At 42.6% G+C, this 57,671-nt stretch carries 55 protein-coding genes and 1 other annotated feature (2 of these 56 only partly in view); of the genes, 1 reads left to right on the forward strand and 54 read right to left on the reverse strand.

Annotated features, from left to right (window positions below):
* From trmD to DET59_RS03790, 37 genes are all read right to left on the reverse strand, one after another.
* On the reverse strand, window positions 1-461 hold the 5' portion of the coding sequence (trmD, locus tag DET59_RS03610) for a tRNA (guanosine(37)-N1)-methyltransferase TrmD (RefSeq protein ID WP_181778051.1). It extends 274 nt beyond the left edge of the window; only the first 461 of its 735 coding nucleotides appear in the window; it begins with the start codon at window positions 459-461; the stop codon falls past the left edge of the window.
* Window positions 461-979 carry a ribosome maturation factor RimM gene (gene rimM, locus DET59_RS03615; protein ID WP_113968241.1) on the reverse strand — a complete coding sequence of 173 codons (519 nt, stop codon included), beginning with the start codon at window positions 977-979 and terminating at the stop codon, window positions 461-463. Before rimM ends, trmD begins: the two co-directional genes overlap by 1 nt.
* A gap of 17 nt (window positions 980-996) precedes the next feature.
* Window positions 997-1,383 carry a YlqD family protein gene (locus DET59_RS03620; protein ID WP_113968242.1) on the reverse strand — a complete coding sequence of 129 codons (387 nt, stop codon included), beginning with the start codon at window positions 1,381-1,383 and terminating at the stop codon, window positions 997-999.
* A 239-nt stretch (window positions 1,384-1,622) separates the two neighbouring features.
* Entirely contained in the window at window positions 1,623-1,856 is a 234-nt protein-coding gene (locus tag DET59_RS03625) for a KH domain-containing protein (protein WP_113968243.1), read from the reverse strand.
* Window positions 1,857-1,868: 12 nt separating this feature from the next.
* Window positions 1,869-2,141, reverse strand: a complete 273-nt coding sequence (gene rpsP, locus DET59_RS03630) for a 30S ribosomal protein S16 (protein ID WP_113968244.1) — start codon at window positions 2,139-2,141, stop codon at window positions 1,869-1,871.
* A 118-nt stretch (window positions 2,142-2,259) separates the two neighbouring features.
* Entirely contained in the window at window positions 2,260-3,603 is a 1,344-nt protein-coding gene (ffh, locus tag DET59_RS03635) for a signal recognition particle protein (protein WP_113968245.1), read from the reverse strand.
* Window positions 3,604-3,615: 12 nt separating this feature from the next.
* Entirely contained in the window at window positions 3,616-3,948 is a 333-nt protein-coding gene (locus tag DET59_RS03640) for a putative DNA-binding protein (RefSeq protein WP_113968246.1), read from the reverse strand.
* A 184-nt stretch (window positions 3,949-4,132) separates the two neighbouring features.
* Window positions 4,133-5,122, reverse strand: a complete 990-nt coding sequence (gene ftsY, locus DET59_RS03645) for a signal recognition particle-docking protein FtsY (RefSeq protein ID WP_113968247.1) — start codon at window positions 5,120-5,122, stop codon at window positions 4,133-4,135.
* Between the two features lie 18 nt (window positions 5,123-5,140).
* Window positions 5,141-8,707 (reverse strand): chromosome segregation protein SMC, encoded by a 3,567-nt coding sequence (gene smc / locus DET59_RS03650; RefSeq protein WP_113968248.1) that lies wholly within the window; start codon window positions 8,705-8,707, stop codon window positions 5,141-5,143.
* 11 nt (window positions 8,708-8,718) lie between these two features.
* Window positions 8,719-9,465, reverse strand: a complete 747-nt coding sequence (gene rnc, locus DET59_RS03655; protein ID WP_113968249.1) for a ribonuclease III — start codon at window positions 9,463-9,465, stop codon at window positions 8,719-8,721.
* A gap of 193 nt (window positions 9,466-9,658) precedes the next feature.
* On the reverse strand, window positions 9,659-9,892 hold the full coding sequence (acpP, locus tag DET59_RS03660) for an acyl carrier protein (protein ID WP_113968250.1): 234 nt from the start codon (window positions 9,890-9,892) through the stop codon (window positions 9,659-9,661).
* Between the two features lie 93 nt (window positions 9,893-9,985).
* A complete protein-coding gene (gene fabG, locus DET59_RS03665; RefSeq protein ID WP_113968251.1) occupies window positions 9,986-10,729 on the reverse strand; it encodes a 3-oxoacyl-[acyl-carrier-protein] reductase in 744 nt (247 codons plus the stop codon).
* Window positions 10,726-11,673, reverse strand: a complete 948-nt coding sequence (fabD, locus tag DET59_RS03670) for an ACP S-malonyltransferase (protein ID WP_113968252.1) — start codon at window positions 11,671-11,673, stop codon at window positions 10,726-10,728. The genes fabG and fabD overlap by 4 nt, the downstream gene beginning before the upstream one ends.
* Before the next feature lies 1 nt (window position 11,674).
* The gene (gene plsX / locus DET59_RS03675; protein WP_113968253.1) at window positions 11,675-12,664 is read right to left on the reverse strand and encodes a phosphate acyltransferase PlsX; all 990 of its coding nucleotides are present in this window, start codon (window positions 12,662-12,664) and stop codon (window positions 11,675-11,677) included.
* Entirely contained in the window at window positions 12,665-13,246 is a 582-nt protein-coding gene (fapR, locus tag DET59_RS03680; protein ID WP_113968254.1) for a transcription factor FapR, read from the reverse strand.
* Window positions 13,247-13,338: 92 nt separating this feature from the next.
* Window positions 13,339-15,390: an ATP-dependent DNA helicase RecG gene (gene recG, locus DET59_RS03685; RefSeq protein ID WP_309472426.1), complete on the reverse strand. Its 2,052-nt coding sequence runs from the start codon at window positions 15,388-15,390 to the stop codon at window positions 13,339-13,341.
* Window positions 15,377-16,270, reverse strand: coding sequence for an L-serine ammonia-lyase, iron-sulfur-dependent, subunit alpha (gene sdaAA, locus DET59_RS03690; protein ID WP_113968256.1), 894 nt, complete (start codon window positions 16,268-16,270; stop codon window positions 15,377-15,379). The genes recG and sdaAA overlap by 14 nt, the downstream gene beginning before the upstream one ends.
* Before the next feature lie 49 nt (window positions 16,271-16,319).
* Entirely contained in the window at window positions 16,320-16,982 is a 663-nt protein-coding gene (gene sdaAB / locus DET59_RS03695; RefSeq protein WP_113968257.1) for an L-serine ammonia-lyase, iron-sulfur-dependent subunit beta, read from the reverse strand.
* Window positions 16,983-17,078: 96 nt separating this feature from the next.
* On the reverse strand, window positions 17,079-18,743 hold the full coding sequence (locus DET59_RS03700) for a DAK2 domain-containing protein (RefSeq protein ID WP_113968258.1): 1,665 nt from the start codon (window positions 18,741-18,743) through the stop codon (window positions 17,079-17,081).
* A gap of 15 nt (window positions 18,744-18,758) precedes the next feature.
* Window positions 18,759-19,121, reverse strand: a complete 363-nt coding sequence (locus DET59_RS03705) for an Asp23/Gls24 family envelope stress response protein (RefSeq protein WP_034755738.1) — start codon at window positions 19,119-19,121, stop codon at window positions 18,759-18,761.
* Between the two features lie 223 nt (window positions 19,122-19,344).
* The gene (gene rpmB / locus DET59_RS03710; RefSeq protein ID WP_034755741.1) at window positions 19,345-19,533 is read right to left on the reverse strand and encodes a 50S ribosomal protein L28; all 189 of its coding nucleotides are present in this window, start codon (window positions 19,531-19,533) and stop codon (window positions 19,345-19,347) included.
* Between the two features lie 618 nt (window positions 19,534-20,151).
* Window positions 20,152-20,232 (reverse strand): stage V sporulation protein SpoVM, encoded by an 81-nt coding sequence (gene spoVM / locus DET59_RS03715; RefSeq protein WP_032088878.1) that lies wholly within the window; start codon window positions 20,230-20,232, stop codon window positions 20,152-20,154.
* Window positions 20,233-20,345: 113 nt separating this feature from the next.
* Complete coding sequence (locus DET59_RS03720; protein WP_113968259.1) at window positions 20,346-20,993, reverse strand: thiamine diphosphokinase; 648 nt, start codon at window positions 20,991-20,993, stop codon at window positions 20,346-20,348.
* 59 nt (window positions 20,994-21,052) lie between these two features.
* Entirely contained in the window at window positions 21,053-21,703 is a 651-nt protein-coding gene (gene rpe / locus DET59_RS03725; RefSeq protein WP_113968260.1) for a ribulose-phosphate 3-epimerase, read from the reverse strand.
* Between the two features lie 2 nt (window positions 21,704-21,705).
* A complete protein-coding gene (gene rsgA, locus DET59_RS03730) occupies window positions 21,706-22,587 on the reverse strand; it encodes a ribosome small subunit-dependent GTPase A (protein WP_113968261.1) in 882 nt (293 codons plus the stop codon).
* 146 nt (window positions 22,588-22,733) lie between these two features.
* Complete coding sequence (pknB, locus tag DET59_RS03735) at window positions 22,734-24,752, reverse strand: Stk1 family PASTA domain-containing Ser/Thr kinase (protein ID WP_113968262.1); 2,019 nt, start codon at window positions 24,750-24,752, stop codon at window positions 22,734-22,736.
* Window positions 24,753-24,756: 4 nt separating this feature from the next.
* Window positions 24,757-25,506 carry a Stp1/IreP family PP2C-type Ser/Thr phosphatase gene (locus tag DET59_RS03740; RefSeq protein ID WP_113968263.1) on the reverse strand — a complete coding sequence of 250 codons (750 nt, stop codon included), beginning with the start codon at window positions 25,504-25,506 and terminating at the stop codon, window positions 24,757-24,759.
* 292 nt (window positions 25,507-25,798) lie between these two features.
* Window positions 25,799-27,160 carry a 16S rRNA (cytosine(967)-C(5))-methyltransferase RsmB gene (rsmB, locus tag DET59_RS03745; RefSeq protein ID WP_113968264.1) on the reverse strand — a complete coding sequence of 454 codons (1,362 nt, stop codon included), beginning with the start codon at window positions 27,158-27,160 and terminating at the stop codon, window positions 25,799-25,801.
* The gene (fmt, locus tag DET59_RS03750; RefSeq protein ID WP_113968265.1) at window positions 27,153-28,103 is read right to left on the reverse strand and encodes a methionyl-tRNA formyltransferase; all 951 of its coding nucleotides are present in this window, start codon (window positions 28,101-28,103) and stop codon (window positions 27,153-27,155) included. The genes rsmB and fmt overlap by 8 nt, the downstream gene beginning before the upstream one ends.
* Window positions 28,103-28,585, reverse strand: coding sequence for a peptide deformylase (def, locus tag DET59_RS03755; RefSeq protein WP_113968266.1), 483 nt, complete (start codon window positions 28,583-28,585; stop codon window positions 28,103-28,105). The genes fmt and def overlap by 1 nt, the downstream gene beginning before the upstream one ends.
* A 31-nt stretch (window positions 28,586-28,616) precedes the next feature.
* Window positions 28,617-31,040, reverse strand: a complete 2,424-nt coding sequence (priA, locus tag DET59_RS03760) for a primosomal protein N' (protein ID WP_113968267.1) — start codon at window positions 31,038-31,040, stop codon at window positions 28,617-28,619.
* Window positions 31,027-32,256, reverse strand: coding sequence for a bifunctional phosphopantothenoylcysteine decarboxylase/phosphopantothenate--cysteine ligase CoaBC (gene coaBC / locus DET59_RS03765; RefSeq protein ID WP_113968466.1), 1,230 nt, complete (start codon window positions 32,254-32,256; stop codon window positions 31,027-31,029). Before coaBC ends, priA begins: the two co-directional genes overlap by 14 nt.
* A gap of 137 nt (window positions 32,257-32,393) precedes the next feature.
* Window positions 32,394-32,615, reverse strand: a complete 222-nt coding sequence (gene rpoZ, locus DET59_RS03770) for a DNA-directed RNA polymerase subunit omega (protein ID WP_113968268.1) — start codon at window positions 32,613-32,615, stop codon at window positions 32,394-32,396.
* On the reverse strand, window positions 32,616-33,230 hold the full coding sequence (gene gmk / locus DET59_RS03775; protein WP_113968269.1) for a guanylate kinase: 615 nt from the start codon (window positions 33,228-33,230) through the stop codon (window positions 32,616-32,618). It lies immediately after the preceding gene.
* Window positions 33,231-33,503 carry an extracellular matrix/biofilm regulator RemA gene (gene remA / locus DET59_RS03780; RefSeq protein WP_044337446.1) on the reverse strand — a complete coding sequence of 91 codons (273 nt, stop codon included), beginning with the start codon at window positions 33,501-33,503 and terminating at the stop codon, window positions 33,231-33,233.
* 56 nt (window positions 33,504-33,559) lie between these two features.
* Window positions 33,560-34,435: a YicC/YloC family endoribonuclease gene (locus tag DET59_RS03785; protein WP_113968270.1), complete on the reverse strand. Its 876-nt coding sequence runs from the start codon at window positions 34,433-34,435 to the stop codon at window positions 33,560-33,562.
* A 125-nt stretch (window positions 34,436-34,560) separates the two neighbouring features.
* The gene (locus tag DET59_RS03790) at window positions 34,561-37,242 is read right to left on the reverse strand and encodes a cation-translocating P-type ATPase (RefSeq protein ID WP_113968271.1); all 2,682 of its coding nucleotides are present in this window, start codon (window positions 37,240-37,242) and stop codon (window positions 34,561-34,563) included.
* Between the two features lie 212 nt (window positions 37,243-37,454).
* Here DET59_RS03790 and DET59_RS03795 point away from each other — a divergent pair, with 212 nt between their 5' ends.
* Complete coding sequence (locus DET59_RS03795) at window positions 37,455-39,158, forward strand: Rqc2 family fibronectin-binding protein (protein WP_113968272.1); 1,704 nt, start codon at window positions 37,455-37,457, stop codon at window positions 39,156-39,158.
* A 111-nt stretch (window positions 39,159-39,269) separates the two neighbouring features.
* On the opposite strand, the gene pyrE is transcribed toward DET59_RS03795, so the two are convergent.
* The 17 genes from pyrE to DET59_RS03880 all read right to left on the reverse strand — a co-directional run.
* A complete protein-coding gene (gene pyrE / locus DET59_RS03800) occupies window positions 39,270-39,893 on the reverse strand; it encodes an orotate phosphoribosyltransferase (RefSeq protein ID WP_113968273.1) in 624 nt (207 codons plus the stop codon).
* A complete protein-coding gene (gene pyrF / locus DET59_RS03805) occupies window positions 39,894-40,601 on the reverse strand; it encodes an orotidine-5'-phosphate decarboxylase (RefSeq protein ID WP_113968274.1) in 708 nt (235 codons plus the stop codon).
* Complete coding sequence (locus tag DET59_RS03810) at window positions 40,573-41,514, reverse strand: dihydroorotate dehydrogenase (protein WP_113968275.1); 942 nt, start codon at window positions 41,512-41,514, stop codon at window positions 40,573-40,575. The genes pyrF and DET59_RS03810 overlap by 29 nt, the downstream gene beginning before the upstream one ends.
* Window positions 41,511-42,284: a dihydroorotate dehydrogenase electron transfer subunit gene (locus tag DET59_RS03815; RefSeq protein ID WP_113968276.1), complete on the reverse strand. Its 774-nt coding sequence runs from the start codon at window positions 42,282-42,284 to the stop codon at window positions 41,511-41,513. The genes DET59_RS03810 and DET59_RS03815 overlap by 4 nt, the downstream gene beginning before the upstream one ends.
* Window positions 42,281-45,493: a carbamoyl-phosphate synthase large subunit gene (gene carB, locus DET59_RS03820; RefSeq protein ID WP_113968277.1), complete on the reverse strand. Its 3,213-nt coding sequence runs from the start codon at window positions 45,491-45,493 to the stop codon at window positions 42,281-42,283. The genes DET59_RS03815 and carB overlap by 4 nt, the downstream gene beginning before the upstream one ends.
* Window positions 45,486-46,577, reverse strand: a complete 1,092-nt coding sequence (locus DET59_RS03825) for a carbamoyl phosphate synthase small subunit (RefSeq protein ID WP_113968278.1) — start codon at window positions 46,575-46,577, stop codon at window positions 45,486-45,488. The genes carB and DET59_RS03825 overlap by 8 nt, the downstream gene beginning before the upstream one ends.
* Window positions 46,574-47,860, reverse strand: a complete 1,287-nt coding sequence (locus tag DET59_RS03830) for a dihydroorotase (RefSeq protein WP_113968279.1) — start codon at window positions 47,858-47,860, stop codon at window positions 46,574-46,576. The genes DET59_RS03825 and DET59_RS03830 overlap by 4 nt, the downstream gene beginning before the upstream one ends.
* 16 nt (window positions 47,861-47,876) lie before the next feature.
* Window positions 47,877-48,755 carry an aspartate carbamoyltransferase catalytic subunit gene (locus DET59_RS03835; protein ID WP_113968467.1) on the reverse strand — a complete coding sequence of 293 codons (879 nt, stop codon included), beginning with the start codon at window positions 48,753-48,755 and terminating at the stop codon, window positions 47,877-47,879.
* Between the two features lie 163 nt (window positions 48,756-48,918).
* Window positions 48,919-50,247: a uracil-xanthine permease family protein gene (locus DET59_RS03840; RefSeq protein ID WP_113968280.1), complete on the reverse strand. Its 1,329-nt coding sequence runs from the start codon at window positions 50,245-50,247 to the stop codon at window positions 48,919-48,921.
* Window positions 50,248-50,395: 148 nt separating this feature from the next.
* On the reverse strand, window positions 50,396-50,941 hold the full coding sequence (pyrR, locus tag DET59_RS03845) for a bifunctional pyr operon transcriptional regulator/uracil phosphoribosyltransferase PyrR (protein WP_113968281.1): 546 nt from the start codon (window positions 50,939-50,941) through the stop codon (window positions 50,396-50,398).
* Between the two features lie 186 nt (window positions 50,942-51,127).
* The gene (locus DET59_RS03850) at window positions 51,128-52,039 is read right to left on the reverse strand and encodes an RluA family pseudouridine synthase (protein WP_113968282.1); all 912 of its coding nucleotides are present in this window, start codon (window positions 52,037-52,039) and stop codon (window positions 51,128-51,130) included.
* Window positions 51,987-52,505 carry a signal peptidase II gene (lspA, locus tag DET59_RS03855; protein ID WP_113968283.1) on the reverse strand — a complete coding sequence of 173 codons (519 nt, stop codon included), beginning with the start codon at window positions 52,503-52,505 and terminating at the stop codon, window positions 51,987-51,989. The genes DET59_RS03850 and lspA overlap by 53 nt, the downstream gene beginning before the upstream one ends.
* Before the next feature lie 108 nt (window positions 52,506-52,613).
* A complete protein-coding gene (locus tag DET59_RS03860) occupies window positions 52,614-52,895 on the reverse strand; it encodes a hypothetical protein (protein WP_113968284.1) in 282 nt (93 codons plus the stop codon).
* A 132-nt stretch (window positions 52,896-53,027) separates the two neighbouring features.
* A complete protein-coding gene (gene ileS / locus DET59_RS03865; RefSeq protein WP_113968285.1) occupies window positions 53,028-55,799 on the reverse strand; it encodes an isoleucine--tRNA ligase in 2,772 nt (923 codons plus the stop codon).
* A 106-nt stretch (window positions 55,800-55,905) separates the two neighbouring features.
* Window positions 55,906-56,143: a binding site (T-box leader), on the reverse strand.
* A 50-nt stretch (window positions 56,144-56,193) separates the two neighbouring features.
* A complete protein-coding gene (locus DET59_RS03870) occupies window positions 56,194-56,709 on the reverse strand; it encodes a DivIVA domain-containing protein (protein ID WP_113968286.1) in 516 nt (171 codons plus the stop codon).
* An 89-nt stretch (window positions 56,710-56,798) separates the two neighbouring features.
* The gene (locus DET59_RS03875) at window positions 56,799-57,569 is read right to left on the reverse strand and encodes a YlmH family RNA-binding protein (RefSeq protein WP_113968287.1); all 771 of its coding nucleotides are present in this window, start codon (window positions 57,567-57,569) and stop codon (window positions 56,799-56,801) included.
* A 97-nt stretch (window positions 57,570-57,666) separates the two neighbouring features.
* A protein-coding gene (locus DET59_RS03880; RefSeq protein ID WP_113968288.1) for a YggT family protein crosses the window boundary here: on the reverse strand, window positions 57,667-57,671 show its 3' portion. It continues 259 nt past the right edge of the window; only the last 5 of its 264 coding nucleotides appear in the window; the start codon falls outside the window, past its right edge; the stop codon is at window positions 57,667-57,669.

The raw sequence follows: 57,671 nt of genomic DNA on the forward strand, positions 1-57,671 counted from the left end.
CGAACTACACTATCGATGACAACCATGGCGCCAAGTTCTCCACCAGTTAATACATAGTCTCCAATCGAGATTTCGTCCGTTACAACATGCTCCCTGATACGCTCATCGTAGCCTTCATAATGACCGCATATAAATACGAGATGTTCTTCCTTAGCAAGTTCCTCTGCCTTTTGTTGTGTATAGCGTTCACCCTGCGGGCACATCAGGACGACCCTTGGCTTTGATTGTTTCTCATTCCTTAAGGCATCGACCGCATCAAAGATAGGCTGTGGCTTCAATACCATTCCGGCTCCTCCACCATAAGGATAATCATCAACTTGATTATGTTTATTATCAGCGTATTCTCTGAAGTTAATTACATTGTAGCTTACGGCTTCTTTTTCGTAAGCCTTCTTAAGAATCGATTCACCAAAGATCCCCTCGAACATAGCCGGGAATAGAGACAGGACATCAATCCTCATCATGACAACAAGCCTTCCATCGGTTCAATCGTAACGAGCTGTTTCTCTATGTCGATTGTCTTCACGATATCCTCTATGTAAGGGATAAGGTATTCTTTCCCTCTTTGACCCTTCACAACCCATACGTCGTTCGCTCCCGGGCTTAGAATCTCTTTTATGGTCCCAAGCTCTTCCCCGGCAGTGGTTAAGACCTTACAGCCAACGATTTCGTGGAAATAGTATTCTCCTTCTTCAAGTTCCTGTAATTGGTCTTCTTGTACCTTCAGGATACCTTCTTTAAACTTCTCAACCTCATTGATATTTTCATACCCTTCGAAGGTCAATAAATCAAAGCTCTTATGATTTCTATGAGATTTGATCACGAGACTGATCGGTTCCTGGTTTTGACCTTGAAACAAATAAAGTGTGTTCCCTTTTTGATATCGCTCCTCGGGAAAATCTGTCGTAGAAACGATCTTTAATTCTCCTTTAACTCCGTGAGTATTGACAATCTTACCTACATTAAACCACTTTTCCATCACTTTCACCTCTTGCCTCAACGAATTTCTTTCACAATACCATCTTCAATAATAATTGTCTTAGAAAGTGCTTCTTCTTCCCAATTGTCACCAACTTGAATGTCAACCATACCTTGGACTTCCTTTTCCTTTAGCTCGCTTCCAACAGGAAGGATATTTAACTGCTCGATTTGGAAATCCAAGAGCTTGATCTTTTCAGCCCGCTCATTCAATTCTCTTTCGAAGTGCTGGTTTAATTTATGAGAAGGGTATTTCTTACCACGTTCAATCTTTTTCATTTCGAACTGTAACTGATCGCTTTCCTTGGCTAAATGAAACTTTTGATTCTCATATCGTTTCATTAACAGATCCTTACTCTTTTCTGTTAACACCTGTTTAATCGTAATCGTATGTATCACATTCAACAGTTCTTCCTCCTCCTTCTATTCACCCCACGCTGTCGTACGATATCCTTAGGGTGTTCTCTTGGGGGAGTGGTGGATTGTGAAGGTCTTTCTTTAAATCATGCAGCATAAACCTATGAAAAAGGGGACTGACGTCTTAAGGCTGTATAGTAACCTTTGTGGGTCAGTCCCCTGATTCTATAGAGTCGGTGTTCGAGGTCTTAGGACCCTTTCGTGTAAAGAGCCAAATGTTGGCTTCCTTACTCCACTATCTCTAAGAAGATTTTCTTCTGTTGTGAAGATCCTGCTGCAGCGTATACCACAGTTCGAATCGATTTAGCTACTCTCCCTTGTTTCCCAATGACCTTCCCCATGTCTTCAGGATGAACAGATAACTTATAAGTTATGCCGTTCGTTCCTTCATCAGTTTCGATGTGGACTGAGTCCGGATGGTCAACTAAGGGTTTCACAATCGTTAGAATAAGATCCTTCATCGATTTAATCGATTACTTGCTGTTTTTAGCATTGTGGAATTTTTCCATAATGCCTTGTTTTGAGAATAGGTTACGAACTGTGTCAGATGGTTTAGCACCATTGGATAACCATTTAAGAGCCAACTCTTCATCAATTTTCACTTCAGCTGGTTTAGCAACCGGGTTGTAAGTTCCAACTGTTTCGATTTGACGTCCATCACGTGGTGAACGAGAATCTGCAACTACGATACGATAGAAAGGAGATCTTTTTGATCCCATACGTTTTAATCTGATTTTTACTGCCATAATTAAAGCACCTCCGAATAGTTTCACACAAGTTAGTATAATATCAAATGTGTATTTTGTTTGTAAAGTGTTTTTTCTTAACAGTTCAATTTTTCTTTTGAAAAACCGAACGAATTGCTTACATAAATGGGAATTTCATCCCTTTTTTCTTACCTTTTCCTTGCATCCCACTCATTTGTTTCATCATTTTCTTCATGTCCTCGAATTGTTTGAGAAGTCGGTTTACCTCTTGTATGGATGTTCCGCTCCCTTTCGCAATTCTTTTACGACGCGAAGCATTGATGGTTTCCGGATGAATTTTCTCATCCTTCGTCATCGATTGGATGATTGCCTCAACATGACTGATCTGCTTGTCATCGACTTGAATCTTATCCAAGCCCTTCATTTTGTTTGCTCCAGGCATCATTTTCAGTAACTCATCAAGTGGGCCCATTTGCTTCACTTGTCCTAATTGCTCCAGGAAATCATCAAAAGTGAAAGACATGGTACGCATTTTCTGTTCAAGTTCTTTGGCTTTCTCTTCATCGACATTGGCCTGTGCTTTCTCGATAAGGGAAAGAACATCTCCCATACCAAGGATCCGTGATGCCATGCGCTCGGGATGGAATGCTTCTAACGCATCCATCTTCTCACCCATCCCAACAAATTTAATTGGTTTTTCAGTGACTGAACGGATGGATAAAGCGGCCCCGCCTCGTGTATCACCATCAAGTTTTGTCAGGACAACACCCGATATGCCAAGATCCTCATTAAAGCTTTGGGCAACATTAACCGCATCTTGACCTGTCATGGCATCCACTACGAGGAATATCTCATCTGGATTTGAGAGTTCTTTAATTTCTTTCAACTCTCCCATTAGGTTTTCATCAATGTGAAGTCGACCTGCTGTATCAATCAGAACATAATCGTGATGTTCTTCTTTTGCCTTTTCAACGGCTCTTTTCGCAATTTCAACCGGACTCACCTGATCTCCCAGTGAAAACACAGGTAGGCTTAGTTGCTTCCCGATGGTTTCTAACTGCTTAATGGCAGCGGGACGGTAAATATCTGCAGCCACCAATAGTGGTTTGCGGTTATGTTTCTTTCGAAGCAGGTTCGCAAGCTTTCCAGTGGTCGTCGTTTTACCTGCACCTTGCAAACCAACCATCATAATGACGGTCGGAGGACGTTTTGCGACGGCAATCTGACTTTGTTCGCCACCCATCAAGTTTGTAAGCTCTTCCTGGACAACTTTAATGACCTGTTGTCCTGGTGTAAGACTCTTCATGACTTCTTGTCCGACAGCCCGTTCACTTACTTTCTTGACGAATTGCTTCACCACTTTAAAATTAACGTCTGCTTCCAAAAGAGCAAGACGAACTTCACGCATCATCTCTTTAACATCCGCTTCTGAAATCTTTCCTTTTCCACGGATTTTTTGTATTGTACCTTGCAGTCGGTCGGCTAATCCTTCAAATGCCATTCATGCCGCCTCCTAATCCAATATTTCAAGATCATCAATGAGTTTTAAACAATGAGAAGAATCGATTGATGATTCCCCTATTTTTTGTCTGAGTTGATCAAGAATCTCGTTGCGTTCTTGAAATTTATTAAATAATAAAAGCTTTTCTTCGTACTCCTCGATCATGGCCTCTGTTCGTTTAATGTTATCATACACTGCTTGTCGACTAACATTATACTCTTCAGCGATTTCCCCTAAAGAGAAATCATCCAAATAATAGAGGGACATATAGCTTCTCTGCTTAGGAGTTAACAAAGATTGATAAAAATCGTAGAGATAATTCATTCTGGTCGTTTTCTCCAGCACGGATATCCCTCCTTGTTAAGTGAAAAACCTTTACATATGAAGAATACAGTGTTTACGGGTGTTTGTCAAGAATACTTATGGATTTTTCATAGAGAATATCCCAAACTCCCCACACAAAAGAAGAGTAACCTGCAAGAGGACTTCTTAAAGTCTTCCAAACAGGCTACCCTATCGATTCTTGAATCTATTCTTCTTCTTTATCAACCAGGTTTGAGAATAAGCCGTATACATACTTTTCAGCATCGAAAGGCTGGAGGTCGTCCATTTTTTCTCCCAGACCTACAAATTTCACAGGGATTTCAAGCTCGTTTCTGATCGCAAGGACAATACCACCTTTTGCTGTACCATCCAGCTTCGTCAGGACGATCCCTGAGACATTTGTTGCTTCTTTAAAGGTTTTCGCTTGCACCATGGCATTTTGACCTGTGGTCGCGTCAAGAACGAGTAATACTTCGTGGGGGGCTCCTGGAACTTCTCTCTCAATCACCCGCTTCACTTTTTCAAGTTCTTTCATCAGATTCACTTTATTTTGCAATCTTCCTGCTGTATCACAAATAAGAATATCCGCTTTTTTTGCTTTAGCTGATTGAACTGCATCAAACATAACCGCTGCCGGATCGCTTCCTGCAGCTTGCTTAATGACGGGAACTCCTACACGCTCACCCCATACTTCAAGCTGTTCGATCGCTCCTGCACGGAATGTATCACCTGCTGCAAGTACCACATTCTTACCTTGTTCCTTGAACATATGAGCCATCTTCCCAATGGTCGTCGTCTTTCCAACCCCATTCACTCCGACAAACAGCAAAACCGTCAGCTGATCATCTTGAATATTCAGGCTGCTGTCCTCATCACGACCTCCTTGGTAGATTTCAACAAGCTTCTCTGAAATGACTGATTGAACACCTTCAGTGTCTTGGATATTCTTTCGCTTCACTTCAAGCTTTAGTTCGTCTATCAGTTCCATGACCGTATCAAACCCAACATCCGCTCCGATGAGGATTTCTTCCAGCTCTTCAAAGAATTCTTCATCCACTTTGCGGTATCTCGCAACCAGGTCATTGACCTTTGTTGTAAAGTTATTTCTCGTTTTACTTAGTCCATCTTTGAATTTATCTGATACGTTGTCACTTGATTGTGTAAACTTATCTTTAAGCTTCTTAAAAAAACTCAACCTTTCACACCCCACTCATTAAGTTTCTAACAATTCCTTTGTTTCTTGCAGTCTGACTGATACTAATTTGGACACACCGGATTCCTGCATCGTTACACCGTACAGCACATGGGCTTCTTCCATTGTTCCTTTACGATGGGTAATGACGATGAATTGTGTTTCGTCACTGAATTTCTTTAAATATTGGCTGAACCTCTGTACATTTGCTTCATCAAGAGCTGCTTCTACTTCATCCAGTATACAGAATGGCACAGGTCTGATCTTGAGTATTGAAAACAGCAGGGCAATGGCCGTTAAGGCTCGTTCCCCCCCGGACATCAGCCCAAGGTTCTGCAGCTTCTTCCCTGGAGGCTGGGCTACTATATCAACCCCCGTATGAAGGAGATCAGATGGGGCAGTCAGCTTCAACTGCGCTCTTCCCCCTCCAAACAATGCTCTAAATACCCCTTCAAATTCCACTTGAATCGCCGTGAAGGTTTGATCAAAGCGTTTGATCATTTCTGTGTCCATCTCATTAATGACCAGATAAAGAGTGTCAACCGCTTCCGTCAGATCATTCCTCTGCTCTACTAAAAATTCGTATCTTTCCTTCACTCGTTCATATTCATCAATGGCACCGAGATTAACGGTTCCCAGTTCTTCCAAGGCCAATTTCACAAGTTTCACTTTCTTTCTCGCTTCATCGACCGCAATCGTTAAGGGATAATCCGACTTAGCCGCTTCAAACGAAAGCATATACTCATCACGTAAATGATCAAGTCTATTCTCCAGTTCAACATCCAGACGATTGATTTTCACTTCCTCGTCTCTTAAAGCTCCTACCAACCCTTTATGCTGACGCTTTAATTCTTTCAACTCGAGCTCCTCATCTTCAACCGTATGTTGAAGATTCAAGCGCTCTTCCCGTCGTAAAGAAATCAAATTTGAAGTTTCTGATTTTTGAACCGAACACTCTTCAGCCTTCTTCCCAAGCTGCTCTTCTCCTGAAAAATTATCCTTCATTTCAGTCTGCAGCCACTCCAGATCATCTTGTAAAGTCGACTTTCGCTTGTTTGTATCGACGATCGTTTCCTTCACACGAATTAATTGATTGCGACTGTTCACCAATTGCTCGTTACGTGCGGCCAGGTTTGCTTTTATATCACTGATTTCATTCAACAAAGCATCCTTGGACGTTCGTTCACTATTCTTTTGGAGAGTAAGCTCGCTAATCTTTTGATCGAGCCTTGTAATATCTTCTTCTATTTCATCCAGAGACGCTCTTAATTCATTCGTTCTGGAATCATGCTTTTCTTTAACCGACGTAAAGTCTTTTTTCTCCAAATCATATATTGAAAGCCTTTCATCGAGATTCTGCTGGGATAATTCATTTTCACGAAGCTTTGAAAGAAGCTCTTGCTCCTTGAGACGCAAACGCTCTCCTTTCACCCTCATTTCTTCCAGCTTCTTCTCTCTGAAGCTGCTTTCTTCTTTCAGTGATTTCACTTGAGATTGAAGCTGTTCAGTTTGGTCTTCCATCGTTGCAAGCTTTTCTTTCATTTCTTCAAGCTCACCTTTTCTGGAGAGAAGCGAATTTTTCTTCTGCTTCACGGTACCACCGGACATGGACCCGCCGGGATTCACCACATCTCCGTCCAGGGTCACTAGACGGTAGCGATATTGTATAAGCTTAGCGATTTCATTTGCTCCCTTTAAATCCTTCGCGATGATCACATTTCCAACCAGGTTCGAAATCACCATCTGGAAACGCTGATCATAATTCAGTAAGTCGGTTCCAACTCCTATAAAGGAAGGATGCCCCTTCAGCATATTTTTTTGACTATCGGGTATCGATTTCCCTTTGATGACATTCATCGGTAAGAAAGTAGCACGGCCGTATTGGTTCTTCTTTAAGAAAGCAATGGCTTTTCGGCCATCTTCTTCAGTATCAACCACGATATGCTGCATGGAGGCTGCCAGAGCTGTCTCCATAGCCGTTTCATATGATTTAGGTACGGTTATCAGTTCCGCCACCGCTCCTTGAACCCCGGTTAACTGACCGTCACGTTCCTTTAGGACTTCTTTTACACCTTGGAAGAAACCTGTATAGTCGTCTTCCATTTCCTCCAGCATTTCTTTCCGGGATTTCGCCTGTTGGAGGAATTGAAAAGCTTGATATAGGGTTTTTTCTTGCTTTTCATATTTGGCCTTCACCGACTCAAGCTTTTGCTGTTCCTCACGATAGAAGAATATATGCTCATCGATTACCTCTTTTTGCTCCTGCAGCAGTTTTGAAAGTTCTTTGTGACTCACATGCAATTCATCACGCTGAATCACATACTTTTCATTTTCTGCTTCTAATCGGCCGCTTCGATTGGATTGCTGCTCCAGCTGCTGCTCAAGGTACTGAATTTCATTTTTGGCTGACGCCTGCTGATTCAGCTTTTCAATGTAATCACTTTTAAAGGATTCTATTACATCTTCAATATTTTCATTGTAATGCTTAAATTGATTCTGTTTCGTTATAAGAAGCTCTTTTAGTTCCTTCACGACTGAATCGATAGACTTGAATTCCATTTCTGCTTTTTCTTTTTCAGAAGTCAGTTGTCGAATTTGTTCCCCTGCTTCTTCTATCGATTGTATTAATTGAGTTTCGTTGGAAGAGGAATTTTTCTTCCGTTCCACTAATACTTGCTTCCTACCCTCAAGTTTCTCCAATTCTTCACTTGTAGCGAGGAGCACTTCCTGAAGATTTGAAATCGACTCATCAAGAGCCGCAATTTTATCACGGGTTTGGGTCAGAACGGCTTCTTTCTTTTGTATACGGGTGGAAAGTGCCAGTTCTTCTTTTCCATGATGTTCAAATTCTTCACTAAGCCTTTCCCACTGCTTATGTAAATCCTCAATATCATAGACCGTCAATGCGACCTCGAACTTCTCCAGCTCTTCTTTTTTCTCCAAATAATCACGTGCCATCGAAGCTTGAATTTTAAGGGGTTCTACCTGCCCTTCCAACTCATGAAGAATATCATTCACACGATTAAGATTTTCCTGTGTTTCGAATAACTTATTCTCCGCCTTTTTCTTCCGTGTTTTATACTTCAATACTCCGGCTGCCTCTTCAAAAATGGTTCTACGTTCTTCAGGCTTACTATTCAGGATTTCCTCCACTTTCCCCTGACTGATAATGGAGAACGCTTCTTTCCCTAAACCTGAATCCATGAATAATTCAATGATGTCTTTCAATCGACAAGGTTGCTTATTCAGTAAATACTCACTATCTCCAGAACGGTACACTCTTCTTGTAACACTGATTTCACTGTAATCGATCGGAAGGGTACCGTCTTCATTATCCAGGACAAGGGTTACCTCTGCTATGTTAAGGGCTTTTCTTGAATCACTTCCGGCAAATATAACATCTTCCATTTTCGATCCGCGCAGACTTTTCGCAGATTGCTCACCCAGTACCCAGCGAATCGCGTCTATAATATTGCTCTTTCCACTGCCGTTTGGTCCAACAACGGCTGTAACACCCGGGACAAACTCCACGGATATTCTTTCTGCAAAAGATTTAAACCCCATTACTTCTAGTTGTTTGAGGAACATCTTCTTTCCCCCTATTTAGCGTCTAGCTTTTGTTTTAGCTTCTCAAGAGCCTTCTGTGCGGCTTGTTGTTCAGCTTCCTTCTTAGATCGGCCTTTTCCAATGCCTAATTCATCGTCATTTAAACTCACTCGGGAAATAAACTGCCGGTTATGGGCAGGCCCGCTTTCTTCAAGGATGCTGTATTCAATCATCCCTGCACTGCCCCGTTGGACCAGCTCTTGTAACTGACTCTTATAATCCATCACATGAGAAAAAGCACCGACGTTAATTTTTGGATAGACAACTTTTTCAAGGATTGAGATCACTGTTTCTAACCCTTGATCCAAATATACCGCTCCGATAAACGCCTCGAAGACATCTGCGAGTAATGCTGGTCTTTCCCGACCGCCCGTCATTTCTTCACCTTTACCAAGTAAGATGAGTTCACCGAAATTCATTTCAATCGAGAACTTAACCAGGGAAGGCTCACATACTATGGCTGCCCTTAATTTCGTAAGTTCACCCTCACTCATCATTGGATACTTCTTGAAAAGAAATTGAGAAACCGTCAATTCCAAAACGGCATCCCCAAGGAATTCTAAGCGTTCGTTGTCTTCATAAGGCTTACGACGATGCTCATTCACATAGGATGAATGAGTAAAAGCTTGTTTAAGTAGTTTTTCATCATTAAATTGAATTCCGATTTCATCCTGAAACGTTTTAAACTTACTATCATTTTTATGTCTGGATATTCCTTTGTTTCTACTTTGCTTCCGCATAAGGCACTCCACCTTGCTCTATATGTTCTCTTTTTTCTACTTATCAAGTTTATGCTAAAAAAAGCAATTACGCAAAAGTTTCTTGCGCATGTCAGAACACAAATAAACTTGGTAGAAGTGAGACCTCTACCAAGTTTTAAATGGTTTTGAATGAAAGATCAGCATGTGCTTATCTTTTAATTCAATCTAACGATTAAGCTTTTGCTTTTATGTAGTTCACAGCATCACCTACTGTGCCGATTTTTTCAGCATCATCGTCAGAGATTTCCATGTCAAACTCATCTTCAAGTTCCATAACCAGCTCAACTACATCAAGGGAGTCAGCTCCTAGATCTTCTTTGAAAGAAGCTTCAAGAGTTACTTGAGATTCATCTACACCTAGACGATCTACGATAATTTTTGTTACACGATCTAATACTTCTGCCATATTTGTCACCTCCCCTCAAGTATTATAGAGCATTTTGACCTCTAATGAAAAGAGTATCCACGAAAACAATTGATAAATTATTATTTTTTGTCTTTACATGACCATTCCACCATCGATATGGAGAGTTTGCCCAGTCATATAGGAAGCAGATTCAGATGCAACGAACGTTACCACCTTCGCTATATCCTGAGGATCACCAAAGCGGCTTAAAGGGATTTGCTTTAACATTTCATTACGTACATCCTCCGGAAGCTGATCCGTCATATCCGTGGAAATGAATCCCGGAGCGATTGCATTCACCGTGATGCCTCGGGGTGCCAATTCTTTGGCTGTTGTTTTCGTTAATCCGATCACACCAGATTTAGCTGCCACATAGTTTGCCTGTCCAGGGTTTCCACTCACACCGACAATCGAAGAAATATTGATAATTCGACCGCTTCTTTGCTTCATCATTTGGCGTGTAACGGCCTTGGTGCATAGGAAAACACCTTTAAGATTGATGTTGATGACATCATCCCATTCAGCTTCTTTCATTCTCATTAATAAATTATCCTTCGTGATTCCAGCATTATTAACAAGAATATCCACTGAACCGAATTGGCCAATCGTTTCCTTCACCATTGCTTGGACAGCATCACTATCTGATACATTACATTGTACGGCAATGGCTTCCCGGCCTAAACCTTTAATCTCATCGACGACTTCATTAGCCTTCGCTTCACTACCAGAATAGTTGACGGCTACATTACAGCCTTCACGGGCAAGCTGGAGGGCAATCTCCCTTCCGATACCCCGGGACGCTCCCGTTACAAGGGCAACCTTTCCTTCTAAATTCATTTCGCTTCCTCCTTTAACGCTTGGATGGTTTGTTCCAAGGATGCTTCATCTTGAACAGCAAACGTTTTCACCCGTCTATTCACTTTCTTCACTAAACCTGAGAGTACTTTACCAGGTCCAACTTCAATGAACGTATCTACATCTAATTCAAGCAATTTCTCAACAGAATCTTCCCATTGAACAGGTGAGTATAATTGTTCGATTAATAAACGCTTGATTTCTTCACGATTGGTCACAGGTTCTGCCGTCACATTCGCAATGACCGGTACAGCTGCATCTTCAATCGTAATTGAATCCAAAATGGAAACAAACTGATCTGCAGCAGGTTTCATTAATTGAGAATGGAATGGACCACTCACTTGAAGTGGAATGACCCTCTTCGCTCCAGCTTCTTTGGCTTTCTCTGAAGCAAGTTCCACCCCTTTCACCGTACCTGAAATCACAATTTGACCAGGACAATTTAAGTTTGCCAGCCCTACTGGATGTCCCTCTTTCGTTACAAGATCGGTAATCTCTTTTAGTGGCTCTCTTGGCATGCCCAGAACAGCAGCCATCGTGCCTTCTCCACTAGGAACCGCTTCTTCCATGAATTCCCCTCTTTTACGAACAGCATAAACCGCATCGTCAAAGCGGAGAGCACCCGCAGCTACCAGGGCGGAATATTCACCTAAACTATGTCCAGCCGTATAATCTGCTGTAATACCTTCTGATTTTAAACGATCTAGAATCGCGATGCTCGTTGTTAATAAAGCCGGCTGTGCATTTGTTGTTTGAGTAAGCTCTTCTTGCGGTCCATCAAATATAACACTTGTTAAATCCGATTCCAATCTTTCATCCGCTTTAGTGAAATACACATGTACTTCAGGGTATTTGTCAGCTAATTCTTTACCCATCCCGACAGTTTGAGAACCTTGTCCAGGAAAAATGAACGCAATTTTACTCATGTTATTCTTCACTCCCTTTGATAGCATCCTTAATGGTATTGGAGACATTGTGTTTCACCATTTCCCTGGCTTGTCTCATTGCATTAAATAGGGCAACTTCATTCGAGGAGCCATGGGCTTTAATCACCGGTGCCTTCAGACCAAATAAGCCCGCGCCTCCATACTCTGTATAATCAAGCATATTTTTCATTTGCTTTAAATCATTTTTCACTAATCCTGCAGCCAATTTATTTTTTGTGGACGCTGTAAATGTCTTTTTAAGCATAGAGAAAACAGAAAGAGCCGTTCCCTCAATCGTCTTCAACACCATGTTGCCGGTGAACCCATCGGTTACGACGACATCCGCAGGACCTTCAAGTAAGTCCCTGGACTCTACATTTCCAATAAAATGAATAGGAGCGTCCTTCAATAATTGGAATGTCTTCTTGGTTAACTCATTCCCTTTTTTATCTTCGGTCCCGATGTTTAATAAACCTATGCGAGGATTGTTGATACCTCTTACTTTCTCGGCATATATGCTCCCCATGATGGCATATTGAAACAGATGTTCAGGCTTGGCATCTACATTTGCACCTAAATCGAGCATAAGAAACCCCTTACCATCCAATGTTGGAAGAGTAGGTGCCAACGCAGGTCGTTCAATTCCATCAATTCTGCCTACAATGAACAATCCAGCTGTCATAAGGGCACCTGTATTCCCTGCTGAAATACACGCATCCGCTTCTCCATTTTTGACCGCTTGTGCCATCAGAACCATCGATGCATTCTTTTTGCGTTTGACGGCTCTTACAGGTTCGTCTGTCGCCTCGATCACTTCATCGGTATGAACGATTGTCAATCGATCACCTGGTGTGATGTACTGTTTGATTTGCTTTTCATCTCCGTACAAGACCACTTCTATATCATTAAATTCACTTAATGCCCGTTTTACACCAAGAACTATTTCTTTAGGAGCATGATCTCCGCCCATTGCATCTACGGCTAACTTCATCTAAGCTTCATCCTTTGCAGATTTTTTAGAGCGATACATCTCAAATTCACCTGTGAAAACGAGTTCGCCACCGACTACACTTTGAACTTCTACAGTTGTTCGATCCTTTTGATCTTTCATATGTATCACTTTCGCTTTCGCCACAACACGCTCACCTTCCCTCACAGGTCGGGTAAATCGGATCGTTGACTTGGCTGTTAACGCTAAATCGTCATTAATTACGGCAACAGCAAGAGAGTTCGCTTGAGCAAATAAATGGTGCCCCCTTGCTATCCCATTCCGAACGAAAACATGCTCTTGTTTCACATCAAAAATGGAAATCGCACTCTGATCTAACTCTATATCAATAATTTCTCCAATGATCTCTTCAATAGGTAATGATTTCACTTCATCTTCAAATGATTTCTCTGCGACATATTTAATCCGTTCACGAAGTTCAGGAATCGATAATTCCATACGATCCAACCTGATCGTCTGCACACTTACTCGAAAACGCTCCGCTAATTCTTCATCTGTTATGAAAGGATTTTCCTTTATCGTGTCTGTAAGGTTTCCCTGTCTTTCTTTCTTTGAAAGTCTCAATATCAACACCGTCCAGTATTAGTACTAGGTACTAATAGTAGTATATAATCAAAAAAAGCAGATTGCAAGAAATATTCTCACAATCTGCCTGTCTAGTCTAGCTTTTCACCCTCTAATATCCCCGACCCGGATAAATACTCCCTAAGCGGTTCATATTCGGGATCCTTCCAAAAATGATTGGATTGAATCAAGCCTGAAGCATCATCTCTCGCAACTTCCAACGCACGATAGTCATGCACCATATCTGCCACTTTAAACTCAGGAAGCCCACTCTGCTTTCTTCCAAAGAAATCCCCCGGACCCCTTAGCTCAAGGTCTTTTTCACTCAAAACAAATCCATCATTGGTTTCCGTCATGATCTTCATTCGTTCTTTTCCAACCTCGGTTTTCGGTTCGGCAAGAAGAATGCAATAGGATTGATGTTCGCCACGTCCAACCCTTCCCCTTAACTGATGAAGCTGAGACAACCCAAAGCGCTCGGCATCATATATCATCATGAAAGTAGCGTTTGGTACATTCACACCAACTTCGACAACCGTAGTGGATACAAGTACTTGAAGACGATTTGCACTAAATTCCCTCATCACTCCATCCTTTTCATCGGGGTGAAGCCTTCCATGCATCAATCCGACGTTGTAACGTCCTTCAAAGTAGTGCAGCATTTGATTGTAAACATCTATCGCATTTTGAACATCCAGTTTGTCCGACTCTTCAATCAGCGGACATATCACATAGGCCTGCCTGCCTTGATCTAACTCCTTGTCCATAAACGAAAGCACCCTTGATAGCATATCCGCTTTGGCCCAATAAGTTTCAATCGCCTTTCTTCCTGCTGGCATTTGGTCGATTATGCTTACATCCATTTCACCAAACACCGTAATGGCCAGCGTCCGTGGAATCGGAGTCGCTGTCATAAATAATACATCAGGACTTTCCCCTTTTTCCCTGAGCACACGTCTTTGATTCACGCCAAAGCGATGCTGCTCATCGGTTACAACGAGTCCGAGATGCTTAAATTGAACATCCTCCTGAATAAGTGCATGTGTTCCAATAAGAATATCAATTTCTCCGTCTTTTAATTTTTCTAATAAAAGCCGTCTTCTTTTTCCTTTTACCGAGCTTGTTAACAGGGCAACAGAAAGGCCCACAGGTTCCAACAATTCACTCAGGGAGTTTGCGTGCTGTTCTGCCAGAATTTCTGTAGGAACCATTAAAGCCCCTTGATATCCTGCGGTTACACTGGAGTATAAGGCAATTGCCGATACGACCGTCTTCCCGGATCCAACGTCACCCTGTAAAAGGCGGTTCATGCGATAAGGGGACTTCATATCTGCTGAAATTTCGTTCACCACGCGCTTTTGTGCATCCGTTAAAGGAAACGGCAAAGAGTCAATAAACGCTTTGACCTTATCTAGATCATAATGCTGCTGCACGCCAGACGAATGTTCTCTTTCAAATTTTCTAAGCGCCTGCATTTTCAGTTGAAACAACAAGAACTCTTCATACACAAATCGTCTTCTCGCCTGCTTCATGTCTTCAGTGGAATCTGGAAAATGAAGATGATAAAGAGCATCATTTCGACTTGCCAGTTTATATTTCTCCAATAGATGATGAGGCAGGTTCTCCGTCAGTAAATAACTGTAGTCCTGAAAAGCCTTTTTAATGAATTTTCTAAGTGTGTTGTTTTTAATAGAGCCTTTTAAAGAATAAACAGGTTCAAAGTCCCCCTGTTTCCCATGGGGTCCCGACTGAAAATACTGAACCGTTATGATTTGCCTGTTCTTATCCCATTTTCCTGTCACCGTCACTGTATCGTGAAGGTTTATTTTCTTCTTTAAATACGGTTGATTAAAAAATACGGCCTGCACTAAATTTCTACCGACCAATATTCGTAGGGTCAAACGGGATTTTTTTCTCCCATAATACACCAATGCAGGTTCTGAATGGACCTTCCCTTCCACTGTGACACGCTCATCATGGGCGACTTCCTCCAAGTCTCGAAGCCTGTAATCCTCGTACCTGTAAGGCAGGTATTCTAACAAATCCAGAACAGAATAAATCCCCATTGCATTCAGCTGTACAGCTGTTTCTTCACCAATCCCCTTGATGTCCTGGATCGTTAGTCCTTCATTATGAGTCTTCACGTTTATTCAGGGAAACCCCAAAGATTTTCGCTTCAAGCTCCCTGCCTGTAGGGGTGGCAGCCAATCCACCTTGAGCCGTTTCACGAAGGGCCACCGGCATTGTTTGACCGATTTTGTACATGGCGTCAATCACTTCATCACATGGAATACGACTTGTTATGCCTGCAAGGGCCATATCCGCTGCAACCATGGCATTGGCCGCCCCCATTGCATTCCGTTTCACACAGGGTACCTCAACGAGTCCCGCAACCGGGTCACACACAAGACCTAACATATTCTTTAAGGTAATCGCCATGGCCTCAGCGGATTGACTGGGCGTTCCTCCTGCCATTTCAACGATCGCTGCTGCAGCCATTCCACTGGCAGATCCAACCTCAGCCTGACATCCACCCGCTGCACCTGAGATGGAAGCGTTATTCGCTACAACAAACCCAAACGCTCCAGATGCAAATAAGAAGCGGATCATTTCATCTTTTGTAGGATTCAGCTTATTTTTAACAGCGAACAATGTTCCCGGAACAACTCCAGCAGACCCTGCAGTTGGCGTCGCACAAATCGTCCCCATTGCCGCATTCACTTCATTGGTCGCTACCGCTTTACTTACTGCATCAAGGATGGTGTCCCCGCAAAGTGAGCGGCCTTTCTCAATATATTTTTGTAAAAGCACAGCATCCCCGCCTGTTAAACCTGAATGTGATTTCACACCTTCCAGTCCTCTGGCTACCGCCTGTTCCATCACTTCAAGGTTTCTCTCCATTTGACTGTATACTTCTTCAAATGTTTTGCCCGTAAATTCTATTTCCTGTTCAATCATAATATCTGAGATTTTCTTATTTTGACTTTCAGCAAGTTCAACTAACTCTGCTACATTTCGAAACATTTAAATGACCTCCTCGCCTGAATGTAAACGCTATCATTATAGTAATTGACTAATCGGATATCCGGGTAACTTGAGTAATATTGGGCAGTGACGTCAGTTCATTAATGACAGCTTCATCAATCGGCTGATCGACTTCAATTGTCATCAATGCCATCTGACCCTTTTCTTTACGCGAAACATCCATATGCCCGATGTTCAATTGATGTTTGGCAATGATATTGGACACAGATGCAATCGCCCCGAATCGATCGTCATGAACGACCAGGATAGCAGGATGATGGCCTGACAGTTTGAGCTCGAATCCGTTAAGTTCGATAATTTCAACTTTACCTCCACCGATGGAGATACCCACTAATTCGATTTCCCCTTGATCATCCCCCATCCGGATACGAGCCGTATTCGGATGATCCGTGATGGCATCTTCCTCTTGAAACTTGACCTTTATTCCTTTTTGCTTTGCTACATTGATTGATTCGATAATTCGTTCATCATATGTATCATAATCAAGGATTCCACCTACAATGGCTACGTCTGTTCCATGACCCTTGTACGTTTTTGCAAATGATCCATAAAAGGATATCGTCGCCCATTTCGGTTCCCTGCGAAACAGGTTTCTCGCCATTCTTCCTATTCTGGCAGCACCAGCCGTATGGGAGCTTGATGGACCGATCATAACAGGACCGATAATATCAAATACACTTTTGTATTTCATGACTTTTCCCCCTCACTTAACATCTAAACTATACAACCATTCTAACATAATTGAAGGGGACAAACTCAATTTAGAGCTGCCCCCTTCCTTTATTCCTTATTCAACTGAGAATATATAGGAGTAAAGTGGTTGTTTACCATTATGAACTTCCACTTCTACATCTTCATGATGCTCTTCTACATACTCTTTTAATGAATGTACGTCCTCTTCTGTTACATCTTCACCATATAGAATGGTTAATATTTCGGAGTCTTCATCCAGCATTTTCTCTAATAAGCTTTGCGCCGACTTTTGACGGTCCTGATCAGAAATAACAATCTTACCTTCTGCGATTCCCATGAAGTCATCTTTCGCAATCGCAACACCATCAATATTCGTATCTCTTACAGCGAACGTGATTTGACCCGTTTTGACCTGCTTTGAAGCTTCAGTCATAAACTGCTTATTGTCTTCAACAGAGGCTGATGGATTAAAGGCAAGTAATGCAGCCATACCTTGAGGTACTGTCTTCGTTGGTACAACAGCTACTTCCATTTCAAGAACTTCTGCCGCTTGATCTGCTGCCATAATAATGTTTTTATTATTTGGCATGATAATGACTTTCTTCGCATTGACTTCTTCAACAGCTTTCACGATATCCTCCGTACTTGGATTCATCGTTTGACCACCTTCGATCACAGCGGTAGCGCCGATGCTTTTGAACAACTCGGAAATCCCTTCACCCATCGCAACCGTTACAATGGCAAAGTCAACTTCTTTTGGTGCAGCAGGAGCTTGAGCTTTCACTGGCTTTGCTTCACCAACGATGCTGCTGTGCTGCTGTCTCATGTTCTCGATCTTGATATTGATGAGACTTCCGTATTTATGACCATACGTCAATACATCACCAGGTTGTTCAGAATGGATATGTACTTTAGCTAATTCATCGTCACTTATAACAAGCAGGGAATCACCGAATCCGCTTAAATCCTGACGGAAATCTTCTTCATCGAATGATTGTTTATCTTGTTCAAACCTGACCATGAATTCAGTGCAATAGCCAAATTCAATATCCTCCGTACTCATGAAATCTTGAGCTGTTTTATGGTGCTCAGCACTCACGAGATCATTCATGGACGGTAATGAAGCTTGATTTGAAACTTTTTCTCCCTTTAGCTCAGCTAAAAATCCTTCATAAACGAATAGTAGTCCTTGACCACCACTATCAACCACTCCCACTTCCTTTAGAACAGGAAGTAAATCAGGTGTACGATTTAACGAAGCCTGAGCCTCATCGACGATTGCCTGCATTAGCTTCACGAAATCATTTTCTGTTTCAGCTACAGAAACACCTTTTCTGGCAGCATCTTTCGCAACCGTTAGAATCGTTCCTTCAACAGGTTTCATAACCGCTTTATAAGCCGTTTCCACACCTGTTTGAAGTGCATTGGCAAATTCTGCACTTGATAAGGATTCTTTCCCTTCAATCGCTTTACCAAAGCCTCTGAACAATTGGGATAAGATAACACCTGAGTTACCTCTTGCTCCCATCAATAACCCTTTTGAAAGAGCGGCAGCCACATTTCCAATATGGCCTTGAATATGGTTTTGAACTTCCTTCGCACCAGAAGTCATGGATAAATTCATATTTGTTCCAGTATCACCATCAGGAACAGGAAAAACGTTCAGCGCGTCAACCAGCTGCGCATGCGCAGATAATTGGGTGGCACCTTGTATCACCATTTCAGCAAAACGTTTTCCTTCCAAAGATGTAATCGACACGAATCTTCCTCCTCACTACGGGTTCGTGACACGAACCCCCTGCACAAAAATATTTACTGAATCTACCGCCAAGCCGACGGTCTTATCAAGAGTATATTTAACCTTGGATTGTACATTATGAGCAATCTCAGAAATTTTTGTACCATAACTCACAATAATATACATATCAATATGTACTTCCTCTTCATCTTGACGAACGATCACTCCGCGAGTGAAATTTTCCTTACGTAAGATATCTGTGAAACCGTCTTTAATTTGGTTCTTTGAAGCCATTCCAACAATTCCGTAGCAATCCACCGCTGCACCTCCAGCAATCATTGCAATGACATCATTCGTAATATCAATTTGTCCGTACTGCGTTTTCAATTCGATGGACATGGAATGTTTTCCCCCTTTAATTACATGCTTGGCTAAAAACATTTTACTATAAGTATGCTGTTTTTGAAAGCTAAACTATTATCTCAAGCGTTATTTGTTGGGTATACCCTCTATTTTTTCCTTATTATTCAAAGATTAATCATTTGCTTTCTAAGAGTAAAGGAATCCATTGGTGCATGAATGAAAAAAGACGCCTAAATTAGGCGCCTTCTCATTTTAAGTATTATACGCGTTCTACTTTACCAGATTTCAACGCTCTTGCAGAAACCCATACTTTCTTAGGCTTTCCGTCTACAAGAATTCGAACTTTTTGCAGGTTTGCACCCCAAGTACGCTTGTTCGCATTCATTGCGTGAGAGCGAGCGTTACCTGAGCTAGCTTTACGGCCTGTTACTACGCATTGTTTTGCCATAATATATTCCCTCCTCACTAACAAGAAGCTGAAGTTAATTTCAGTTCCACATTTCGCTTATTATCATAAAGATACTTTAATAATTTATCACACAACTTTCTATAATGCAATACTACAATTAAAACCTTTCAAGAAAAAATACTTTACACCAAGAAAAGCGGAGGCGGCTTGCCCAGAGGCGACAAGCATAAGGCGAACTAACCGGAAAGGCGCTTTTTGCCTTTTTGGTTAGTTTGACTTATGACCTCGAGCCTCTAGCCGCCGGAGCTGGACATATAGAAAAGCGGAAGGGGCTACTTCTCGGTCAGGAGGAGATCACGTTAAGCAACAGAACTGATAAATAACCGGAAAAATTCCGCTTATCTGGAAATTCCCCTTTTAAAAGGATGAAATAGCCGGAAAAATTCCGCCTATTAACTCACATCACCCTAAAATGGATGATATTTCTGAGTCATAAGCGGAAAAACTTCCCTTATTAACCTCAATATTAAGCTTCATCCTGAATTTACCGGAAAAACTCCGCTTATTTTTTGCCTGCTCAAAAGATGCCCCCTCTTTCCTCTCTATATCAACCGTAAAAAAAAGAAGATGGCACCAACGCCACCTCCAACAAACCATTTATTCTTTTTTAAACGTTCCTAACATCGCCCTCACAAGTCCACCCAAGAATTTTGGTAATTTAATTGTATAAAAGCGCATTTTTAGTCCCTCCCCACAATCTAAAGAACGTAATGTTTCGCTTGACAACAGTTTAGTCTATTCAAGCAGTCTCAGTTAAGTACGTCTTCTTTTCTACCTGGTTTTTAGAAGCTTTAATCACTGCTTCTTATCACCATTAATATGCCATTTGAAAAGGAAAAAGTACCAGATGATTGTATAAGTTCATTACTAATACATAGTGTGGAACCTCTTGAAATATTCCGGTTTTTTAATGGATATTTAAAGCCCCAGAGGGTGATCCCTTCGACACTTTGAGTAATGGGAACGAAGGAAATATACTGTAATTCCGGGCTTTTTTCAACTGAATGTTCTCCAGATTCGGCTAGGTATAATCGATTTTGCACGTCTATGATTTCTACTACAATATCCTTATCTAAAAGCTTAGGCGTCATTAATAATTGAAGGTTGCCCATGAAATGATCAAGCCGTCCGCCGGTCGCACCAAAAATGTTGATTTTGTCAGGATTCTGATCAATCGCCCAATTAAGGGCAAGCTCCAGATCCGTTTCATCCTTTTCAGGCTTATAGCGATTGACTTCCTGGACTTTTTCTTGAATCAGATCCCATTCTTCATCGGTAACTGAATCAAAATCCCCAAACGCTACCCATGGTTCTATGGATTGCTCCAACAGTCTATAAACTCCACGGTCCACCCCTATCCACTTCACTAATTCCCCGTCATAAACCGTCAATTCAGGGATGTATCTTCCTGGACCACCCGCAACTATATTGATGATCATTATCTCCACTCCTTTTCTACAAAAATGGACTGACCCAAAAGGATCAGCCCTATCGTCTCTTATACAAGAGATCTCTTTATTTCTTCGATTGCCGCCCCTCGATCGCTGCGGTTGTAGATGGCAGAACCGGCTACAAACACATCAGCCCCTGCTTCAGCACAAATGGCTGCCGTTTCAGGGTTAATGCCTCCATCTACTTCTATTTCAAGTTCAGGATTTACTTCATTCGCCCATTCACGAATTTGTTTGATTTTCGGAACGACAGATGGGATAAACGATTGTCCACCAAATCCAGGATTCACAGTCATTAACAGAACCATATCGACATCCTGCAAAATCGGCTTGATCATTTCTGCCGAAGTCCCGGGATTCAGGACGACTCCCGCTTTTACACCTTTACTTTTGATCATCTGAATCGTTCTGTGCAAATGGGGATCTGCTTCTACATGGACAGTAATATAGTCAGCTCCCGCATCTGCAAAGGCTTCAATATATTGACCTGGATTTTCAATCATAAGATGAACATCCAGTGGTAACATTGTTAACGGACGAATCGCTTTCACGATCATTGGGCCCAATGTGATATTCGGAACGAAGTGACCATCCATCACATCCACATGGATGTAGTCGGCTCCCCCTTTTTCAACATCTTTAATTTCATTCCCTAACTCTGCAAAATTTGCAGACAGAATGGAAGGTGCGATTTTCATGTTTAGTACCTCGGCTTTCTATCTTTTATTTCTTTATGGAACGTTAAATAGTGATCATAACGGTAAGTGGGGATTTCGCCTGCTTCTACGGCAGCTTTCACGGCACATTTCGGCTCATTGATATGGAGGCAGCCCCTAAATTTACAGTCCTCAGAAACTTCAACCATCTCAGGGAAGCATTGTGGCAGCTCTTCTATTTCAAGCTCTGAAAACTCCAATGAACTAAACCCGGGGGTATCCGCTACTAACCCATCTTCAATATCAATCAGTTCCACGTGACGAGTCGTATGTTTTCCCCGGCCTAAGTGGGATGAGATCATAGCCGTCTTTAATTCAAGTTCAGGTTTCAAGGCATTCAGCAAAGACGATTTCCCTACTCCGGACTGTCCGGCAAAGACAGAGATTTTATCACGTAAATACGGAGTTAATTCCTCTACACCATGTTCGGTTTTGGAAGACGTCATCAGGACTTCATAACCGAATGAGCGGTAATCCTTCACATATCGTTCAATCTTATTTGTTTGATCGGATGTAAGTAAGTCCATCTTGGTTACACAAATAAGCGGTTCTATTTCTTTACTCTCTACCAACACAAGAAAGCGGTCAAGTAAAGCCGGGCTGAAATCCGGTTCGCTTGCAGAGAAGACAAGTATCGCTTGATCGACATTGGCAATCGGGGGACGTACTAACTCATTCTTACGGTCATAGACCTTCAGAATGTATCCATCCGTTTTGTTCTCCGCTTGAAATTCAACATAGTCGCCCACCAGGGGTGTTATTTTATTTATACGGAAATTACCTCTGCCCCGACATTGTGTAACGCTTCCTTCTGAAAGTACATAGTAAAATCCACTTAATGCTTTAACGATTTTTCCTTCAGGCATTCGAAACCTCCTATTCAAAATGTTTATCAAAATAAATGAGCCATCTATATTATGTATCAAGGTTCTCTATCATTATAAATGAAAACAAGAGGACTGTCCCGTCAGGTTCATTAAAAACCCGGGTACAGCCCTTTGGCAATTGTCATTTATTCTTCTTTAGGATACTCGACAGTACCTGTTTTATACTCTTTTTCGTCAACAAGAATACGATACTTACCAACCGTTCCCTCTTCTAATGTGAACTTCATCGTAATGGTCGTATCTTCATAAATTGTGATGAGTTCGTCACTTTCTTCGATCTTCTTGTTCTTGTCCTCTATAAATATATCCACGACTTGGGGCTCACCATTGTCCTTGGTGTAAGGAATCCGTTCTTCCAGAGTAACCTCTTTGGATGGTACTTCCTTTGGTGGCTCAGGACCCTTAGACATGATAACGTAAACATCCTCCCCCTTACTAATAGGAGTACTCGCAACCGGCTTATGAGAAATCACCCTGCCTTCCTCAACCTCGTCCGAAAATTCTTCACTCTGTACAATGATATTTATCCCATTCGAAGCTTCATATTTATCAAGTGCAGTTTGGTCGAAACCTTCCAAGCTTTCTAAATCAAACTTTTCAGTTCCCTTACTCACTGTAAAGGTAATCGTCGTTTCTTCTGCCACGACTTCTACTCCAGGAGATGGATCCTGGTCGGTGATTGTTCCAGCAGGTTCGGATTCATTGAACTCTTCTTCTTTCTCTACCGTGAATCCTTTTTCTTCAAGTTCAGAGGACACTTCTTCAAAATTCTTTCCGACATAGTCCTCGACTCCCACTTTTTCTTTTCCTGTACTAACATAGATATCGATAGCCGATCCTTCATTCGCCATCCGTCCTGCCTTTGGGTTTGTCTTGATTACAAAACCTTCAGGAATCGATTCATGGGATTGTTTTTTTGTTTCTCCGACGACAAACCCCTCTGAAACGATAGTTGAAATGGCTTCAGTTTGATCTTTTTCCACCACATCAGGTACCTGGATTTCCTTAGGCCCAAGCAGCTCAGGTACGAAGGTAATGGCAGCAGCTCCTAAAAGAATCAGCAAAAAGAACAGACTGATAATGAATATCGGCCACTTCTTTTTACCCTTTTTCTTAGGATCACCCTTCTTGTTTTTCTTCTTGCCTTTCTTCTTACCATCTTGAACAGGAGCGGTCGGCTTCGTTTGCAATTTGTCCGTGTCTGCTTGATGGTGGACAATCGTATCATCCAGATTCGAATACGCATTCTGATCCGTAATGACCGGGATGGCCTTCGTCGCCTCATCATCCAGGGGAACGGCAAATTTAGGTTCATTCATCCGATCGGGGTCCAGGGCTGACATCAAGGCGTCATCCATATCCTCGAGGCTTTCATATCGTCTGAATGGATCTTTAGCCGTTGCCTTTAATACGATATTCTCAACACTTTGAGGAATATCAGGATTCCATCTTCTTAGAGAAGGAGTTTCGGATTGCAAGTGCTTTAATGCGATTGAAACCGCCGATTCTCCGGAAAAAGGAAGTCTTCCCGTTAACAATTCAAACATGACGATTCCCAGTGAATAGATATCTGATTTTTTCGTAGCCATGCCGCCTCTCGCCTGTTCAGGAGAAAGGTAGTGGACCGATCCCAGGACTGAATTGGTCTGGGTGATCGAAGTGGCACTAAGAGCCATCGCGATCCCGAAATCCGTTATCTTCACATTTCCTTCTTCATCCAGAAGAATGTTATGGGGTTTAATATCACGGTGTACAATATGATTCTGATGAGCATGAGACATAGCTAAAGTTAACTGTTTCATAATATCGATCGCTTTGTCTACATGAACAGGTGAATGCTGCTGTATGTATTGCTTTAAGGTCATGCCATGGACATATTCCATGACTATATAGTATAGATCGTCTTCTTCTCCTACATCGTATATGCTCACAATGTTCGGATGAGTCAAGCTTGTAGCAGATTGAGCTTCCCTTTGGAATCGTTTAATGAATTCCTCTTCATTGGCAAAATCGATCCGGAGCATCTTTATAGCCACTTCACGATCCAAAATCACATCGTGAGCTAAATAAACGTTGGCCATTCCTCCGCCACCGATTAGTTTAATGATTCTGTAACGCCCACTGATGCGCTTTCCTTCCATCATGTTATCACCCGCTTTCCGTTTCAGCGGCAAACTCTACAATTACTACGGTAATATTATCTTCACCGCCATATTCATTGGCTAAATGAACAAGCGACTCTCCTTTGTTTTCAAGGGAGTGGTCCTGAACCAATATCTCTTTCATTTCTTTTTGGGAGACTTTATTTGAAAGACCGTCTGAACACAATAAAATAACGTCTTCTTCTTCAAACATTATCGTTTTAATATCCATCGTAATTGAAGCTTCCGTGCCTATCGCTCTAAGTATCACATTTTTCCTCGGATGATGCTCTGCATCTTCTTTTGAAATTTCACCGCTTCTGACTAATTCATTTACAAGTGTATGGTCTTCTGTTAACTGATGAAAACCATTTTCATTCAGAATATAACCTCTGCTGTCACCAATATTGACAATGGTTGCAAACAAGGAGGTACAAATGGCTCCAACGAGAGTCGTCCCCATTCCTTCACACTCCGAATTGGATTGAGAATAAGTATATACTTCTTTGTTCACTTCGTTAATAGTTGATTTTAACCAATTTTCGGCTTCATCAGCGGTGTGAAATTTCTCTGTTTTCTCCCATAAATCCTTCAGGATGGAAATGGTAAGCTCGCTGGCAACGTCTCCAGCTCTGTGGCCGCCCATTCCATCTGCTACAACAGCTAAATGATCGCCATGATGATTCACAAATACGCCGGCACAATCTTCATTTAGTTGACGCACTTTCCCTTTGTCCGTAAAATAAACAGTTTTCACTTAGGTCACCTCGTCTCTTCTTCTGCACCTGTTTCAAGTAGCTCCTTATACTCATAGTCGGGTGCATCTTTAATTCAAAAAAATGAATTCACTTCGATTATCTTTGTTAAATACGTTCAGCTTGCCATCCGTCCTGAATGGGGGCTGAATAGGTTGATAATGAAAAGAGCGAATATATTACAGCTTTTATCATTTTTGATGAAATAAACATATGATTACAAAGTAATGGATAATCAAAAGATTCATTAAGGGCTGTTGTACTTTTACGACTTTTATGGTGAATTTTCCTGCTTTACTTCGACATTTTGATCAATTTCGACTCATTTTTTCTAAAGCACGATATAAAGAACCCATCCCCGCCAAAATCCTGCGGAAATACTTGTAGTTGGTTTTCTTTAATAAACGGTGTGATGGAGCCCGGAAGATCCACTAATGGATGAGGCTCAAATTCTGGATGATCACTTAAGAAAGCCGACACAGTGCCTTCATTCTCATTTTGGTCCACAGTACATGTGCTATAAACCAATAGTCCATCTTTTTTTAACAATGGTGCAACAGCTGATAGGATGTCCAGCTGAATCTTTTGCAGTGATAGAAGATCCGATTCTTTTTTAGCGTATTTTATATCCGGTTTTCTTCTTAATACACCTAATCCAGAACATGGGGCATCCACCAGAATGCGATCGAAGCTTTCTTTTTCAAACTTCTCTCCTGCTTTCCTGCTATCAAGGGTTGCCGTCTTTACGTTGTTCAATCCAAGACGAGTGGCATTCTCCTCGATTAATTTGACCTTATGCTTGTGTAGGTCCAATGCATGGACTTCTCCGGTCCCTGACAGTTTTTCGGCTATGTGAGTCGTTTTCCCCCCTGGTGCTGCGCATGCATCCAACACTTTCATCCCGTTTTCCAGCTTTAATGCATAGGAGACAAGCATGGAACTTTCATCCTGGATGGTGAATTGTCCGTTACGATATTCATCCGTCTTTGCCAGATTTCCTCGAAGTGACTGGATCGCTTCCGGCACAATCGGGCTTTCTTTCACTTCATTTCCGTTATCCGTCAAGAGTTGGATAAGCTCTTCTCGAGTGATTTTGGTTGTATTCACCCGTGCCGTTTGTTTAGGTGCGATTAAATTGGTTTCACACATTTCTTTCGTTTTATCCAGGCCAAATTGCTCTTCCCATCTCTTCACAAGCCAATAAGGATGACTCGTTTCGATGGCCACCCGCTCGATTGGATCTTTAATGGTGTCAAGGGAAGGAAGCCCTTTCCTTTGGACTGAACGCAAGACCCCATTGACCAATCCTGAAATGCCTTTATGTCCTCTTTTCTTAGCAATTTCTACAGCTTCATAGAAAACAGCACGGTCAGGAATTCGATCTAAGTACACAAGTTGATAGAGGGATAAACGCAATAGATGACGAACCCACTCATCCAGCTTCCCCTTAAGAAATGGAGCTAAATAGAAATCCAAAGTCATTTTTCGTTGAATGGTTCCATATGTCAGCTCCGTTAATAGTCCAATATCCTTACTTGGCAGCTGATTTTTTTCAATCACTGAATTAAGTAATAAATTACTATACGATTGATTTTTTTCCACCGCTTCAATGACATCAAGTGCTGCTTCACGGACGGTTTTATTTTGTTTACTCATTATTTTCTCCTAACATCATTCCTGCTTTTAAGTGAGCACCTGCTCCACGCAGATAATCCTTTGCACTCATTCTCTTTTTCCCGGAAGGCTGTAAATCGGTTATTTTCATTCCCACTGAATTCCCTGTAGAAACAACGAATCCATCTTCTTCAATCTTCACGATCTCGCCAGGTGCAGCAGAAGTTCCGCCGACTTTTTCTCCCCACCAAACTTTGATCACAGAATTTTCTAATGTGGTATAAGCAACTGGCCAAGGGTGAAGTCCTCTAATATGGTTGTAGATTTCTTCTCCACTTTTCTTCCAGTCAATTTTTTCTTGTTCGCGTTTGATGTTTCGTGCAAACGTCGCTTTCGAATCATCCTGCTTGACCGGGGTGATGTCCCCCGACAATAATTTGGGCACCGTTTCAATCAGTAACGCTGCACCTGCAACGCTTAATTTATCGTGAAGGGTCCCGACATGGTCACGCTCTTCAATATCCACTTCCACTTGACTGATAATGTCCCCTGCATCAAGCTTTTCGACCATATACATGATGGTGATGCCCGTTTTCTCTTTTCCTTGAAGAATGGAATAATGAATGGGTGCTCCCCCTCTAAGTTCAGGAAGTAAAGAGGCGTGAACATTGATGCATCCATACTGAGGGGCTTCCAGTAATGTGTTGGGAAGAATTTGTCCGAAAGCGGCCGTTACGATAAGGTCAGGTTCCAATGCAAGCACTTTGTTTAACTCATCTTCATCCTTTATTTTCTCTGGTTGATACACTGGTATCCCTTTCTTTTCAGCTGCTACCTTAACAGGTGGCGGCGTGAGGATCCTTTTTCTCCCCACTGGGCGATCGGGTTGTGTCACGACCGCAATCACATCATAGTTTTCATCTAATAAAGATTGAAGAACAGGAACGGAGAAATCAGGCGTTCCCATAAAAATCACTTTCGTCATTAAGCTTCATACCCTTCTAATTCTTCTTCTGTCACATATTTTTCTACCTTTGAGGTAAATAGAATACCGTGAAGATGATCAATTTCGTGTTGAATCGCTCTGGCTAAAAAGTCCTGGGCTTGAAATTCAATCATTCTTCCTTTTCGGTCAAATGTTCTGACCCTGATGGAATAGGGACGGGTCACTTCCCCATATAACCCAGGGAAGCTCAGGCACCCTTCAAGATCGGTTTGAGCTCCGTCTGCCTCGACGATTTCCGGATTGATAAGCTCGATCGTACCAGTATCATCCCCGATATCCACCACTGCTACCTGAAGGTCGATTCCTACTTGAGGAGCTGCGAGGCCGACACCATCCGCTTCAAGCATTGTGTCATACATATTTGCCAATAATTTTTTTAATTTCTTATCAAATGCCGTTACCTTCTCACATTCTTTTTCTAAGATTGGATCAGGGTGCATTACAATTGGAAGTATTGCCATAAGTCTCCTCCATTTTTCCGTAAAAATATTGTTACATCATCATATAAGGGTTCACATCTATGGAGATTGTTAATCCTTGAGACGCATATTGCTGCTGGTACTGATCTAATACTGTTTTTAACGTAGTCCCAAGATTTGGTTCCCGCTTGTATTTTATCAAACATTGATACCGATATCTATTCTTTATCCTGGGGATCGGTGACGCCACAGGTCCAAGAATGGTCGTAGTTTCGGATAGCTTTGAACGGATATAATTCGTCATCTTCTCTGCAATATCCACAACCTTCATTAAATCCTCATGACTTAATGTGAGCATCGTGATGTAGTAAAAGGGAGGATAGGAGCCCATTTTCCTCATCATCATTTCCTGTTGATAAAAACGGTTGTAATCGTGATGAGACGCTAACTCGATTGAATAATGCTCCGGCGTATACGTTTGAATCACTACTTCTCCCGGCAACATGTGTCTGCCTGCCCGTCCGCTTACTTGGGTAAGTAATTGAAACGTCTTCTCTGCTGCTCTGAAGTCTGGCAGATGGAGCATCGTATCCGCACTGAGGACCCCGACGAGAGTGATATTCGGAAAATCCAGACCCTTGGCAATCATTTGCGTACCAAGAAGAATATCTGCTTTTCCCTCTCCAAAGGCTGTTAATAGCTTTTCGTGGGACCCTTTTCGGGAGGTCGTGTCCACATCCATACGAATGATTCGAGCATCGGGGATAAGCTTCGTCAATTCTTCCTCTACCTTTTGAGTCCCTGTTCCAAAATAACGAATATGCTCACTCGTACACTCAGGACAAGTAGTGGGCACTCCCTCTTCATAGCCGCAGTAATGACATTTCATGCCGTTTGAAAAGCGGTGATAGGTTAAGGAGATGTCGCAGTTGGGACATTGAAGGACAAAGCCGCAATCTCTGCACATGATGAATGATGAATGCCCTCTCCTATTAAGGAATAGGACGGTTTGCTCTCCCTTTTCCATTCGGTCCTGAAGCTTTTCGAATAGTTCAGTTGAGAACATGGAACGGTTTCCCTTCCTCAGTTCCTCTCTCATATCCACAATATCAACGGAAGGAAGGGGGCCATCATTCATCCGTTTATCCAATGTGAGGAGCCCATATACACCTTTTGATGCTCGTGCAAAGGATTCCAAAGAAGGGGTTGCGCTTCCCAATATGACAGGGCATTGATGATATTCCCCTCTATAAATGGCCACGTCCCTGGCATGATAACGCGGATTTTCTTCTTGCTTGTAACTTGTTTCATGCTCTTCATCAATAATGATGATGCCTATATTTTCAAAAGGAGCAAAAACAGCTGAGCGGGCACCGACCACCACTTTTACTTCCTTCCGCTGAATCTTTCTCCATTCATCATACTTTTCACCAACTGACAATCCGCTGTGCAGGACAGCTACATCATTTCCGAACCGGCCCTTGAATCTGTGAACCATTTGGGGAGTCAGCGAGATTTCCGGAACTAATACAATCGCTTCCTTCCCTTCTTGTAAGACCCGTTGAATGGATTGAAGATAAATTTCCGTTTTACCACTTCCTGTTACTCCGTAAAGAAGGAATGTGTGGTGTTTGTTTTCATCTATGGTGGTCAGTATAGGACGAATCGCATGGTCCTGTTGAGACGTTAAAGAAAGCGGTGAAGTCTTCTCAAATGTCCTATTTTCAAAGGGATCACGATACATTTCAACGTTTTTCTCAATCAGAACTCCTTTATTGACCAACGATTTCACGGTAGATGAAGTAGTCGCCATCTCTTCAAGGAGGGTTGCGGCAAGTATCCCGTCCCCACCAGGAGCAGAATGACTCATGTATTCTATGATTTGTTTCTGCTTACTTGCTTGAGGAGGCAGACTGTTCTTCACTTCCTCTAAATCATCTTCAGGTACATTAAGATACAGTTTTCGAACCGTTTTCTTATTCCCCTTCGCTTTCACTCTGTAAATTACTTCAACCGTACCTTTTTTTACCTCTTTATGAACAAGAGGGAGCATCCCGTTTTCTTCGATCGCTTTCCAGGACACTTCTTTTCCATTCTGAAAGAAGCGTTGTAACGAAAGGTTAAGTTCAACCGGACTCATATTTTCCTCAAGTTGAAAGATTTTTTCATATTTCGCTTTCATGGCTGCTGGAAGCATCGCTTGAAATGCTGAGATTTTAAAGCAAAGGGTCTTCTCTGTCAGCCAGTTCCCCAAGGTTAGCAGTTCTTTATTCAGGACCGGTACAAGATCCATAGGCTCTACAATCGATTTCAGTTTCGAGACTTCGCCTTTTTCCTTTAGTTCAATGACAAAGCCTTGGATTTTCCTGGGTCCAAAAGGAACGATGACTCTCATGCCGGGAACGATGCTGCCTTTCCATTCATCCGGAATACTATAATCGTAGGTTCGATCCGTCTGCATGGCAGGAACATCTACGATGACACTAGCTACGTTCATGGGAGGAACCCTTCTCTATTTGCCGGATCGCTTCTTTATAGATTTCTTTCGCTACCTCTACCTTAGATAATAATGGCAGCTCTCGAATGGGACCATCCGTTGTTACAATCGATACTTTGTTCGTGTCCGTTCCAAACCCTGAACCTGTTTCTTTCACATTATTTGCAACAATCATATTTGCCCGCTTTTTCTCAAGCTTTGCTTTCGCATACTCGTAAACGTTTGTTGTTTCGGCCGCAAATCCGATTAGATATTGATGTTCCTTTCGCTCACCAAGACTCATCAATATATCCTTGGTACGTTCAAATTCAATCACTAGATTCCCATCCTTTTTCTTCAGCTTATCAAGGAAGGATTCTTTCGGACGATAATCAGCGACTGCAGCGCTCTTCACAACGATATCCGCTGTTGGAAACGCCTCATGAACAGCATTGTACATATCTTCAGCACTTGTGACGGAGACAAATTCAACTCCCCTTGGAATGGGTAAATGAGATGGTCCGGAAATTAAGACGACCTCTGCTCCAAGAGACACGGCCGCCTCTGCCAGGGCGTAGCCCATCTTCCCTGTGGAGCGATTGGAGAAGAAACGAACGGGATCGACCATTTCTCTTGTCGGTCCGGCAGTGATGACGACTCTTTTCCCCTGTAATATCTTCCCTTCGCTAACACGATTAGAAAAATAGCGATCAACCAGTTCCACTACTTTCTCAGGTTCTTCCAATCTTCCTTTTCCAACGTATCCACAAGCTAAATACCCTTCACTTGGTTCGACAAATCGGTAGCCAAACTCAAAAAGGGTATCAATATTCCGCTTCACCGCCGGGTGATCATACATATGTACATTCATGGCTGGGGCAATCCATACTTTCGCTGTCGTTGCCAGAATGGTTGTTGAAATCATGTCATCTGCGATTCCGTTCGCGAGCTTCCCAATGATATTGGCCGTGGCTGGTGCAACCAGGACAAGATCTGCCCAGTCAGCTAAGTCGATATGAGCAATCTTTGACGAATCCTTTTCATCAAAGGTATCCCAGTATACATCTTGACGGGATAATGCCTGAAAAGTAAGTGGAGCCACAAATTTTCGTGCTGATTCTGTCATGATGACCTTCACATCGGCACCGCTTTGGACCAGCTTGCTCGTTAAAGCAGCCGCTTTATATACCGCAATTCCACCAGATACACATAATAGTATTTTTTTCCCCTTGATCATTCTGCTTTCCCCCATTACACTTTATCCTTCCTTTATTATGAAGGATATTGATAGAAAAAGAAAATAGGGTTGTCCCGAAAGATTATGAAATCTTTCGAGTCAACCCCCCTAGAGTTTTTACTTAAGCATGATGATGCTTATTCATCAGCATAAACCGCTTTTGCATCTCTTTCTTTCATAGATAATTGACCGGCCTGAATTTCTTCAAGGGCTTTTCCTACGAATTTATGAGACTCATATTGGTTCAAGCGGTAATCCCCGGTATCTTGCAGGTTTCTTGCTCTCTTAGCAGCAATACTGACTAACGAATATTTAGAATCGATCTTTTTCATTAATGAATCAATGGATGGGTTTAACATTTATTCAACCTCCAGCATATTTAAGTATCGTTGTTGCACTCTTTCCCGTTTGCAGTGTTCTGCTTGAACAATGGATTTAATCTTACCTACCGCATGTTCAATTTGATCATTTTCAACGATGTAATCATACAGATTCATCATTTCAATTTCTTTTCTTGCCGTATTCATTCTACCCTGGATCAAATCATCCGTTTCGGTCCCTCTTGTTACGAGGCGATTCTGAAGTTCAGAAAGACTAGGGGGTGCCAGGAAAATAAATAAACCTTCAGGGAATTTATCCCTGACCTGCTGTGCACCTTGCACTTCAATTTCAAGAAAAACATCTCTTCCTGCATCAAGTGTTTCTCGAACGTAATCAACAGGAGTACCATAATAGTTTCCAACGAACTCTGCATACTCCAGCAGTTTCCCTTGCTCTATAAGCACTTCAAACTCTTCTCTTGATTTAAAGAAATAATCTACACCATCCACTTCTCCTTCCCGGGGATTCCGAGTGGTCATGGAGATGGAATATTCAAACCTTGTATCTTCTTGGGAAAAAATCGCTTTACGAACAGTTCCTTTTCCTACACCTGAAGGTCCGGAAAGAACGATCAGCAATCCTTTTTCTTTCATTTATTTACCCTGCCCTTCTTCTACTATATCCTCTTTATCAGTTAAACGATGAGCAACGGTTTCGGGTTGAACAGCTGAAAGAATAACGTGATCGCTATCCGTAATAATAACCGCCCTTGTTCTTCTTCCGTATGTAGCATCAACAAGCGTTCCCCGGTCTCTTGCATCTTGAATCAGGCGTTTGATCGGTGCTGATTCGGGACTTACAATTGAGATGATCCGGTTAGCTGAAACAATATTTCCAAATCCTATATTGATGAGCTTGATCGACATAACGCTCCTCCTAATCAATAGTTTAGTTTCGCCGGAATGACAGGAAACTAAACTTCTTATTCTACATTTTGCACTTGTTCCCTTAGCTTCTCCAGTGTTGATTTCAGTTCCACAACAATCGTGGCAATGAAGGAATCGTTTGCTTTCGAACCAATCGTGTTCACTTCCCGGTTCATTTCCTGGATCATGAAATCCAGCTTCCTGCCCACAGGTCCTTCACCGGTCAATGAGGAATGAAAGTACTGAATATGACTTTCTAATCTCGTGAGTTCCTCGGTAATATCCGATTTATCAGCAAAGATGGCAACCTCAGTAAGCAAACGGCTTTCATCGAAGGAAGTTTCATTGTATTCAAGAATCCTTTTTCTTAAACGTTCTCTATACTGATTGATAACGTCAGGAGCATGATCGGTAAGTTCACCGATTTTGGCTTCAAAATGATTGAGATGAGTGAGAAAATCTTTCCTGAGGAGCTCTCCTTCTTTTTCACGCATTTGTCTAAGGTCATTCGCCGCTTGTTCTACAGCTTTTAACACCAACTGCTCAAGCTCTTCGTTTTCCTCTTCCATTTCTTCGATCATCACAAATTCTTCCCGGTTTAAGAGGTGGGATAATTGCAGTTCATCTTTTAGGGAGAAGGTTTCTTTCACTTTATTTACTAACTGATAATAATCTTGAATGAGCTTCCAGTCAATATGTAGATTTTTATGTACTAAGCCATCACCGGTAATGGTGATGAAGATATCCACTTTCCCTCTCTTAACGGACTGGGATACTTGTTTTTTAATTTTATCCTCAAGTTTCATTAATTGTCGGGGCATCCTTATGAAACATTCACTAAACCTGTGATTAACGGATTTCATTTCAACCGTTACATTATGTTGTTCAGAGTCTACTTTGCTTCTTCCAAAGCCTGTCATACTGACAACCATTACGATCACATCCAATCTTTTGACGATATTCGTATGTAGATCAACTGATTTCATGCTTGCACTAAGCACTATATAAAAAAGGTAATAGAGGCTATTCTCTATTACCTTATGGATTATACCACATTTCACTGTTTTTTTCTTGCAAAAAATGACCCTGCCAGTAAAAACGTTGGAACCGAGCTTAAACCAATGATTAAGAACCAGTCCTTTAACACGATCGGTACTGTATGGAAGATCGGCTGCAAGGATGGGATGTATATCACGAGAAGCATCAATACGAGTGAAGATAGCACGGACCACACAAGATACATGTTTCCGAAGGGATTTCTTGAAAATACAGAAACTTCACTTCGACAGTCAAACACATGAATGAGCTGCGCCATAACCAATGTAGCAAAGGCAACGGTTTGGGCATACGCCAAGTGATCGGGGTGAGTCTTATACGACAACATGAAGGCAAGTAGAGTGACACCTCCGATTAAGAAGCCCCTTGAAACTACCTTCCAGCCTAATCCTCTGGCAAACACGCCTTCTTTTGGATGCCTTGGTTTTCTCTTCATGACATCATCTTCCGGCTTATCGAGACCAAGTGCCATGGCAGGAAGTCCATCTGTCACAAGGTTCACCCATAGAATCTGAATCGGCACCAATGGAAGTGGAAGGGCCAGGATCATGGCAAATAGCATGACGAGAATTTCCCCTACATTCGATGCCAGCAGGTAACGAATAAACTTTCTGATGTTTTCATAGATGTTTCTGCCTTCCTGGATGGCTGATTTAATCGTTGCAAAGTTATCATCCAACAGGACAAGTGAGGAAGATTCCTTGGCTACATCTGTTCCGGTAATTCCCATGGCTACGCCAATATCCGAAGATTTTATGGCCGGAGCGTCATTTACTCCATCCCCGGTCATCGCCACCACATGTCCCCGGTTTTGCAGGGCTTTGACGATTTTTAATTTATGCTCAGGAGAAACACGTGCAAAAACCGAAACTTCTTCCACGATTTCTTCCAGTTCATGTACTTCCATTTGATTCAACGCTTTTCCATCCAGAACGCGATCTTTGTTTTTTAAGATTCCCAGCTGTTTGGCAATCGCTTTAGCCGTTAAGATATGATCCCCAGTAATCATCACCGTCTTAATGCCGGCTGCGCGACACTCTTTTACTGCCTGTTTCACTTCAGGTCTGGGAGGATCAATCATACCTTGTAAGCCAATGAAGGTCACTCCTTCTTCAATGTCATTTTCCTTGGTCCCTTCGATGGATCTTTCATTGAGGGGTTTATAAGCAATCGCAATGTTTCGAAGGGCATTGGACGACATTTCACTGATTGCCTCTTCTACTTTTTGGGTTATTTCAGCTGATTTATATTGAAGCCTTCCTTCCCACAAGATGGATTCGCTTTTTCCGACTAAGACGTCGGGAGCACCTTTCGTTACAGAGAAGTGTTTCCCGTTTTGGTCGACAACGATGATACTCATCATCTTTCTAGTAGAATCAAAGGGGAATTCTTTTACAATCGTAAACTTCTTCTGCAAAGATTCCCGGCTCAATCCAGCTTTCAACCCCGCCACTAGAAGAGCCCCTTCTGTAGGATCTCCATCAACAACAAAGCTTTCTTCACGTGTTACGAGTTCTGCATGATTGCATAGCATACCAAAGGTTAATAATTGTTGAAGAGCATTTTCACTGTGAGGAGTGACCCTTTGGTCTCCGCTGTAAAATTGTCCATCCGGTTCATACCCGGTTCCCGTTACCGTCCACGTTCTGCCTCCACTCCAGAGATGCGTTACCGTCATTTTGTTTTGAGTCAAAGTTCCTGTTTTATCTGAGCAAATAACCGATGCACAGCCTAATGTTTCAACAGCGGGCAGCTTTCGGACGATCGCTTTCTTCTTGATCATCCGCTGAACGCCGAGGGAAAGGGCAACGGTCACAATGGCAGGTAAGCCTTCTGGAATGGCCGCAACTGCCAAAGAAACCCCTGCTAAGAACATAGTGTACATATCGTGACCCTGGATCACACCGATTCCTACGACCAATCCTGTTAACACGAGGGCAACGGAAATCAGTATTTTACCTAATTCTTCAAGTTTTCTTTGAAGTGGGGTTATCATCGTTTCAGCTTTTTGAATCATATCAGCGATTTGCCCCATGGCTGTCTTCATTCCGATCGAAGTCACCACACCAATACCATTACCCCTAGTGACCATCGTCCCCATAAAAGCCATATTCTCTAAGTCTCCGAGACTCATGTTTTCACCAATGACAGGGTTCGTCGATTTTGTAACAGGTACAGATTCCCCTGTTAAAGCAGATTCCTCTATTTCCAGATTGTTCGTTTCAATGAGGCGTACATCTGCCCCGATCCGATCCCCGCTTGCAAAGCGGATGATATCACCGATAATGACCTCTTTCGAAACAACTTTCACCCACTTGCCATCTCTCAACACCGAAACCTGTGGTGCTGAAAGTTCCTTTAAAGCATGCAGGGATCTCTCTGCTTTACGCTCTTGAAAAAAACCTAAAAAACCGTTTATTAACACAATGGCTATGATGGCAATCGCATCGATGTATTCTCCCAGTAATCCTGAAATGAGTGTGGCTGCCAATAACACAAGAACCATAAAGTCCTTAAATTGACTGAAAAATAATAACAAAGCTGACTGCTTCTCAGCTTCCTCCAATTGATTGTACCCAAATTGCTTCCGTCTGTTTGCTACGTCATCTGTTGAAAGACCCTCTTGATAATTGGTATTTAATGACTGCTCTATGTCCTCTTGTCTCATCTCATGAAATTTCATGCAACCATGTCACTCTCCTCCTACGATACGAAAAGTTGTCCTTCTCATAGCATTCTTATTCAGACTCGTCCTAAAAAATGATATGATTTACGTATGTTTTGCATTTTACCTGTGAGAGGGGTAAAATCGGTTACATTTGATACACAGAGACCAAGATCAAGCCTGGCAGATTTAAAATACACCGAAATCGTTTAAAGCAAAGGATGTTATATATGTCATTTGATGGATTATTTACTAGAAGCATGACGAAAGAATTGAAAGAGAACTTATTGCACGGACGCATCAACAAAATACATCAACCTTATAAAAATGAAATCATCATGATCATCCGGGCGAATGGAAAGAATCACAAAGTTCTATTATCCGCCCACCCCAGTTATTCAAGGGTACAGATCACAAATGAAAACTATGAAAATCCTTCTGTCCCTCCCATGTTCTGTATGCTCCTTCGAAAGCATCTGGAAGGGTATATTGTAGAGGGGATCGAACAGGTTGAACTGGATCGGATGATTATAATTGAAGTGAAAGGCAGAAATGAAATCGGCGATATTTCATATAAACAATTGATCATCGAAGTAATGGGCCGTCATAGTAACATCATTCTGGTTGATAAAGAACGAAATATGATTCTGGATAGCATCAAGCATATATCACCAAGTATGAATACACACCGTACCGTTTTGCCTGGTCATACGTATGTTTTACCACCACAACAAGATAAAAAAAATCCACTTATTGCTACCAGTGAAGACGTTCTGAGAGCACTGGACTTTAACTCCGGTAAACTGGATAAACAGATTGTCCAAGCTTTTGCAGGTATTTCACCTCTTTATGCAAAAGAAGTTGTTCACCGTGCAGGAATCGGTAACCAGTCTACGATCGCTGAATCATTCATAAAATTGATTCAGCATGCAAAATCGAATGACTCCACACCAACCCTCATTAGCGGGGAGAAAGAATCGTTTTACTGGCTGGACCTGGAGCATTTGCAAGGAGAAAAACAAACGTTTCCTTCGTTAAGTGAATTATTGGACCGGTTCTTCTATCAGAAGGCAGCACGAGACCGGGTGAAGCAACAAGGAAACGACTTGGAACGATTCATCCGAAACGAACGGGATAAAAATATAAATAAAATTGAAAAGTTAAAGAAAACGTTGGAGGATGCCCAGCAGGCGGATCGTTATCAATTGCTTGGTGAACTCCTTACTTCGAATTTATATGCGGTAGAACGAGGAATGACTGAGGTTAGCGTGGTAAATTATTATGATGAAAATGGGGAAAGTATTATGATCCCCCTAGACCCGCAAAAATCTCCATCTAAAAATGCCCAAAACTATTTTTCACGCTATCAAAAAGCAAAGAATGCAGTGAAAATCGTTCATGAACAAATAGAAAAAGCCGACGAAGAGATTGTCTACTTAGAACAATTACTTCAGCAATTAGAATCGGCATCAACAAAAGACGTTGAAGAAATCAGAGAAGAACTGGAAGAAGAAGGCTACCTGAGGGTCCGTAAGCAAATGAAAAAGAAAAAGGCCAATGTAAAACCAGTTCTGGAAACCTACACTTCCAGCGATGGCACACAAATATTGGTCGGAAAAAACAACAAACAAAATGATTATTTAACAAACAGAGTCGCAGGGAAAGAAGAGATATGGCTTCATACGAAAGATATTCCAGGCTCTCACGTTGTGATCAAGAGTCAGAATCCTTCCGAGGAGACGATTAAAGAAGCAGCTAAAATTGCCGCTTACTTTAGTAAAGCACGGGAATCAAGCTCCGTGCCTGTTGATTTCACTGAAGTCAAACAGGTAAAGAAACCAAAAGGAGCCAAGCCGGGCTTTGTCATTTATGAAGGACAGCAAACGGTATATGTGACACCTGATTTGGATTTGGTCCGTTCGTTGAAGAATTGATATTTAATAATGAAGCACTCTCACTCTGTCTGAAATGTCTTTGGGTGGGAGTGCTTTTGTTTTACCCTAATTAAAATCGAAAAGCAACTCACTAAAGAGTCGCTTTCCACCTTAACTGCCCCATTTCTCCGGATTTTCACTCCAAAGCTTCAATTGGTCCAGTTCTTCTTCCCGAATGATCGAGTTTTGAAGCGCTACATCCAATAAGCTTGAGTAATCGGATAGAGCATACGCCTTAATATCGTGTTCTTGCAGCATGCTTTTCCCTTTTTCTAACTCGTAGGTGAAAATGGCCGCCACCCCTAATACGTCACAGCCCGCTTCTCTTAAGGCTTTTACAGCCGTGATACAGCTGCCGCCTGTCGAGATGAGGTCTTCAACCACGACCACCTTTTGACCAGGAGCAGCCCTCCCTTCAATCTGCTTTCCTTTTCCGTGAGCTTTCGCTTTCGAGCGAACATAACACATGGGCAGGTTTAGTTTTTCACTTACCCATGCAGCATGGGGAATTCCGGCTGTTGCCGTTCCCGCGATGACTTCCACTTCCGGGAACTGCTCTTTAATAATCTCAACAAGACCCGTAGAGATTTGATCCCGTACTACAGGGTAAGATAAGGTCAGTCGATTATCACAATAGATTGGGGACTTTATTCCCGATGACCATGTAAATGGCTCCGACGGGTTTAAAAATACGGCTTCGATGTCTAATAGCTTTTTGGCGATATCCTGTTTCATTCAGAGTCCCTCCCATTCATGTACGATTCGTTCATATGCTTCAACCGGGTTAGTTGCTCCAGTAATACTTCTTCCCACGACAATATAGGCAGACCCCATTTCTTTTGCCATACGTGGTGTGGTGACTCTTTTTTGGTCTCCTTTTTGATCATCTTCCAACCTGATCCCCGGAGTGACCCGAATAAAATCTACACCACAATGTTCTTTTATCAGAGAGGATTCGTGGGGAGAACATACCACTCCATCAAGACCCGCCATTTTGGCCAGTTTGGCATAATGTAAGACAGACTCATTGATCGTTTTAGGTATTAATTGCTCTTCCTGCATTTGTTCTTCCGTTGTTGATGTTAACTGAGTGACGGCAATCAATTTCGTGCGTGAATGATTAGCAGGTGTGCCGGCATATAAACCTTCTAACGCCTTTTCCATCATCATACCGCCACCTGCAGCATGCACATTGATCAGGTCCAGGTCGAACCCGGCAAGCCCCTTCATGGCGCCGTAAACTGTATTGGGAATGTCATGCAGCTTTAAGTCCAGGAAAATACGATGATTTTTATTTAAAATCTTTTCGATGATGACCGGTCCATTTTGAAGGTATAGCTCCATACCGACTTTTACATTTAAGCTCTCTGAAAATTGATCTAAGAAGATTGATGTCTTCTCCCACGTTGGGAAATCAAGAGCTATAAACGGCTTTTGATTCATGCTTCCCCCAGCTCCTTCCGGTCAATTGGGATATATGATCCACTCTCAGTTCATCAAGTATTGGTGGTAAATCCTTTATAATACGTTGACACACGAATGGATCCACGAAATTTGCTGTCCCGACGGCGATGGCACTAGCCCCTGCGTGAAAATATTCAATCACATCTTCAGCAGTTTGTATGCCTCCCATTCCGATAATCGGAAGATCCACCTGTTGACTTACTTCATAAATCATGCGGATCGCGACCGGTTTAATGGCTGGTCCGGATAGTCCCCCGGTTTTATTTGCCAGGGTCGGTTTTCCAGTCTTCCTATCGAGTCTCATCCCGAGGAGTGTATTGATCATCGTAAGACCGTCTGCCCCCCCTGCTTCAACAGCCTTAGCCATTTCGACAATATTGGAGACATTCGGTGATAACTTTACATAAAGTGGGACCTGCGAGACTTCTTTTACTCTCTCGGTCAATTCTTTTGCCACTTCGGGAATGGTACCAAAGGCGATCCCACCTGTCTTTACATTTGGACAGGAGATATTCAATTCTAGGGCCTTAACATTTTCTGCCGTTGAGATGACTCTTGCCACCTCCACATAATCCTCCATCTGAGACCCCGCCACATTCGCGATGATCGGTACATCGTACTTGGAAAGCCAAGGAAGTTCGTTTTCCATCACACCTGTGAGTCCGGGATTTTGTAACCCGATTGCGTTCAGCATACCTGCATTCGTTTCTGCGACCCGGGGAGTCGGATTTCCAAAGCGCGCTTCTTCCGTAGTCGCTTTGATCATAATCGCCCCGAGCTCGCTTAAATCATAGAACTGACTGTATTCGCGACCGAAGCCAAAGCAGCCTGAAGCGGGCATGACCGGGTTTCTCAATGATAATCCAGGTAATTCGATTTGTAATGATTTCATAAAAGCACCACCCCTACTGGAAATACAGGTCCGTCACTGCAAACCTTAACGTAGCTTGACCCTTGTGGATCATCCTGTTTGTGGCAAACACATGCGAAGCAAGCACCAATTCCACATCCCATGCGCTCTTCTAATGAAATGAATCCGCGTCTATCACTCAATTGGGTTTGAAGTGCTTTCAGCATCGGTGTAGGACCACAGGAATAAAACACGTCAAAGGCCGGTGCTTTTTCCCGAATAACATCTGTCACAAACCCCGTAGTTCCCAGGGTTCCATCCACTGTGGCGACAAAGGTATCACCCAATTCTCTGAACCTGCCTTCATAAAAGCTCACGGATTCAGTTTGAAAACCGAGGATGTGCTTCACTGTCCAGCCATTTTCCACCAGCATTTTAGAAAGACCATAAAGGGGAGGGACTCCAATCCCTCCACCTACTAACAACGCGGTCTTACTGTCACTTTCCACTGAGAACCCATTTCCAAGAGGCCCTAAAACATCTATTATTTCACTATTTTCCGCTTGAGAAAGAAGTGTTGTCCCTTTTCCTTCAGCTCGGTAGATCAATGTCATGGTGAGTTCTTCGTGATTATGGGAGGCGATGGAAATCGGCCTCCTCAGTAAAGGGTCGATTCCCGTTCCCACTTTAATATGGACAAATTGTCCAGGAGCCTTGATTTCCCTCACCAATTCCCCTTGTAGAACTAATTCAAAGATGTTTTCAGCAATTCTTTCATGAGAAAGCACCACCATCTTTTCATTTACGATCATTGATAAATCGCCTCTCTCGTTTTTGGCTGTGATGGAAGCGCTTCTGCTGAGAATGTCATGGATTCAATCACTCTCAGGATGGCTTCTGCTGTGTCCAGGGAGGTAAGACATGGGATGCCGTTCTCTACGGATTCCCTGCGAATCCTGAATCCGTCCCGGGCAGGTTGTTTTCCTTTTGTCAAGGTATTGATGACCAGCTGTGTTTCTCCACTTTGAATGATATCCAACAGGGTTGGTCCGCTTGATCCGATCTTATCCACTTCGCGTACGGCAATATTGGCTTTTGACAGATGCTCGGCCGTACCTTTTGTGGCAAGGATTTGGTAGCCGATATCGATAAAGCGTTGCGCCAGGAGAACCGCTTCGTCTTTGTCTTTATCTGCTACGGTCATGAGTACAGATCCATATTCTTTCATTTGCATTCCTGCTGCCACCATTCCTTTGTAGAGGGCTTTCTCAAGTGTGAGGTCTTTCCCCATCACTTCACCTGTTGATTTCATTTCAGGCCCTAAAGTGATGTCCACCCGTCTTAGCTTGGCAAAGGAGAATACAGGAACCTTCACATATACACCATGTTTTTCAGGTATTAATCCTGACTCATATCCTTGATCCTTCAGGGATATCCCAAGGATGGACTTGGTTGCAATATTCGCCATCGGTACATTCGTGATTTTACTGATGAATGGCACTGTACGGCTGGAGCGTGGATTCACTTCCAGAACAAATACTTCGCCTTTCGAGATGACATACTGGATATTCAGTAGCCCAACAATGTTTAGGCCATTTGCGAGTCGAGTCGTGTAATCGACAATGGTTTGTTTCTGTTCCTGTGATAATTGTTGAGGAGGATACACCGCGATGGAATCTCCGGAGTGAACTCCAGCCCGTTCGATATGCTCCATGATTCCAGGTATGACTACTTCTTCTCCGTCTGAAATGGCATCCACTTCAATTTCTTTCCCGATCAGGTAGCGGTCGATTAAAACCGGATGTTGCGGGTTGATCTTTACTGCGTTCTTCATGTATTGAAGAAGCTCTTCTTCACGGTAAACAATTTCCATCGCTCTTCCACCAAGGACATAAGACGGTCTGACCAGCACAGGGTATCCGATGTTATCAGCGATGGAGAGGGCTCCTTCTACAGATACCGCTGTCTTACCTTCTGGTTGAGGAATGCCTAGTTCATTCAAAGTGTGTTCGAATTTATCCCGGTTTTCTGCACGGTCTAAATCTTCAAGGGATGTACCGAGAATCGTGACTCCCCTTCTCACCAGCTCATCTGCCAGATTGATCGCGGTTTGACCACCAAACTGCACGACAACTCCTTTAGGCTTTTCAAGATCGATGATGTGCATGACATCTTCTACCGTAAGAGGTTCAAAGTATAACTTATCCGAGATACTGAAGTCAGTCGAAACCGTTTCTGGATTGTTATTCACGATGATGGCTTCATAACCTGCTTCTTTAATGGCCCAGACAGAGTGAACGGTCGCGTAATCAAATTCCACTCCCTGACCGATCCTGATCGGTCCTGACCCAAGGACGATGACACTCTCCCTTGATGTGACCTTGGATTCATTCTCATCCTCATAGGTTCCATAGAAGTAAGGAGTTTCTGATTCAAACTCAGCCGCACATGTATCTACCATTTTATAGACAGGTGTTAATTCATTTTCTTTTCTCCAGCTATACAATTCTGCTTCCGTACTATTCCATAGCTTCGCAAGGGTGATATCTGAAAAGCCCATTCGCTTTGCTTTTTGACCCAGCTCAAGATTGAATGGATGTAAAGTTAATTCCTTTTCGAATTCTACGATTCTATTCATTTTATACAGGAAGAAAAGATCGATTTTGCTCCAATCATGAATAGTTTCAATCGTCACTCCTCTACGAAGTGCTTCCCCGATATAGAAGAGTCGTTCGTCTCCTGCTTTGCGGATTCTCTTCTCGATCCACTGGTCAGTAAATTGTTCAGCATCACTTAACTCCATATGATACGTATTGCTCTCCAAGGAACGTATCGCTTTAAGAAGTGACTCTTCGAACGTTCGGCCAATCGCCATGACTTCACCGGTTGCTTTCATTTGCGTACCGAGGTTACGCTTGGCAGCTTCAAATTTATCAAACGGCCATCTTGGGATTTTCGTTACCACATAGTCCAGTGCAGGTTCGAATGCTGCATATGTTTTACCTGTTACAGGATTCATCATTTCATCCAGGGTCAGTCCTACCGCAATTTTTGCTGCAAGCTTCGCAATTGGGTATCCCGTTGCTTTTGATGCAAGTGCTGAGGAACGGCTCACCCTTGGATTCACTTCGATGATGTAATACTGGAAGCTGTCCGGATCAAGGGCGAGCTGGACGTTACAGCCCCCTTCAATCCCTAATGCCCGGATGATCTTTAAGCTTGTATTACGGAGCATTTGATACTCCCGGTCACTTAGGGTTTGACTTGGAGCTACGACGATCGAATCTCCCGTATGGATTCCCACGGGGTCGATGTTCTCCATATTACACACTACGATGGAGTTATCGGCTGCATCTCTCATAACCTCGTATTCTATCTCTTTAAAACCTGCGATACTTTTTTCCAGTAGACATTGAGTTACCGGGCTGTACTTTAGGCCAGAGGTTACAATTTCGACTAATTCTTCTTCATTGTGACAAATCCCTCCGCCGGTTCCGCCCAGTGTGTAGGCAGGTCTTACGATTACTGGAAAGCCGACGCTTTCTACGAAATGAAACGCTTCATCCACCGTTCGGATGATATCGCTCTCTGGAACAGGCTCTCCGAGTTCATTCATCAAATTTCTAAATAAGTCACGATCTTCTGCCTTCTCGATTGCCGAGAGCTTCGTTCCGAGAATCTCCACTCCACACTCTTCTAAAACTCCTGATTTAGCGAGTTCAACAGCCAGGTTCAATCCCGTTTGACCACCTAATGTAGGAAGAAGCGCATCCGGACGTTCCTTACGAATGATTCTACTGACAAACTCCAGTGTCAGTGGTTCGATATACACTTTATCAGCCATTTCAGCGTCGGTCATAATCGTAGCAGGGTTTGAATTTACGAGGATGACACGGTAGCCTTCCTCTTTTAAGGCGATACACGCTTGAGTCCCCGCGTAATCGAATTCTGCCGCCTGTCCTATGATGATGGGGCCGCTCCCGATAACTAAGATGCTTTTAATGTCTGTACGTTTAGGCATGTTGAAGCTCCTTTCTTTTCTCTTCTTTCATTAGTTGTAAGAAATCATCGAATAAGTAATTTGAATCCTCAGGTCCAGGAGATGCTTCCGGGTGATACTGAACCGTGAAGGCCGGGAAGTCTAAATGCTTTAAACCTTCTACTGTTCCATCATTGATGGCCATGTGAGTAACTTGAAGTCTTGTTCCTGACAATGACTTTTCATCTACAGCATAGCCATGGTTCTGGGAGGTCAGTGCCACTTTTCCAGTTTTCACGTCTTTTACTGGATGGTTGCCTCCTCTGTGACCAAATTTCATTTTGAAGGAGTCCCCTCCACACGCGAGAGCAAATAATTGATGCCCTAAACAAATTCCGAAGAGTGGGATTTCTCCAAGGAGCTCTTTAATCGTTTCTATCGCTTCCGGTACATCTTTCGGATCCCCCGGCCCATTTGAGAGCATGATCCCGTCAGGCTGCAATCGACGAATCTCTTCCGCTGATGTATGGTAAGGAACCACAATCACATCACAATCACGCTTGTTTAATTCTCTCAGGATTCCGTGCTTCATCCCAAAATCCATTAACACGACACGATAGCCTCTTCCCGGACTGGCATATGCTGTTTTCGTCGAAACCTGCATGACTTGATCTGTTCTTAGAGCCGAATCATGTAATTTTTCAAGCATTTTTTTTGGATCCAACTCGGCTGAACAAATGATGCCTTTCATGGCCCCATGCTGTCTGATGATCCTTGTTAACTTTCTTGTATCGATATCTGAAATTCCTGGAATCCCTTTTACTTTTAGTAATTCATCCAATGTTGATTCATTTCTCCAGTTAGAAGGAAAATCTGCTACTTCTCTCACAATGAACGCTTTGATTGCCGGAGTGATGGACTCAAAGTCGTCGCGATTGATTCCATAGTTCCCTACGAGAGGATAGGTTAAAGTGACAAGCTGTCCACAGTATGATGGGTCAGATAGAATTTCCTGATATCCTGTCATACTTGTGTTGAAAACCACTTCTCCAATCGTTTCTTTGTTCGCTCCAAAGCCTTCTCCTACGAATACCGTTCCATCGTCTAAAATGAGTTGTCTTTTCATTGTTTGTTTCCTCCTTCATTCCATACAAGAGATCCCTGATAAAAAGTAGCTTTCGGAAAGCCTCTGCACTCGATTTCTTTAAATGGAGTGTTTTTTCCTTTTGATAAAAATCCAGCTGGGTCAATCCCCTTTTTTTCATTTAAATCTATAAGCGTAAAATCAGCTTCTCCTCCTACTTCTAGTAGTCCAAACGGAAGATTAAAGGCAGTGCTTGGTTTTATCGTCATCCAATCAACTAGCTGCTTTAATGTGAAGATTTCCTTTTCTACAAAGTGTGTGTAGAGTAACGGAAAGGCTGTTTCCAATCCAACAATTCCGAAAGGAGCGAGCTGCATCCCTTCTGATTTCTCTGCTTCTGTATGAGGTGCATGATCCGTCGCGATAAAGTCGATGGTGCCATCCAGCAGCCCTTCTATTAACGCTCGCTGATCTTCTTTGCTTCTAAGAGGCGGGTTCATTTTGAAATTCGGGTCAAGTCCCGGAATATCTTCTTCGCATAAGAGAAGATGGTGCGGAGTTACTTCAGCAGTCACATTGATCCCTGCCTTTTTAGCATCGCGGACCACTCTTACCGACTCTTTCGTTGAGATATGGCATACGTGATAATGAACGCCTGCTGCTTCTGCCAGCAGCACATCCCGGGATATATGTACGGCTTCACAGATGGACGGTATTCCTTTCAGGTTATGCTCTTTGGAGAATGTCCCATCATGGACCGCTCCTCCATAAATCAAGGTATTCTCTTCACAGTGGGCCACTATGGATGCATTGATGCCGGCTGCCTTCTTCATGGCTTCAAACATCATCCCTGCCGATTGCACCCCTACCCCGTCATCTGTGAATGCAAATGCCCCCTTTTCCTTTAAGGAAGGTAAGTCATTTAGCGTTTTCCCCATTTGTCTCTCTGTGATGGCGGCATACGGTAAAACGCGGACACTGGCTGTTTCAGAGATTTTCTGGTTAAGGGCTTGCAGATTTTCTATTGAGTCAGGTACGGGTCTTGTATTAGGCATTGCAGCGATGGTCGTGAAACCACCCTTCGCAGCAGCCATTGTGCCCGTTTCGATCGTTTCTTTGTGTTCGCCACCCGGTTCCCTTAAATGGACATGAAGATCAACAAATCCTGGAGAAATCAATAATTCATCTGCTTGAAATTCCTGGTGGTCGGTACGTTTGAGGTCTGTTCCCATCTCGATGATTTTCTGATTCTCCACCTTCACATCCACTATCTCAAGATCACCATTCTTTGCTAGAATACGTGCATTTCGGATTAACCAATTCATTTCAAATTCCCCCTAGTTAGTTGATTTCAACTGCTCTCTTTAAAACAGCCATTCTGATGAATACTCCATTTTCCATCTGCTTAAAGATTCTTGATTGATCACATTCCACCAATGAATCTGCCATTTCAACTCCACGATTGACCGGTGCCGGATGAAGAATGATACCGGTTGGTTTCATTCGTGCTTTTCGACTTTCCGTCAAGCCAAAGCTTTCATGATATTCCTCTTTCGTTAAGCTTGATGTACTATCGTGTCGTTCATGTTGAATTCTCAGTAACATGACCACATCGGAATCTGATATACATTCATCTATCGGCCTATATTGATGTCGATCCTTTGATGGAAACCATTCCTTCGGTCCAGAGAACATCACGTCTGCTCCCAGCTTTGTTAACGCTTCTGCATTGGATCTTGCCACCCGGCTATGGGCGATGTCTCCAATGATCGATACCTTCAGTCCTTCAAACCCTCCAAATTCCTGACGAATGGTCAGCAGGTCCAAAAGGCATTGGGTAGGATGATTACCACATCCATCGCCTCCGTTAATGACGCTTATGTTAAGTGGTGCCAGTTCATCGAAATACCGTTCAAGGGAGTGCCGGATGACAACGGCTTCGACCCCGATGCTTTCTAATGTTTTCACCGTGTCATACAAGCTCTCTCCCTTTTGAACACTTGAGGTCTGGGCTTCAAATGGAATGACCTCAAGTCCAAGCTTCCTTTCCGCCATTTCAAAACTGCATTTCGTCCGGGTACTTGCCTCGAAGAAAAGATTGGCTACATATCTATTGGAGCCTTCCTTCCATGCTTCGCCTTCTTTAAAGCGTTCAGCCGCATCTAATATTTCAATGATTTCCTCTTTTGATAGATCGTTCATTGTCAACAAGTTCTTCATCATGGGACAACCCTTTCTTCTCTTCTTTCAAAAAAAACACCCTGCCAACTTTCTGACAGGGTGTTTTTGAACATACCAACAGGGACAGTGCGAAAATTTCCACGTGCCTGTCTTGTTCAAATTCACCCTTCTTAGACTCTCTGGACCATGTTAAAAGGTGCTTCTATGCAACATCATGCTTAGCATTTTCTTCTTCGAATAAGTTGTTTTCCCCTTCGCTTTCTTCTCTGCCTGGTAAGACAAGGTTAAGGAGAACTCCGACAATCGCTGCAAGAGCCATTCCGGATAAGGAGACCTGCTCGTTGACCTTCACGAATGCCCCTCCTACCCCGATCACCAGGATCACTGAGGAAATCACCAGGTTCCGCTTGTTTCCTAAGTCTACTTTGTTATCAATCAGCATGCGCAGGCCGCTAGAGGCGATGATTCCGAACAGTAGGATGGACACCCCACCCATGACGGCGGATGGAATCGACCCGATCAAGGCTGTTATCTTTCCGATAAACCCGAACATGATGGCAAGAACCGCGGCTCCTCCGATGACGAAAACACTGAATACCCGTGTTATGGCTAATACTCCAATGTTTTCACCATATGTTGTATTAGGTGGTCCACCGAGGAAGGATGCAATCACAGTTGCTACCCCATCCCCAAGAATGGAGCGATGAAGACCTGGTTTTTCAATGAAGTTTCGTCCTACTACTTTACTTAGGACCATCTGGTCTCCCGTATGCTCTGCCAAGGTTACGAGGGCAACAGGTACCATGATGGACACGATTTCCCAAGAGAAGCTGGGCGTGTAGTCAACGAATGGGATAAAGAAGTCCGGCATTTGAAGGAGCGGAGCATCCAATACTTGTTGAATGTTCACTAGTCCCGCAAAAGCCGCTATGGTATACCCACCAACGATTCCGGCTAAAATCGGCACCATTCCGAGAAAGCCTTTAAAGTATATCGAGCAGATCACGGTAATGCCCAGAGTGGCAAGAGCTACCATGAAGTGTGTGTTGCTGTAAACCAATTCTTCTGCTCCGGGATTTTCATACATGGCCATATTAACAGCCGTTCCTGCCAGTCCTAATCCAATAACCATAATCACAGGTCCTACAACGATCGGTGGAAGAATCCGCACAAGCCATTTCAGCCCCAGCTTTGAAATGAGCAATGCTACGATTCCGTAAACGATTCCGGCGAGGAAGCTTCCCATCATGGCCGCCTCAGGACCTCCAAAGCTCTTTGCAGCTAAGATAGGTGCGATGAATGCAAAGGATGAACCTAAATATGCAGGGATTCTTCCCCTTGTGATCAATAGGTAAGCAAGTGTTCCTAATCCACTTGAGACAAGGGCAACCCCAGGGCTTAACCCTACCAGGAATGGAACTAATACCGTAGCCCCAAACATGGCGAATAGATGCTGTATACTCAATGTGATCCATTTTCCTAACTTCGGTACTTCTTCTACATCTAACACAACTTGATGATTTTGATTCATTTATGTTTCCTCCTCTAATACCCAAATTTCCCCATAAAAAAACCCTCTTTGTCCTAAAGAGGGCACAAAGAGGGTACAAGAAGGCCAATTTCTACCTTCATTCCCATCCTTTGTCAGCCTCACGGGACCACTCTTAAAAGGACTTACGTTATTCTTTTTCGTGAATTGCAACGATGTCTTCCTGATCGACCTCTGTTAAGGCAACCATGATTTTTTCGGAGCTTGATGTAGGAATATTTTTTCCGACAAAGTCTGCCCTTATCGGTAATTCTCTATGTCCCCGGTCAACCAGGACTGCAAGTTGAATTTGACTTGGTCGTCCAAGATCCATTAAGGCGTCCAAACCTGCCCGGACGGTTCTTCCTGTAAATAATACATCGTCGACCAGGATGACTTTCTTGTTCGTAATATCTACAGGCAGGTCAGAACCTTTGACCTCTGGTTCATGATCCTCTGTTTTCTTTGATAAGTCATCCCGGTATAGGGTGATGTCTATTTCCCCTACAGGAATTTGCTCACCTTCTATATCATGGATTCGCTCGGCTAACCGGTTAGCGATGTAAATGCCTCTTGTTTTGATTCCAACCAAAATACAATCTTCAATCCCTTTGTTACGCTCGATGATTTCATGGGCTATTCTTGTCAGCGCCCTTCGAATGGCGGGTTGATCCAATACCGTTGCTTTCTTTGTCACTTTCGCCACCTCGTTTCTTTAAAATAAAAAATCCCTCTCACCGTAGGGATGAGAGGGTACACTTATCGTTGTAATCTGATTGCACGCCAAAACGATTTGGTCGTACATGCTCCTTCTCAGCCTCACGGGACCGTATTAAAGGTACTTATTCAATTAACTAAATCATAAAGGTCCAGTCGAAATTTGTCAACGATTATTTTCAAGATGCTTCACAAGTTTAGTGAACTCCGGCGGTAACTCCGCGTTGAATTCTATATATTCTTCTGTTCTGGGATGGACAAAACCTAACACTCCAGCATGAAGGGCCTGTCCCTCTATGCTCAATGTCTTACGTGGTCCATACTTTGGATCTCCGGCAAGCGGGAAGCCGATATACTTCATGTGCACACGGATTTGATGCGTTCGACCCGTTTCCAATTCACATTCGACTAATGTGAAATCTTTATAGCGATCCAGCACTCTGAAATGTGTCACCGCTTGTTTGCCGTTATCCACTACAGCCATACTTTGGCGATCTTTAGGGTCTCTTCCGATCGGAGCATCGATGGTGCCATATTCGTGGGGAATGAGGCCATGTACGATGGCTGTATATTTTCTTGTAACGGACTTTTGAACAAGCTGATTTACCAAATGCTCGTGAGCCATGTCATTTTTCGCCACCATCAGTAAGCCGGAAGTGTCTTTATCTATACGGTGGACTATCCCCGGTCTTAGAACTCCATTAATGCCTGACAGGTCTTTACAATGATACATCAATCCATTCACCATCGTCCCTGAATAATGCCCAGGTGCAGGGTGAACGACCATTCCCTTTGGCTTGTTTACAACGATGACATCCCCATCTTCATAGGCAATGTCAAGATTAAGGTCTTCCGGCTCAACATCCAGCTCTTCGGGTTCCGGGATCGAAACCTCGATGACTGCTTCGGCAGGACATTTAAAATTAGGTTTGACTGCCTCACCATTTACTTTAACATGACCTTCTTTTATCCATTGTTGAACCTGTGAACGGGACCATTCCTTGTTCAACTGACTTACGACTTTATCAATTCGTTCTCCCTGGTCTTCCTGCTGTATGTGGTGCTGAATTACTTCCATTTTTGTTCTCCTTCTTTGCTTTTCGTTCGTCTAAATACATGTAAATTAGTAACAATGCTACTCCAATGGTTAATGCTGCATCGGCAATATTAAAGATCGGAAAATCATAGGAAAAGATGTATGTATTTAAGAAATCAACCACTTCTTTTCGAAAGACACGGTCAATAAAGTTTCCAATAGCTCCACCAAGCATAAAGGCTAAACTTAGACTGAATAAAGAATGCCCTTTTGCATGGACTTGCATATAATACACGATACCTACAATCACTACTACTGTAATAATGTAAAAAAACCACATTTGCCCTTGAAGTATTCCCCATGCTGCACCTTGATTTCGATGAGAAGTAAGATATAAAAAATTGTCTATAATCTTTATACTTTCTCCTTCTGTCATTCGTTTCACAACCAACCATTTTGTTAATTGATCGAGTCCAATCACAACCAAAGCCAATAAATAATAAAACACAAAGGCAACCTCCGAACATCGTAAAATGATTACCTTTGCATTTTAGCATAAAAGGGGAAATAAAGACACTTAAACTAAATGAGAACGATGAAACCCGGGCTTAAGTTCTCAGGAATATGATGAGATCTTTCCAAATCGTCTCCATTCCAATGCACCATGAAGCGTTGTGCAGGTCGGGTTCATCATTATGAAATCAAAGGGGATTTCTTCTCCGCTCATTTCACAATAGCCGTATTGATTATCTCTAACACGATTTAAGGCTTGTTTCACTTCGGTAATTTCATCATCAATATACTGCTGAATTAAAGGATGTTGAGATCGACTTGCCTCTAGCTCTTGCAAGGATGTTGCCAGCTCTTGAACAATGGATGTGTATCGGTCATATGTCATCTTTGATCCCTCCATTTATAGTATGGGGGAAACACACCTGAAAATTGTGTTGCAAGATATAGCAATTTTGGAATTAGAAAAAGACAAATAAAAAAGGCTGACTCACATAAAATGCGGGTCAGCCTTTTGGTATTATGACAGGTGAGAATAGCTTTCTTTCACTACTGATGCACAGCGTGTGCAAAGCGTAGGATGATCCTTATCCTCGCCTACTGTGGTTGTGACAACCCAACAGCGGTCACATGTTTCACCTTCGGCTTTTTCGACGACAATATTGTTTTCACCAAGACTTAATGCATGTTCTGGTGCCGCGTTCACTGCCCCACCGATTTCAAAGGCGGACACGATGAACAATTGTTTTAAGTCTTCCTTAATGGAACCGAGTAAGGCTCTCGTTTCATCATTCACGTAAAGGGTCACTTTAGCCGTTAATGATTTCCCGATCATCTTCTGATTACGAGCTTCTTCGAGTCCCTTTAACACATCATCCCTTAGCTCCAGGAATGCATTCCATTTTTTCTTCAACTCATCAGCATTCCTTAACTCTTGCACTTCAGGCATATCAGTCAGTTGAACACTTTCTCCTTCTACTCCCGGGATATGAGCCCACACTTCATCAGCTGTATGAGTAAGGATTGGAGACATCAATTTCGTAAGAGCAACCAGGGATTCATATAACACGGTTTGAATGGCTCGACGCTCGAAATGGTTTTCTGACTCGATATATAAAACATCTTTCGCAAAGTCTAGATAGAATGAACTTAAATCCAACGTACAGAAATTATTTACCGCGTGATAGATGCTTGCAAACTCATATTTGTCGTATGAATTCCTCACATTTTTCACAAGATCATTCAGCTTCACAAGCATGAATTGATCCACTTCTCTTAATTGATCGAAGGATACCGCATCGGTACTTGGATCAAAGTCAGAAAGGTTTCCTAATAAGAAACGGTACGTATTACGGATTTTACGATACACTTCAGCCACTTGCTTCAAGATTGGATCTGATACACGAACATCCGATTGATAATCAACCGATGCCACCCAAAGGCGAAGAATATCGGCTCCAAGCTGCTTCATCACTTTTCCAGGAACGACTACGTTCCCTAACGATTTACTCATTTTTCTTCCATCGCCATCAAGAGCAAATCCATGACTTAACACGCCTTTATATGGAGCTTTACCCGTCACTGCTACACTTGTAGTCAAGGAAGAGTTAAACCATCCGCGATATTGGTCAGAGCCCTCTAAATAAAGATCTGCAGGACGTTCGAGGTCATCTCTTTCTTCAAGTACCGCTTGATGTGAAGAACCTGAGTCAAACCAGACATCCATGATATCCTGTTCTTTTGTGAACTTCCCATTAGGACTTCCTTCATGGGTGAACCCTTCAGGCAGAAGATCCTTCGCTTCTTTTTCAAACCAGATGTTTGAACCGTATTCACGGAAAAGCTTTGATACATGCTCAATGGTTTCATCTGAAATGATCTCCTGGCCATTTTCCGCATAGAATACCGGGATTGGAACTCCCCATGCACGCTGTCTTGAAATACACCAGTCTCCACGGTCCCTGACCATATTGTACAGGCGTGTTTCCCCCCATGCAGGTACCCATTTAGTTTCATTAACGGCTTCCAGCAGTTCTTTACGGAATTTATCGATTGATGCAAACCATTGTGCCGTCGCTCTAAAGATAACAGGCTTTTTCGTACGCCAATCATGTGGATAGGAGTGAGTGATAAAGTTAAGCTTTAACAATGCTCCTGTTTCCTGTAACTTTTCGGTGATCGGCTTATTGGCTTTATCATAGAACAAGCCTTCAAATCCAGGTGCTTCTGAGGTCATGACTCCTTTATCGTCTACGGGACATAACACTTCCAAACCATATTTCTTTCCTACCAGGAAGTCATCTTCCCCGTGTCCTGGGGCGGTATGAACACATCCAGTACCAGAATCAGTCGTAACATGGTCCCCAAGTACAACCAGGGAATCCCGATCATATAATGGATGTTTTGCCACCATATGTTCAAGCTCCGCACCTTTAAGCTTTTTGGATACTGAGTAATCTTCCCATTCCAGATTCTTCGCAACTTCTTCCAATAAATCCTCTGCCACTACATAGCTGCTTTCTTTCACATTTACAACGACATAGCTTAGATCTTCATGGACGGCAATTCCCAGGTTGGCAGGAATCGTCCAAGGAGTTGTCGTCCAGATGACTAATTGAGTCCCTTCTTCAAGAACACCCTTACCTTCTGTAACGGCGAAACCAACGTAGATGGAAGGAGAGCGCTTATCCTGATACTCGATCTCTGCTTCTGCTAAGGCTGATTCACTTGAAGGGGACCAGTACACTGGCTTTTTACCTTTATAGATATAGCCTTTCTTCGCCATATCGCCGAATACTTTAATCTGTTGAGCTTCGTACTCAGGCTTTAAAGTAATATATGGATTATCCCAATCACCACGTACCCCTAATTGTTTGAACTGAGTGCGTTGGTTATCAACTTGCTCATAAGCATATTCCTCACACAATTTACGGAACTCAGCGATAGTCATTTCTTTACGCTTCACGCCTTTATTCGTTAACGCCTGCTCAATCGGTAAACCATGAGTGTCCCAGCCTGGAACGTAGGGTGCATGAAATCCGCTCATGGATTTATAGCGAACGATAAAGTCTTTAAGAATTTTATTTAATGCATGACCCATATGAATATTTCCATTGGCGTATGGAGGTCCATCGTGAAGAACAAATAAAGGACGATCACTCGTTCTCTCTTGCACTTTTTGGTAAATGTTCATGTCTTCCCATTTCTTCTGTGTATCCGGTTCGCGTTTCGGTAAATTTCCTCTCATTGGAAATTCCGTCTTGGGCATCAATAATGTATCTTTATACTCCATGAAATCTTCCTCCTAAACGTTTCTCTTAATTGCCATCTTTTCTAAATCCCGCGATTCTTAATCAGGCTATCCCAACTGGAAACAAAAAAAAGCTTCCTCATCCCTGGAAAGGGACGAGAAAGCTTTTCCCGCGGTACCACCCTCATAAAGATCTAAATCGATCTTCACTCGTATTGATTCGTAACGTGAACAAGACGCTATTCATTACTCTCCAGAAGTGAATTTCATGAGTAGAGCTCGAGGGTGATCTTCCGTACCTTTGTTCCTTGTCGGGCTTACACCGTCCCCGACTCGCTAGAAAGGAAATATCATAAGAAACGTACTGTCCCTGTCTTAGCCTTCAATATGGCAATTTAGATTGTTGTTCAATTATATGAAAGTATTGCGCTTTTCGTCAAGACAATGTCTCTTCTTCTTTTAAAGTTTTTAAATCTGTTGCGTCCAGATCTAATTCCATTAATTGATCCCAGTCATTTGTATCCAGTAAATCAAGCTGGGCTTCGATTAACATTTTGAAACGAGTTCGGAACACCTTTGACTGCTTCTTGAGCTCTTCAATCTCGATGGCAATTTTACGTGCTTTAGATAATGATTCGTTAACGATGCGATCAGCATTCTTCTCGGCTTCCTTAATGATCAGCTTCGATTCTTTCATTGCATTACGCTTAACTTCTTCCCCTGCTTCTTGAGCAATGACGATTGACTTGTTTAACGTTTCCTCGATGTTTGTAAAATGACCTAATCGTTCATTCAAGGAGTTTAAACGTTCTTCCGTTTCCTTCTTCTCGCGGATAAGAATTTCATAATCCTTAATAATTTGATCTAAAAATTCATTAACCTCGTCCTCATCATAACCACGAAAGCCACGACTAAATTCTTTATTATGTATGTCTAATGGCGTTAAAGGCATGGGAGCCACCTCCAGTACTTGGTGAATTACATATTTATTATAACTAAAATTTCGACAGTATGTGGGAGAATTCCTTTAATTTTCTTAAATTATTTCAGTATTCCAACAGAAATTCGCCATTTATCCCGTTTCGTTCTTCCTTCAATGGACATTAACTTACTTCTTCCATATCCTCTTGCTGAAATTACATCACCGGCTTCTACTTCAAACGAGGCATTTTCGACCGTCTTCCAATTGACTTTTACATGATTGCTTTTGATCAATGTTTGAGCTTTTTGGCGGGAATCATTATAGATTGCTGCAAGAACGACATCTAACCGCAAGGAGCTGACAGTAGTCACTTTTTCCATCCATTCTTCCTTACTCTCGATTCGATCCTTCACCGGAATATCCCTCATGGAAATCTTCGCTTTGCCAATTTGTGTGAGTTCCATCCGGACGTATTCAGAAATCTCATCTGCTAGCATGAGTTGAATGGTATCGTCCTCAGATAATATATCCCCGAATTTTTCCCGTTTCAACCCTAATGACATGAGAGTCCCTAATACCTGTCTATGTTCTATTGTAACAAACTTGGACGGGTACTGTATTTCAAATAACTTAATACCAAAATCTTCTTCCTCAGGCTGATAATAAGAGGGATACAATAAAGCTCTTTTCCGTTCCGTATTTTCCGGAAAGAAGGAAAGGATGATTTCATCGTTATTCCCAATGACGGACTCGACAATATGCTGCTGCCTTGGGTCCAAAAAGTCCGTCCGTTTCGCCGCATATTGGTTCTCCACTGCCAGTTTCCACTCCAGTACAGCATCCACAAACTCTTTCTCATCCGGCCTGAAATGTTGATAAATCGAAGACACATGCTCACCTCCTATGTGATTTACCCAAAATAAAAGAACTGAAACTGTTCAATCCGGTTTCAGTTCTTTAAAGGATATTTGATCGCATACTGGACGATTAAA

The sequence above is a fragment of the Rossellomorea aquimaris genome (assembly GCF_003315075.1).
Taxonomy (GTDB): domain Bacteria; phylum Bacillota; class Bacilli; order Bacillales; family Bacillaceae_B; genus Rossellomorea; species Rossellomorea aquimaris_C.

Excerpts from the sequence above, each read along its gene's own strand:
- carB (WP_113968277.1), bottom strand. The coding sequence starts at position 45,493 with ATGCCTAAACGTACAGACATTAAAAGCATCTTAGTTATCGGGAGCGGC.
- rsgA (WP_113968261.1), bottom strand. The coding sequence starts at position 22,587 with ATGCCTGAAGGAAAAATCGTTAAAGCATTAAGTGGATTTTACTATGTA.
- DET59_RS03830 (WP_113968279.1), bottom strand. The coding sequence starts at position 47,860 with ATGAATTGGTTAATCCGAAATGCACGTATTCTAGCAAAGAATGGTGAT.
- acpP (WP_113968250.1), bottom strand. The coding sequence starts at position 9,892 with ATGGCAGAAGTATTAGATCGTGTAACAAAAATTATCGTAGATCGTCTA.
- pyrF (WP_113968274.1), bottom strand. The coding sequence starts at position 40,601 with ATGAATCAAAAGCCGTTTATAGCTCTTGATTTCCCAACGTGGGAGAAG.
- DET59_RS03705 (WP_034755738.1), bottom strand. The coding sequence starts at position 19,121 with ATGTCCATCGAATTGAAAACGCAGTACGGACAAATTGATATTACGAAT.
- DET59_RS03790 (WP_113968271.1), bottom strand. The coding sequence starts at position 37,242 with ATGAAATTTCATGAGATGAGACAAGAGGACATAGAGCAGTCATTAAAT.
- gmk (WP_113968269.1), bottom strand. The coding sequence starts at position 33,230 with ATGAAAGAAAAAGGATTGCTGATCGTTCTTTCCGGACCTTCAGGTGTA.
- DET59_RS03785 (WP_113968270.1), bottom strand. The coding sequence starts at position 34,435 with ATGGTTGTCAGTATGACAGGCTTTGGAAGAAGCAAAGTAGACTCTGAA.
- fabG (WP_113968251.1), bottom strand. The coding sequence starts at position 10,729 with ATGAATTTAGAAGGAAAGGTTGCCCTTGTAACGGGAGCGTCCCGGGGT.
- priA (WP_113968267.1), bottom strand. The coding sequence starts at position 31,040 with ATGAACGTAGCTAGTGTCATCGTAGATGTTCCTGCCATGCAGACGGAT.
- DET59_RS03850 (WP_113968282.1), bottom strand. The coding sequence starts at position 52,039 with ATGGAAGTAATTCAGCACCACATACAGCAGGAAGACCAGGGAGAACGA.
- sdaAB (WP_113968257.1), bottom strand. The coding sequence starts at position 16,982 with ATGAAATACAAAAGTGTATTTGATATTATCGGTCCTGTTATGATCGGT.
- DET59_RS03795 (WP_113968272.1), top strand. The coding sequence starts at position 37,455 with ATGTCATTTGATGGATTATTTACTAGAAGCATGACGAAAGAATTGAAA.
- ffh (WP_113968245.1), bottom strand. The coding sequence starts at position 3,603 with ATGGCATTTGAAGGATTAGCCGACCGACTGCAAGGTACAATACAAAAA.
- fmt (WP_113968265.1), bottom strand. The coding sequence starts at position 28,103 with ATGACGAAAGTGATTTTTATGGGAACGCCTGATTTCTCCGTTCCTGTT.
- pknB (WP_113968262.1), bottom strand. The coding sequence starts at position 24,752 with ATGATGGAAGGAAAGCGCATCAGTGGGCGTTACAGAATCATTAAACTA.
- DET59_RS03720 (WP_113968259.1), bottom strand. The coding sequence starts at position 20,993 with ATGATCATCAATATAGTTGCGGGTGGTCCAGGAAGATACATCCCTGAA.
- DET59_RS03810 (WP_113968275.1), bottom strand. The coding sequence starts at position 41,514 with ATGAAATCATTACAAATCGAATTACCTGGATTATCATTGAGAAACCCG.
- rpoZ (WP_113968268.1), bottom strand. The coding sequence starts at position 32,615 with ATGTTAAACCCATCCATTGATTCATTAATGAAAAAGATCGATTCTAAA.
- ileS (WP_113968285.1), bottom strand. The coding sequence starts at position 55,799 with ATGGAGTATAAAGATACATTATTGATGCCCAAGACGGAATTTCCAATG.
- spoVM (WP_032088878.1), bottom strand. The coding sequence starts at position 20,232 with ATGCGCTTTTATACAATTAAATTACCAAAATTCTTGGGTGGACTTGTG.
- rimM (WP_113968241.1), bottom strand. The coding sequence starts at position 979 with ATGGAAAAGTGGTTTAATGTAGGTAAGATTGTCAATACTCACGGAGTT.
- rpsP (WP_113968244.1), bottom strand. The coding sequence starts at position 2,141 with ATGGCAGTAAAAATCAGATTAAAACGTATGGGATCAAAAAGATCTCCT.
- fabD (WP_113968252.1), bottom strand. The coding sequence starts at position 11,673 with ATGAGTAAAATTGCGTTCATTTTTCCTGGACAAGGTTCTCAAACTGTC.
- sdaAA (WP_113968256.1), bottom strand. The coding sequence starts at position 16,270 with ATGTTTCGAAATGTAGCAGAGTTAGTTGAACTTGCTGAAAGTCAAAAT.
- smc (WP_113968248.1), bottom strand. The coding sequence starts at position 8,707 with ATGTTCCTCAAACAACTAGAAGTAATGGGGTTTAAATCTTTTGCAGAA.
- plsX (WP_113968253.1), bottom strand. The coding sequence starts at position 12,664 with ATGAAGTTAGCCGTAGATGCAATGGGCGGAGATCATGCTCCTAAAGAA.
- rpe (WP_113968260.1), bottom strand. The coding sequence starts at position 21,703 with ATGAAAATCGCACCTTCCATTCTGTCTGCAAATTTTGCAGAGTTAGGG.
- DET59_RS03870 (WP_113968286.1), bottom strand. The coding sequence starts at position 56,709 with ATGCCTTTAACGCCATTAGACATACATAATAAAGAATTTAGTCGTGGC.
- def (WP_113968266.1), bottom strand. The coding sequence starts at position 28,585 with ATGGCAATACTTCCAATTGTAATGCACCCTGATCCAATCTTAGAAAAA.
- DET59_RS03860 (WP_113968284.1), bottom strand. The coding sequence starts at position 52,895 with ATGACATATGACCGATACACATCCATTGTTCAAGAGCTGGCAACATCC.
- rsmB (WP_113968264.1), bottom strand. The coding sequence starts at position 27,160 with ATGAGTAAACAAAATAAAACCGTCCGTGAAGCAGCACTTGATGTCATT.
- DET59_RS03840 (WP_113968280.1), bottom strand. The coding sequence starts at position 50,247 with ATGAATCAAAATCATCAAGTTGTGTTAGATGTAGAAGAAGTACCGAAG.
- DET59_RS03815 (WP_113968276.1), bottom strand. The coding sequence starts at position 42,284 with ATGATCGTAAATGAAAAGATGGTGGTGCTTTCTCATGAAAGAATTGCT.
- remA (WP_044337446.1), bottom strand. The coding sequence starts at position 33,503 with ATGTCGATCAAGCTCATCAATATAGGATTTGGAAATATTGTTTCAGCT.
- rpmB (WP_034755741.1), bottom strand. The coding sequence starts at position 19,533 with ATGGCAAAACAATGCGTAGTAACAGGCCGTAAAGCTAGCTCAGGTAAC.
- DET59_RS03825 (WP_113968278.1), bottom strand. The coding sequence starts at position 46,577 with ATGAAAAGACAACTCATTTTAGACGATGGAACGGTATTCGTAGGAGAA.
- DET59_RS03625 (WP_113968243.1), bottom strand. The coding sequence starts at position 1,856 with ATGAAGGATCTTATTCTAACGATTGTGAAACCCTTAGTTGACCATCCG.
- rnc (WP_113968249.1), bottom strand. The coding sequence starts at position 9,465 with ATGCGGAAGCAAAGTAGAAACAAAGGAATATCCAGACATAAAAATGAT.
- pyrE (WP_113968273.1), bottom strand. The coding sequence starts at position 39,893 with ATGAAACAGGATATCGCCAAAAAGCTATTAGACATCGAAGCCGTATTT.
- DET59_RS03835 (WP_113968467.1), bottom strand. The coding sequence starts at position 48,755 with ATGAAGAACTTGTTGACAATGAACGATCTATCAAAAGAGGAAATCATT.
- coaBC (WP_113968466.1), bottom strand. The coding sequence starts at position 32,256 with ATGATCAAGGGGAAAAAAATACTATTATGTGTATCTGGTGGAATTGCG.